Origin of the sequence: Citromicrobium sp. JLT1363, from assembly GCF_000186705.1 — a bacterium.
Classification (GTDB): Bacteria; Pseudomonadota; Alphaproteobacteria; order Sphingomonadales; family Sphingomonadaceae; genus Alteriqipengyuania.
In genome coordinates this window covers 1-57,671 of the sequence record NZ_AEUE01000009.1, presented here as the reverse complement: position 1 = coordinate 57,671, position 57,671 = coordinate 1, and the positions used below count along the sequence as shown (strand labels likewise).

The following is a 57,671-nucleotide window of genomic DNA, read 5'->3' as shown; positions in this document are numbered from 1 at the left end:
GCTGCAGGATGCACGGCGCGACGTGGCGCCGGAACTGGAAGCAAGGATGCTGGCCCATTACCGCGAATGTGCGCAGTGCGACGACCGGTTCGATGCCGATTATGCGCTGCTGGGCGCGCAGCGGAACACCAAAATCGTCGGCATCTTCGCGCGCCTCGACCGGCGCGATGGCAAGCCGCGCTACCTTGGTATGATCCCGCGTGTGTGGGAGGCGCTGGAGCGCGATCTTGCCCATCCCGCGCTTGCCCCCGTGGCGCGGTGGTTCGATGCCAATATCCCCGCGAACTTGCGCGAGCAGCGCGGCGCGGTGCCGCAATGAGCGCGCTTGTCTCCGACACCGCGATGGTGATGGCGGCGGGGCTGGGCAAGCGCATGCGCCCGCTCACCGCCACGATGCCCAAGCCGCTGGTGCGGGTGGCGGGCAAGCCGCTGATCGACCACACGCTGGATCGGCTGGCGGACGCGGGCGTGAGCCGCGCGGTCGTCAACGTGCATTACCTGGCGGACGCTCTCGAAGCCCATCTGGCGGAGCGCAAAAGCCCGAAGGTCGACATCTCGGACGAACGGGAACAGCTGCTCGAAACGGGAGGCGGGATGATCAAGGCGCAAGGCCTGCTGCCCGATCCCTTTTACTGCCTCAACTCGGACAATATCTGGCTGGAAGGGCCGCGCAATGCCTTTGCGGAGCTGTCCGATCGCTGGGATGATGCCGCGATGGACGCGCTGCTGCTGGTCGTTCCGCACAAGCGGGCCGGCAATTTCAGCGGGCCGGGCGATTTCCATCTGGACGCGCGCGGCCTCGTCTCGCGCCGCAAGTCGGGCCGGATCGCGCCTTTCATCTATACCGGTATCCAGCTGGTGTCGCACCGCCTGCTGCGCGATGCACCCGAGGACAAGTTTTCCACCAACATCCTGTGGAACCGCGCAATGGAAGAAGGGCGGCTGTTCGGTCTGCAATTCACCGGCGAATGGTTCGAGGTCGGCACGCCAGCGGCGGTACGCCAGACCGAGGAAGCGCTGGCGCGTGGCTGAGGCCGCATGTCTGACAGGCTAGGGCCGCAGGTCTATTCGATTGCGGCCCATCGCGGGTTCGCCGATGCGCTGGTGGCAGGGTTGCTGCCGCGCTATTCCGAGGATGGGCTGGGGCTGGCGCGGTTGACCCTGCTGCTGCCCAGCGGCCGCGCGATCCGCACGGTGAGCGAGGCGTTCGTTCGCCGGATGGGCGAGGACGGCGGCCGCCAGGGCCTGCTGCTGCCGCGCATGGTCACCATCGGCGATCTTTCGCTGGACGAGGCGCTTGGCCCGCTGCTCGATCCGCTTGGCGGCGGTGATGGCATTCCCCCTGCGGTCGATCCGACCTACCGCTGGCTGCGTCTCGCGGCGCTGCTGACGGAGGAAATGGGCGATCAGGCTCCGCAGGGTCCACCGCTGTTCCGGCAGGCGCGAATGATGGCGGAGACGATGGACCGCCTGCTGGTCGAGGAAATCGCGCCCGAGGACCTGATCGGCGAACGCGTGAAGGATGTCGTCGGTTCGGTCGCGCGGCATTGGGAAGACAGCTTGCGGCGCTTCGCCCGCGTGCAGGCGCGCTGGCTTGTCGAACTGGCGGCAATGGGCCGCGTCGATGCTGCGACCCGTCGCAACCTGCTCTTCGGGCAGGCAGCCAGGGCCTGGCGCGCCGATCCGCCGGCCACACCCATCGTCGCTGCCGGTGTGACCAGCGCGGCACCCGCCCTCGCACGCCTTCTGCGGGTCGTCAGCGAACTGCCACAGGGTGCCGTGATATTGCCGGACCTCGACCTGTCGCTGTCGGATGCGGCCTGGGCGGAGCTGGGCAGGGCAGGGCAGTCCGACGATGCCGGGGGGGAGCGGCTGGGCCGCGAGGATGCGCCGACCCACCCGCAATATCACCTCAAGCTGCTGCTCAACCGCATGGGGGTGAACCGCGGCGAAGTGCAGCAATGGCACCGGCGGGGTATCGGGGCGGCTCCGCCCGAGCGGACCCACGCGGTCAGCGCGCTGTTCCTCCCCCCGCAGGCGAGCAAGAGCTGGGTCGATCTGCCGTCGGAGAAGCGGCGGCTCGCGGGCGTTCGCCTGCTTGAAGTCGGCAACCCGGAGGAGGAGGCGCAGGCGGTCGCGCTGGCGGTGCGGCAGGCTCTGGAGCAGCCGGGCGAGCGGGTGGCGGTGGTGACGCCGGACCGGGGGCTGGCGCGCAGGATCGTACACCATCTGCGCCGCTGGGATATTCAGGCAGACGATTCCGCCGGTGCGCCGCTGGGCGAAACGCGCGCCGGGCGTGCGCTGCTGCTGCTGGCGAAGGTTATCGCGGATCGCGCCGCGCCGGTCTCCCTGATCGCGTTTCTGGGGCACCCCGCGATGGGGATTGCCGGTGCTCAGGACGAACGCAAGGCGCGCGCCGACTGGCTGGATGCCTTGCGCGCGTTCGAGGATCGGCTGCGCGGACCGCGCCCGGCGCCGGGCCTTGGCCCGCTGCGCCATTATGCCGCCAAGGCGAAGGTGCCCGATTGGTGGGAGGGCGTGGCGGACAAGCTCGAACCGCTGATGGGGCAGCACGGCGATGTGCCGCTGGCCGACTTGCTGACCGGCCTTGCACAAACCCTCGAGGATTTCTGCGGCGAGCATATCTGGGCGCGGGAAGACGGCCGCGCGCTGGGCAGCTTCGTGGATGAGCTGCGGCAGCAATCGATCGCGGCGGGCACCCTGCTCGATCCGCGCGACCTGCACGATGTACTGTCCGACGCGATGGAGCGGGTCGCGGTGCGCCCGGCCTATGGGGGGCATCCGCGCGTTGCGATCTACGGCTTGCTCGAAAGCCGGATGGCGCGCGCGGATCTGATTATCTGCGCCGGGCTCAACGAAGGAATCTGGCCGGGCCGCGCCTCGCCCGATCCGCTGCTCGCGCCGCCTGTTCTGCGCGCTCTGGGTGTGCCGGGTGCGGAGTTCCGCATCGGTCTTGCTGCGCATGATCTGGCCGGCGCGCTGGGTGCCCCCCAGGTGCTGCTGACCAGGGCGGAACGCGATGCGGACGGGCCTGCAATCCCTTCGCGGTTCTTCCTGCGGATCAAGGCCTTGCTGGGCGATCTTGCCAACCGGCACGAGGAGAAAGAGCTCCCCGGCCTGGTCCGCGCCTTGCGCGATGCGGAGCCTGCTGCGCTCTATCCGCAGCCACGGCCCATGCCCCCCGCCGCCGTACGCCGCGTTTCGATCAGCGCCACCGCGCTCGACCGGCTGCGGTCGGACCCGTACCAGTTCTATGCCCGCTCGATCCTCCATCTGGACGAGAAGGACCCGCTCGATGCGGAGCCTTCGCCCGCGTGGCAGGGCACGCTCGCGCACGCGATTCTGGAGGAGTGGCACAAGCACGGCGGCGCGCTCACCGATCTGGCCGCCAAGCACCTCGCCGAAATGGATGCCCATCCGCTGACCCGCGCCCTGTGGGAACCGCGCCTGATGGCCGCGCTCGAATGGATCGCCAACGAGGTCGAGGGGGACCCGGACCGGACCATCGTGGCGGTAGAGGAACAGGCGAAGCGCGATTACGGCGGGGTCGAGATCAAGGGGACGGCCGACCGGATAGACCGGCTGGCGGATGGCACCTACGCCATCGTGGATTACAAGACCGGCGGGCCGCCATCGAAGAAGATGGTGGCGGAAGGCTTCGCATTGCAGCTGGGCACGCTGGGGCTGCTGCTGGCGGACGGCGCGTACGCGGATCGCGGGATCGACGGCACGCCGACGCGCTTCGAATACTGGTCGCTGGGTCGCGATGCGAAGTCGGATACCGGCTTCGGCTATGTCACCACGCCGCTGAAGGTGGGTGCGGCGCGCACCGGGATAGAGCCGGACGATTTCCTCCCCGAAGCACGCCGCTTTCTGCACGATGCGCTCGATCGGTGGATCCTCGGGAATGAGCCTTTCACCGCGCGGCCCAACCCGGACCTGAAGCTCTATGCGACCTACGACCAGCTGATGCGGCTGGAGGAATGGCTGGGGAGAGAGGAATGAGCGGCAAGCTCTACGATCTTCTGCCCGAACAGGCGCTGGCAGCGGACCCTGCACGTTCGGTGTGGCTGTCCGCCAGCGCGGGCACCGGCAAGACGCAGGTGCTCTCCGCCCGCGTGCTGCGGCTCTTGCTGCAACCGGGGGTGGAGCCGGGATCGATCCTGTGCCTCACCTTCACCAAGGCCGGCGCGGCGGAAATGGCGACCCGCGTCAACGAAACGCTGGCGCGCTGGGTGCGCATGAAGCCGGACGCGCTGGCTGGCGACCTGAAGGCGATCGGCGCGAAGTTCGATCCCGAAACGCAGGCGCGGGCGCGCACGCTATTCACCAAGGTGCTCGATTGCCCGGGCGGCGGACTGCGGATCGATACGATCCATGCCTTTTCGCAATACCTGCTCGCCGCCTTCCCTGAGGAAGCCGGGCTGGAACCCGGCACCGTGGCAATGGACGACCGCACGCGCGAACTGCTCGCGCGCGAGGTGCTTACCGACCTCGTGAGCAATGCGGACGAGGATGATCGCAGCGCGCTGGCGATGCTCTCGCTAAGGCTGTCACCCGACGGCGCGAAGGCGTGGCTGATGGCCTGCGCCAGCGCGCGCGAGTTATGGGCGGAACCGGGCGGGTGGCGCAGCCCGATGCGCCCGCGGATCATGCAGCTCCTGGGCCTGCCGAGCGAATTTTCCGAGGCCGATCTGGCGGGCGAATGCGCGGACGACCGGTTCGATTGCGGCTCCCTGCGAGCCTGTCTTGCCACCTTGCAGGACTGGAACACCAAGAGCGGGCGCGAGGCGGCAGAGCCCATCTCCGCCTGGCTTGCCGCCGAACCGGAGCAGCGCCTTGCCACGCTGGCCTGCTTCAACGGCAGTCTGCTGGTTGCCGATGGCTCCAAGCCCAAGAACCTCACCAACCTCGCCAAGCGGCATCCCGCTTACGAGGGCAATGTCGCCGCGGTTCAGGCCAGCCTCGATGCGATCCGTGAGAAGCTGGCTCTGCTGGCATTGGCCGAATATCTCGCCCCCGCGCTCGAACTCGGGCGGCGTTTCGCGCTTATGTGGGACGAGGCGAAGCGGGTGCGCGGGCTGGTCGATTTCGACGATCAGATCGCCCGTGCGGCAAGCCTGCTCGCCAATTCGGAAATGTCGCAGTGGATCGGCTACAAGCTGGACCGCGCGTTCGACCATATCCTGGTGGACGAGGCGCAGGACACCAATGCCAGCCAGTGGGCGATCATCGACGCGCTGACGCAGGACTATTTCAATGGCCTCGGCGCAGCGGGAGACCGGCTGCGCACGATCTTCGTCGTGGGCGACTACAAGCAGGCGATCTTCGGCTTTCAGGGCACCGAGCCGCAGCTGTTCCTTGCCAAGCGCGCGGAATATGATTCGCGGATCAACGCCGCCATCGCCAATGCCGAAGCGCTGGCGATGGAAACGCGCGAAAGGCCGCTGGTGCCGCTCACGCCGCTCGAAAAGCTTGGGCTGGAGCGCAATTTCCGCAGTTCGCAGACCATTCTCGATTTCGTCGACCGCGCGGTGGCGCAGGTGGGCACCGAAGCGATGGGCATGGCGGGCGAGGCGGTGCACCATACGGGCGAAGAGCGGGCAGGGCGCGTTACCCTGTGGGCGCCGATCCGCGCGGACGAAGGCGACGATCCCGAAGCCGTGGAGGAAGAAGGCGCGGAAACCTGGCTGCCCGCGCCCGAGCGTCGCATGGCGGATCGCATCGCCACGCAGGTGAAGCAGTGGCTGGAAGACGGGCATCCGCTGACCAAGGGCGGCAATCGCCGCGCCACGGCGGGCGATATCATGATCCTGGTCAGGAAGCGCCGCGCCCTTGCCGGGCTGATCGTCGCGCGGCTTCATGCAGCTGGCGTGCCGGTGGCAGGCGTCGACAGATTGCGGCTCGGCTCTCCGCTGGCTGTAAAAGACCTGCTGGCCGCCCTGCGCTTCGCCGCGCAGCCGCGCGACGACCTAAGCCTCGCCAATCTGCTGGTGTCGCCTCTGGGCGGCTGGTCGCAGGATGATCTGCTCGACCACGGCCTGCGAGAGAAGAAGGTGACGTTGTGGGACCATATCCGCCGCAGCGACGCGCCGCAGTGCGTGGAGACCGCCGACCGGCTGCGCGCACTGCTCGCGCGGGTCGATAATGAGCCGCCCCAGGCGCTGCTGCAATGGCTGCTGACCGGCCCGTGGGATGGGCGGCGCAAGCTGGTTGCGCGGCTGGGACGCGAAGCGAATGATCCGATCGACGAGCTGGTCGGCGCAGCCTTCGCGTTCTGCGCCGAGCATACGCCCAGCCTGCAGGGCTTCCTCAACTGGTTCGATGCCTCCGACGAGGAGCTGAAGCGCGAAGCGGCGGGCAGCGGCAATGCGGTGCGCGTGCTCACCGCGCACGGCTCCAAGGGCTTGCAGGCGCCGATCGTGATCCTTGCCGATGCGACCGGCAATCCGGATCGCGGGCCGGCGCGGGCGGGGGAGCTGGCAACGGACGACGGACGTCCGGTGCCGCTGCCGAGCCTGCCGAAGGAGGCCAAGGCCGGGCCGGTGCTGGCGGCGGAAGAAGCCAAGGCGGCCCGCGAGCGCGAGGAGCACTGGCGGCTGATGTACGTCGCCATGACCCGTGCGGAGGAAGCGCTGTATATCGGCGGCGCCCTGCTGCCGAGCGACAAGGACGTGCCCGAGGCAAGCTGGTACGCGCAGGCCGCCGCGCTGTTCGAGGGCGAGCCGGTGCCGGACCCGATCTGGGGCGCGCGAAACGATATCGGCACGCTGGGCGAGGCGGGCGTGCCTGCCCCTGCGCAGGATCGCGTGGACGATATGCCCGGGCTGCCCGATTGGGCGATCAGGCCCCCCGGCGCCGAACCCACTCCACTGCGCCCGCTCGCGCCGTCCTCCGTCGGGGACGATCTCGCTCCCAATCCGCCGGGCCTGTCTGCGGGGAACGACGCGGCGCAGCGCGGTACGCTGGTCCACCGCCTGCTGGAACGGCTGCCCGATATTGCGGCCGGAGCGCGCGAGGCGCGGGCGCTCGATTGGCTTGGGACACACGCTGCAGACCTGCCCGAAGGCGCGCATGCGGAAATGGTCGCTCAGGTGCTCACCGTGCTCGACGATCCGCAGTTCGCGGACCTCTTCACGCCCGGCGCGCTGGCCGAGGTTTCGCTTGCCGCAACCGTCAACGGGCAGGTCGTGACGGGCAAGCTCGACCGGCTGTGCGTGAGCGAGCAAGAGGTTCTGGTGGTCGATTACAAGACCACGCGCCGCCCGCCGACCGACGCGGATGCCGTGCCCAAATCGACCTTGCAGCAGATGTCCGCCTATGCCCACGCGCTCGCCGCGATCTACCCGGGGCGGCGGATTTCTGCGGCGTTGCTCTATACGCATACCCCGCAGCTTATCGCTTTGCCGGAGGGATTGCTCGCGGCGCACAAGCCCGGCTTGGCAGATCAGCAGGAAGACTTCGCTGCGCCCGGCTTTGCGTAATGCCGCAGCGTCACTAGATACGGGGTCAACGAAAAGGAGACATGCCGCATGGCCACCAAAACCGTAACCGACGCCAGCTTCCAGTCCGACGTGATCGAGAGCGACAAGCCCGTTCTCGTCGATTTCTGGGCCGAATGGTGTGGCCCGTGCAAGATGGTCGCGCCCGCGCTGGAAGAAATCAGCGAGGAGATGGGCGACAAGGTCACCATCGCCAAGATGGACATCATGGAAAACACCGACACCCCCGGCAAGCTGGGCGTGCAGGGCATTCCCTACCTGGTGCTCTACAAGAATGGCGAACGCGCCGCCGAACTGACCGGCGCACGGCCCAAGAGCCAGCTGAAGGCATGGCTCGAAGGCGAGCTTTGATCGGCGCTCAGGCGGCGGGCTGATAGCCCGCTGCCGCCAGCCGCGCGATCAGCTGGTCGAACAGCTCGCGGTTCGCCGCGCCGATCATCCCGCGCCTGCCATCGTCCACCCGATAGGGCGTTCCGTCCAGCCGCAGGCAGGTGCCGCCTGCTTCGTTCAGGAACAGGTTGCCCGCTGCGTGATCCCACGGGAGCGTGCGCTCGTAGATGGCGACATCGTGCTCGCCCAGAACGGTGAGCGGATATTGCTCGCACGCAGCGCCTGGCGGCTGAACCAGCGTGTAATTGGGGGCGATCTCGGTTTCGAAGCGCTTGCGCTGCGCGGGCGCCATGAACTTCGTCATCGCCGCGAGATGCGGCGGGTTCGCGCCACTGGGCCGGGCGAGGACCTGTTCTCCATCGATCGTGGCGCCCTGGCCCAGATGCGCTGCGCACAGGCGATCCCGCTCCGGATCGTAGATCCAGCCTGCCTGCGCAAAACCATTCTCCGCCAAAGCCACCATGATTCCGAAATGGCCCTTGCCGCTGGCGAAGTTGCTGGTCCCGTCGATGGGGTCGATGATCCAGCAGGTGCCGGACAGGCGATCCATCACCGCAGGGTCGGCGTGCACCGACTCCTCACCCACGATGGCGGCTTCGGGATGCAGCTTGGCTAGCCCTTCGGCCAGCGCCACCTCCGCCTCCCGGTCGGCGATAGTGACGAGGTCGTCGTCCGCCTTCTCGATGATCTCGGTCGCTTCGAGCGCGCGGTGGCGCGGCATGATGATCCGTTCGGACACGTCGCGCATCAGCGCGAGCACTTCGCGGTCGAGTGCGCTCACGACCGGTAATCCGCGTTGATCGAGATATATCCGTGCGTCAGGTCGCAGGTCCACACCGTGGCCCGCCCTTCGCCGAGGCCCAGATCGACGGAGATATCGACTTCCTGGCCCTGCAGGTGCTTCGCCACAGGTGCCTCGTCGTAATCGGCAACGGGCTGCCCATCCCGCGCGGCCCAGTGGCCGCCGAAAGCGATGGAGAGCCTGTCGCGGTCGGCCGGTTCGCCCGCCTTGCCCACTGCCATGACGACGCGGCCCCAATTCGCATCGCCGCCCGCAATGGCCGTCTTCACCAGCGGCGAATTGGCGATGGAGAGGCCGATGATGCGCGCGCTCTCGTCATCGCTCGCGCCCGTGACTGTGACCGCGATGAATTTCTGCGCCCCTTCGCCGTCACGCACCACCAGATGCGCCAGCTCGCGGCACACATCGCGCAGCGCCGCCAAGAAGGCATCCGCGCCGGGATCCTCGAACGAGGTCAGCTGTGCATTGCCTGCCTTGCCGGTCGCAAAGGCCAGCACGGTGTCGCTGGTGGAGGTATCGGAATCGACGGTGATGCAGGAAAAGGTCTCGCGGTTCGCGTGGGAGAGGCACTCCTGCAGGAAAGCGGGCGAGATCGCCCCGTCGGTAAAGACGTAGCCCAGCATGGTCGCCATGTCGGGCGCGATCATGCCCGATCCCTTCACGATTCCGCCGATCTCGATCCGCGTGTCGCCGATCATGGCGGAGGCATGCGCGCCCTTGGTGAAGGTGTCGGTGGTGCCGATCGTGTGCGCGGCTTCCTCCCACGAGCAGGGTTGGGCGCCCAGCGCCGCTTCCACGCCCTCACGCGCCTTGTCCTTGGGCAGGGGCACGCCGATCACGCCGGTGGAAGAGACGAAGACCTCTTCCTTCGTGCAGCCGAGCTTGTCCGCGACCTGCGCCATGATCTGTTCCACGGCCTCCCGGCCGCGATAGCCGGTAAAGGCGTTGGAATTGCCCGCATTGACGATCAGCGCCCGCGCCCGGCCTGCCTTCACCTGTTCGCGGCCAAGCTCCACCTCGCTGGAAGGGCACGCGCTGCGGGTGAACACGCCTGCCACGGTCGTCCCTTCGGCCAGTTCGGCATAGGTGAGGTCGCAGCGATCCCAGGTCTTGTAGCGCGCGCGGGCCACGCGCAGCGTCACGCCCGCAATCGGCGGGATGTCGGGGAAGGGCCGGGCGAGGGGGGAGCGTTCAAGGTCCATGATGGCGGCGGTTAGGTTCGCGCGCGAAGCGAGGCAAGCCCGTTCGATTGCAGGTGACGGGCCCAGGCGCGCCCGTTTCTTCCTTGCGCTCGCGCTGCCGGACGCTATCCGGGCCATGATCGCCCATTCCGTCACGCGGGAGGAATGGCGGGACCAGCCAAGTGACGAGAGCCGAATGCGTATCGGTTGGTATACCCAGCGCCCCAATCCCAAGCACGCGAGCGCCCGTCTGCGGGTTCATGGCCCGATGGCGCTGTTGGAGGCGCGGGGCCATGAATGCGTATTCTACGATGGAGCGCGGGCACCCGACGGCCTCGACTGCATCGTCATCTCCAAGAGCTTTACCGGCACGGCGGAGCGGGTGCTGGATCGGGCCGAGGCGGCGGGCGTGCCCGTTCTCTACGACATGTGCGACAATCTGGTCGCCAAGGCCCGCGCAGAGGGCGACGATCGGGCGGAGCGGCGGGTGATAGCCGGCCTGCAGCGGGCGGCTCTGATGACTGCGCCGACGCCTGATTTGCTGGAGAAGCTGCGCGAACAGGTGCCCGGCGTGCCGGGGCAGGTCATTCCCGACCTGCTCGAAAACACGCAGTATCTCGCCGGCTTGCGCCTTTCCCTGCTTGAGCGATGGCGCTTGCGGCGCCTGCGAGGTTTCCTCTCCCGGCATTCCGGCGCGCTGCATTGCGTATGGTTCGGCAACAGTTCGGGCGCGCAGGCGGGCCTGGTCCATGTCCGCGAACGCATGCCCGAGCTTGAGGCGTTTGCGAAACATCATCCGATCACGCTGACGATCATCAGCAATACCTGGCTGGCCTACCGGCGCATGGCGCCGGAATTCGGGATTCCGACGCATTACGTCAGCTGGTCGCTTGCGGGCTTCCTGCCGTCGCTGCGCGCCCATCGGGTGGCGATCATCCCCGTGGGACGCAACAGCTTCACGCTGGGCAAATCGATCAATCGCCCCGCGACCGCGCTGCGGGCGGGGCTGGGCGTGGTCGCGGACGCGCTGCCCTCCTACCAGGAGTTGGGTGATTTCATCCCGATCGACGACTGGCAGGACGGCCTCGCGCGATATGCGTCGAACTGGCGCGAGGAACAGGATCGCCTGGCGAAGGGGCTCGCCTATATCGACACGCATTACGGCGACGCGCACGTCGCCGATCTGTGGGAGCAGGCTCTCCGCAAGACCTGCGGGTGCGGCTGATTACCGGGCCTGTTTTCCGGATCGGTGACGCGGCCCGGACGAGGGCAGGCGCCCCTCTATCTCCACCCGCTTGCGGCTGGACGTAGTGCCATGCACCTCTTATGTAGCGCTCCATGCTGCGGCTCCTGCTAACCTGCCTCGCTTTCCTCACCGGGCTGATCGCTATCGGTGCGCCGGCGAACGCGATGTTCGCGGAAAGCTCGGTCAGTCACTCGGCGGCCGAAATCTCCGATCCGGACCAGGGCGATGTGCGGTGCGAATGCGGTACGTCCATCCGTCTGCGTGACGGGCGGATTGCGTGCGACACGGTGTGCCTGCTGCACGATCTGCGGGTATTCGTGCCCACCGTCCAACTGGGCCCCGATCGCGCGCTGGAATAGCGCGACACCCGACATTCAAACGAAATCCATGCGACCGCCCGGCACCGCTGTGCCAGGGCGCGATCCGGCATAACCCGCTATTTCCAAGGCCAATCCTCCATGCTTCAATCCATGATGAAGTCGTTCTTTGGTTCCTCGAACGACCGTTACGTCAAATCGCTCGACAAGATCGTCCAGCAGATCAACGCGCTCGAGCCTGCGATGCAGGAGCTCAGCGACGAGGACCTGCAGGCGCAGACCCCCAAGCTGCGCGAGCGGCTGGCCGAGGGCGCCAAGCTCGACGATATCCTGCCCGAAGCCTTTGCCACGGTGCGCGAAGCCTCGGTGCGCGTGTTCGGCATGCGCCATTTCGATGTGCAGCTGATCGGCGGGATCGTACTCCACCGCGGCGAAATCGCGGAAATGCGCACGGGTGAGGGCAAGACGCTGGTCGCCACGCTGGCGACCTATCTCAACGCGCTCGAGGGCAAAGGCGTCCACGTCATCACCGTGAACGACTATCTGGCGAAGCGCGACGCCGAGTGGATGGGCCAGGTCTACCGCTGGCTCGGCCTGTCGGTGGGCGTGATCGTGCCCAACATCGGCGAGTTCGAACGTCGGGAAGCCTACGCCGCAGACATCACCTACGGCACGAACAACGAATTCGGCTTCGACTACCTGCGCGACAATATGAAGCACGAGCGCGGCCAGATGGTGCAGCGCGCCTTCAACCACGCGATCATCGACGAGGTCGACTCGATCCTGATCGACGAGGCCCGTACCCCGCTGATCATCTCCGGCCCGACCGAGGACAAGACCGACCTCTACGTCTCGATCGACGAGGTGGTGAAGAAGTTCGTGGCCGATCACAACGCGCTGCCCGACAGCAGCAGCGAAGGCGCGGGCTATTATGACACGGACGAGAAATCGCGCACCGTCTCGCTGACCGAGGACGGCGCGGAAGAGATCGAACAGCGGCTGGTGGCGAGCGGCCTGCTCGAAACCGACAATCTCTACGATGTCGAGAACACGCAGGTCGTCCACCACATGAACGAAGGCCTGCGCGCCAACCTCATGTTCAAGCTGGACGATCAGTACATCGTGAAAGACGGCAAGGTCGTCATCATCGACGAGTTCACCGGCCGCATGATGGAAGGGCGCCGCTGGTCCAACGGCCTGCACCAGGCAGTGGAAGCCAAGGAAGGCGTCAAGATCGAGCCCGAGAACCAGACGATGGCCTCGATCACGTTCCAGAACTACTTCCGCATGTATCCCAAGCTTTCCGGCATGACCGGCACGGCCGCCACCGAAGCGGCGGAGTTCTGGGACATCTACAAGATGAACGTGGTCGAAATCCCGACCAACGTCCCCGTCCAGCGGATCGACGAGGACGACGAATTCTACAAGAACACGATGGACAAGTTCCAGGCCATCGCGAAGGCGATCAAGGAAAAGAGCGAAATCGGCCAGCCGGTGCTGGTCGGCACGGTCAGCATCGAGAAGTCCGAACTGCTCAGCCAGTTCCTCGACAAGGAAGGCGTGAAGCACGAAGTGCTCAACGCGCGCCAGCACGAACGCGAGGCGCATATCGTCGCGCAGGCGGGCCGCCCGGGCGCGGTCACCATCGCCACCAACATGGCCGGCCGCGGGACCGACATCCAGCTGGGCGGCAACCTCGACTTCCTGATCGAAGACCAGGTCGGCGACATGCCCGAAGGGCCCGAGCGCGACAAACTGATCGAGAAGATCAAGGCGCAGGTGGCCGAGGACAAGGCCAAAGTGCTCGAAGCGGGCGGCCTGTTCGTCCTCGGCACCGAACGCCACGAAAGCCGCCGGATCGACAACCAGCTTCGCGGCCGTTCGGGCCGTCAGGGCGATCCCGGCCTCTCGCGCTTCTACCTGTGTCTGGAAGACGACCTCCTGCGCATCTTCGGGCCGGACACGCTGTTCGCCCGGATGATGAACTCCAACCTCAAGGATGGCGAGGCGATCGGTTCGAAGTGGCTCTCCAAGGCCATCGAGACCGCGCAGAAGAAGGTCGAGGCGCGCAACTACGACACCCGCAAGCAGGTCGTCGAATACGACGACGTGATGAACGACCAGCGCAAGGTCATCTACGAACAGCGCGCGGAAATCATGGATTCCGAAGCGGTGGCCGATGTCGTGGTCGATATGCGGCACGACACCATCGCCGCCGTCATCGCGGAAAGCTGCCCGCCCGGATCGTACCCGGAGCAGTGGGACGTGGCCGCCCTCAAGGAACGGGTTGAGGACGTCACCGGCCTCACCCCGCCGATCGACGAGTGGATGGAAGAAGACGCGATCGAGCCCGAGCTGTTCGAGGACCGTATCCGCGAGGAAGCCGACGCGGTGATGGAGCGCAAGATTGCCGCGGCAGAGCCCGATCTGTGGCGCCGGGTGGAAAAGTCGATCCTGCTCGAACGGCTGGACCACCACTGGAAGGAACACCTCGCCACGCTCGATGCGCTGCGCCAGGTGGTGTTCCTGCGCGCATATGCGCAGAAGACGCCGATCAACGAATACAAGCAGGAAGCCTTCGGCCTGTTCGAGAAGATGCTCGACACGCTGCGCGAGGATGTGACGCGCATCCTGCTGCGCAACGAACTGCGCATCGCGCCGCCGCAGCAGAAGCTGCCCGACCTGCCCGATTTCCTGACCGGCCATATCGACCCGTTGACCGGGCTGGACGATTCCAACGATGGCGACGGTTCGGAAGGCAAGGCGGCGATGTTCGGCTCGCTCGCCGGCAGCCCGCGCGCGAGCGCGGGGCCGGGCCGCAGCACCGGCGGGCAGGAGAACCCGTGGGCGGGTGAGGATATCAGCCGCAACGCCCCGTGTCCGTGCGGTTCGGGCAACAAGTACAAGCATTGCCACGGCGCAGCAGGCGGGCCTGCAGGAGCGGGCGGATCGGCTTCGCGGCCCTCCTCGCCGCCTTCTGCGTAACGGCGCTGCTCTACGCGTCGGTCGGCTTCGGCGGCGGATCGACGTATAGCGCGCTGCTGGCACTCTCGGGCATGGACTACCGGCTGCTGCCGGTGGTCTCCCTGCTGTGCAATCTGGTGGTGGTCAGCGGCGGCACGATCCGCTTTGCGCGGGCGCGCATCACTCCGTGGCGCGGTGCTCTGCTGCTGACCGGCATTGCTGCGCCCGCCGCACTGCTCGGCGGGCTGACCCCCATCGCAGAGCGCGCCTTCCTCATGCTGCTGGGCGCCAGCCTGTGCGTCGCGGGCGCGCTGCTGCTGCTCCCCCGACGCAAGGTGACTGACGGGCCTGGCGGAGGGGCGGGCGCCAGAGGAGGGCGCGCAATGCTGCTCGCCGCCGCGCCGCTCGGCTACCTTGCGGGGCTGGTGGGGATCGGCGGCGGCATCTTCCTCGCCCCGCTGCTGCATCTGGTACGCTGGGACGGCCCGCGCGCCATCGCTGCCACCGCGAGCCTGTTCATTCTCGTCAACTCGCTGTTCGGCCTCACCGGCCAGCTGGCCAAGAACGGCACCGGCCTTCTGGGCGAGGCGGCGGGCACGGGCCTGCCGCTGATGCTGGCGGTGGTGATCGGTGGCCAGATCGGCAGCCTGTTCGCGGTGCGCCTGTTCAAGCCGCAGCTGATCGCGTGGCTGACCGCCGCGCTGACGCTGTTCGTCGGCGTGAGGCTGCTGCTGGGGCTTTAGGCCCAGCGATCGCGCGGTTTCGAGCGCGTAGCCCGCGCGGGCCTGACACACCTGACACAGTGTACAAGGGCGGAAAAACTGCCCGCTTGTAAGGCCCTCTCTGCAACACCGCTCGATCCGGTCGGTGAGGGGGTGCGCATGCGCCATCGCTCCTGCGTTTAGCGCGCGGTGGCGGAGTAGGAAAATGGCGACGGTTGGTATGCAGTACTGGATACCCCGATCAGGTTATTTCGATGGTACGCGCTGTTGGAATGGCTTATTCATTTGTTCGACCAGATAGGAGAGGGCTCATGAAGAAGAACGTGGTTGTTGGCGCCATACTTGGATTGGCTCTGCTGCTCTTCCTCGGATGGTACTTCGCGTCGCCATCATGGGCCATGTCGCAACTTCAAACCGCGGCAACCGAGGGTGACACTGACCGCCTTGAACAGAGCATCGACTTTCCATCCGTCAGGGAATCGCTGAAGACGGAACTGCGTGCCGCCATGGCCGCAGAAATGGTGAAGCAGCAGGAAGACGCAGAAGATGGCTTTGCGGTTCTGGGGAGTGCCTTTGCGATGGCGATGGTCGATACGATGGTTGATGGATTCGTGAATCCTGAATCGATGGCCGCGATGATCGAGAAGGGGCAAATGGAGCGCGAAGCTTCGATCGAAGCCGGCGAACAGAGCCCCCGCGAAGGTCAGGAACGAGATGTCGAATGGAGTATCTCGCGCGAGGGAATCAGCCGATTTACGGCGACCCCCGTTGCCGGGGAAGACGAGCCTGTCCCTACCTTGATTTTTGAGCGCAATGGTATTGGCTGGAAGCTCTCGGCGATCGATCTGCCGGACGGCCCCCTAGTCCAAGAGTAGCCACCCGTATTGCAACGCCGCCGGTCGGGCTGACGATCATCGTCGGCGCGCGGCTTCGGTCAGCGATGTAGTGAAAGAATGGCTCCCCGAGTTGGATTCGAACCAACGACCAAGTGATTAACAGTCACCTACTCTACCGCTGAGCTATCGGGGAGCAGCCATATCGGCAGGCCCGCGCCTATATGGGGGTGTTTGGGATAGCGCAAGCCCCCCCAGGCCGAATCCGGCGACGAAAGCCAAATCAGCCCATGAATTGTTCGGCGACGATCCGCTCGTCCAGCGAATGGCCCTTGTCGAACAGCAGGGTAAGCTCGGAATCGCGCGCGATTTCGACGTGAACCTCGGCCACGTCGCGCACTTCCTTCTGGTCCGCCACTGCGGCCACCGGGCGCTTGGCAGGCTCGTTGATGCGGAAGGTCACGCGTGCGCGATCGGGCAGAATCGCCCCGCGCCAGCGGCGGGGGCGGAATGCGCTGATGGGGGTCAGCGCCAGCAGCTGCGAATCGAGCGGCAGGATCGGGCCGTTGGCGGAAAGGTTGTAGGCGGTGGAGCCTGCGGGCGTGGCCACCAGCACGCCGTCCGCCACCAGCTCTTCGATCCGCGTCCTGTCGTCCACCAGGATTTCGATCTTGGCGGTCTGGCGCGTCTCGCGCAGCAGGGAGACTTCGTTCAGCGCGCATTCGACGCGGTGCTCTCCATCCTGCGTCACGGCCTCCATGCGCAGCGGGGAAATCCCCACCGGGCGGCTCTTGTTCACCCGGTCGATCAGCGCGCCCTTGGGGCGGTGCTTGTTCATCAGGAAGCCCATCGTGCCCCGGTTGACCCCGTAGACGGGCAGGATGTTTCCGCTGTCCAGCATGCGGTGCAGCGTCTGCAGCATGAAGCCGTCACCACCCAGCGCCACGACAGCGTCCGCCTTTTCCTGCGGCACCCAGTCGTGCGCGTCCTGCAGCGCGCGGGCCGTATCCTGCGCCAGTGCGGTGTTCGAAATTGCGAGCGCCAGCCGCTCGAATTGAGGCTGCCCGGCCATTGAAATCCTCTCCAGCGTGGCTGCCTGCCTATGGAGCGCGCGCGCTCTTTGCAATGAGAGAGCATACAAGCCGGGTATTCGCATGCGGCATGGCCTTTCCGATCGGGCAAGGGCTTGCGATAGGGAAAGACGATGAGCGCGGATGACGATCAAGATCTGCTGACCGGCCTGTACACGCCTGCGCGCGCGCGCAAGGTGCTGGGGGAATGGCTGGGCGTGGGCGATACGCGGGTGCATGGCCTGTTGCTGGTGCTGGGCCGGTTCGACAGTGTGAACATCGCGCACGGGACCAGCGCGGGCGATTTCGCGCTGACCGAGGTGGCGCGCAGGATCGCGCATTTCGGGCAGGACGAGTTTGCGGACGATGCGTGGTTCGCCGCGCGGCTGGATGGCGGGAAGTTCCTGCTCGCCACGCGTGAGCCTTGCAGCCGGGAGCGCTGGCAGTTCCTGGCCGAGGCCTTGGCGGACACGGTGGCCCAGCCGCTGGCGGGTGCGAGCGTGGGCTTGCCGCAGCTTTGGCCGCATATTGCGCTGGTCCGCGCGCTTTCGGGCGACGATCCCACAAGCATGCTGAGCCGGTTGAGCGATGCGCAGATCGCCCTGAAGGGCGAGGCGGGCCGGCGGGTGGTGTGGATCGACCGGGACGAAGCGCCGCCGGGGATCGACACCGCGCGGGTCGAGGCGGAGCTGCGCCGGGCGCTGGACCAGGGGGCGGTCTCGCTCATGTTCCAGCCGCAGTTCGCGCTGGCGGACGACCGGCTGGTGGGGGCAGAGGCACTGGTGCGCTGGGACCAGCCGCTGCTCGGCTCGATCGGCGGGGAAGCACTGCTACGGATCGCGGCACGTGCAGATCTGACCACGCAGCTGACCCGAAAGGTTGTCGGCGCCGCTCTGAAGTCGGTGCTCAAGTGGCCCGCCGGCCTGAAATGCTCGATCAATGTCACCGCCGCCGATCTGGCGGTCGCGCGCTTTCCCCGGGAAATGCTGGATATGGTGGGCGATCTTGCGGTCGATCCGGAGCGGATCACGCTGGAGATCACCGAGCAGGCGCTGCTGGGCGATCTGGACCTGGCGGCGCGCTCGCTGGGCCTGCTGAGGGATGCGGGGATGCGGATCGCGCTCGACGATTTCGGCGCGGGCTTCTGCAATTTCGGCTATCTCAAATACCTGCCGCTGGACATCATCAAGCTCGATCGCATCATGCTGGACGGTGTGGCGGAGAACCCGCGCGATCGCGCCGTGCTGCGCGCGGTGGTCGCGCTGGCCCGCGCGCTCGATCTCCAGGTACTGGCCGAGGGCGTAGAGAACGAAGCGCAGCGGCAGATCGCCGCCGAAGAGGGCTGCACCGCGTACCAGGGGTTCCTGCGCTCGAAACCGCTGAAGCAGGAGGACTTCCTGCAGCTGGCGGGCAAGAGCGGCTAGGCGTGCCCGTCAGGCTGGCGCTTTCTCCTTCGCGCCGCGCTTGACGATCGCGCTGAGCCCCTTGGTCAGCTGGAACAGCCCGTTGAGGCGGCTTTGCGGATCGCCCCAGGCGCGATTGACCACCAGCTTCATGTCCGGCCGCAGCTTCACCGCGCCTTCGCGCTTGTCCACATAGGCGATCAGGCCTGCCGGATCGGGGAAGTTGTCCTTGTGGAAGGTGACCAGCGTGCCGCGCGCGCCGACGTCGATCTTGGCGATGTTCGCCTCGATCGCCTGGTGCTTGATCTCGATCAGCCGGACGAGGTTCTGCGTGGCGGACGGCAAGTCGCCGAAGCGGTCGATCATTTCCGCCGCCAGCCCTTCGATCTCGGCCTTGTCGCGCGCCTGGTTGAGACGGCGGTAAAGCGCCATGCGTACGGCGAGGTCGGGCACGTACTCCTCGGGAATCATGATCGGCGCATCGACGGTGATCTGCGGGCTGATATCCTCGGGCGGCTTCTCCAGCCCCATCTCGCCTGCCTTGGCTGCGAGAATCGCGTCCTCCAGCATCGACTGGTAGAGTTCGAAGCCGACCTCGCGGATATGGCCCGACTGTTCGTCGCCCAGCAGGTTGCCCGCGCCGCGAATGTCGAGATCGTGGCTGGCAAGCTGGAAACCCGCACCCAGCGAATCGAGGTCGCTCAGCACCTTGAGGCGCTTCTCCGCCACTTCGGAAAGGGCGGTGTCTTCAGGCGTCGTCAGATAGGCATAGGCGCGCAGCTTCGCGCGGCCCACACGCCCGCGCAGCTGGTAGAGCTGGGCGAGGCCGAAGCGGTCGGCGCGGTGGATGATGATCGTGTTGGCGCTCGAAATATCGAGCCCGCTCTCGACGATGGTGGTCGACAGCAGCACGTCATACTTCTTCTCGTAGAACGCGCTCATCCGGTCCTCGACCTCGGACGGGCTCATCTGGCCGTGCGCGGGGACGACCTTCACCTCGGGCACGTTCTCGCGCAGCCATTCCTCCAGGCCTTCCATGTCCGCGATGCGCGGGCACACGATGAAGCTCTGCCCGCCGCGATGGTGTTCGCGCAGCAGTGCCTCGCGGATCACCATGTCGTCCCACTCCATGACGTAGGTGCGTACGGCGAGACGGTCGACCGGCGGGGTCTGGATGGTGGAAAGCTCGCGCAGGCCCGTCATCGCCATCTGCAGCGTGCGCGGGATGGGCGTGGCGGTGAGCGTGAGCATGTGGACGTCGGCGCGCAGCTGCTTGAGCTTTTCCTTGTGGGTGACGCCGAAACGCTGTTCCTCGTCCACCACGACCAGCCCCAGATCCTTGAACTTCGTGGATTTGGAGAGGATCGCATGCGTGCCGATCACGATGTCCATCGTGCCATCGGCCAGCGCATCGCGGGTCTCGCTCGCCTCCTTGGGGAGAACGAGGCGGCTGAGCCGGCCGATCCTGAGCGGGAAGCCGGCAAAGCGCTCGCTGAAATGCTGGTAGTGCTGGCGCGCGAGCAGCGTGGTCGGCGCGACGACCGCGACCTGCTGCCCGCCCATTGCGGCGACGAAGGCGGCGCGCAGTGCAACCTCGGTCTTGCCGAAGCCGACATCGCCGCAGACAAGTCTGTCCATCGGCTTGCCGCTTTCCAGATCGCGCAGCACATCGGCGATCGCGCGCTCCTGATCGTCGGTCTCCTCCCACGGGAAGCGGTCGACGAACTGGTTGTAGCTCGCTTCGTCGGCTTCGAGCACGGGGGCTTTCTTGAGCGACCGCGCGGCGGCGGTGCGCATCAGCTCGCCCGCGATTTCCTGAATCCGCTCGCGCAGCTGGGCACGGCGCTTCTGCCACGCCTCGCCGCCCAGCCGGTCGAGCATGACCGCCTCTTCGGATGAGCCATAGCGCGAGAGGACTTCGAGGTTCTCGACCGGGATGTAGAGCTTGTCGCCGCCCTTGTACTCCAGCATCACGCAGTCGTGCTTGGACTTGCCGACGGTGATCGGTTCGAGGCCGAGATACTTGCCGATGCCGTGTTCGGTATGGACGACCAGATCGCCGCGCGAGAGCGCCTGGAGTTCGCTCAGGAAAGCGTCCGAATCGCGCCGTTTCTTGCGCCTGCGCACCAGCCTGTCGCCGAGCAGGTCCTGTTCGGTGACGAGTTCGATATCCTCGCTGGCGAAACCGCTGTCGAGCGGCAGAATCGTCGCGGTGAGCTGGCCGCTGCCGTTTTTCGGGGCGGACTTGCCGAGCGTGTCCTGCCAGGTCTCGGCCATTGCCACGCTGACGCCCGCCTCGCCCAGAATCGAGGCGATGCGCTGCCGGCTGCCCTTGGAATATGTGGCGAGAACGGGGCGCTTCCCTGCCTTGCCGACCTTCTTGAAGTGCTCTCCCGCAGCCTCGTACACGTTGTCGCCACGCGCGCGTTCGGGCGCGAAGTCGCGGGCGGAGCGGAAGCCGAAATCGATGACCGTGTCGCTCTCGGGCTCGTCGAACCCGGTCGCGCGGTGGACGGGGCGCTGGTCCAGCGCGGTGCCCAGCTCGTCTTCGGTCAGATACAGCGCGTGCGTGTCGAGCGGGCGATAGCTGCCCGCCTTCTGCCCGGCCGTCTCGGTCCGCAACCGGCGATACTCGGCAATGTCGGACAGCCGCTCCTCGTTGGCCTGCAGCGCGCCGACATCGATCACCACCGGGTCGCTCTCTCCCAGATGATCGAACAATGTCGCCAGCTTGTCCTCGAACAGCGGCAGCCAGTGTTCCATCCCCGCCTGACGCCGCCCTTCGCTGACCGCTTCGTAGAGCGGGTCCTGCGTGGCATGCGCGCCGAACCGCTCGCGGTAGCCGGAACGGAAGCGCTTGATCGTCGCGTCCTCCAGAAGCACCTCGCTGGCGGGCAGCAGGAGGAAGGAATCGAGCGTGCCGGTGGTGCGCTGCGTGCTGGGGTCGAACAGGCGCAAGGATTCCAGCTCGTCCCCGAAGAAGTCGAGCCGCAGGCCTTGCTCCAGGCCCGAGGGGAAAATGTCGAAGATCGACCCGCGCACCGCGAATTCGCCCGCGTCGATCACCGTATCGGTGCGGCTATAACCCTGCTTCTGGAGCAGTGTCGTCAGGCTCTCGTGCCCGATCTGCACGCCCGGCTTCAGCTCGCGTACCGCCTCGCGGATACGGAACGGTGTGAGCATGCGCTGCAGCACCGCATTGGCGGTGGTGATCAGCAGCTGCGGCGCGTCCTTCTCGCTCTGCAGGCGGTGCAGCGCGGCGAGCCGTTGCGTGCTGATCGACAGCGCGGGGCTGGCGCGGTCGTAGGGCAGGCAATCCCACGCGGGGAGTTCGATCACGCTCAACTCGGGCGCGAAATAGCGTGCGGCGTCGGCCATGGCCCGCATTGCGCTGTCTTCGGGCGCTATGAAGACCGCGCGCCGTTTTGCGGCGCGAGCAAGGTCGGCCATCACCAGTGGCTGGGCCCCGCGTGCCACTTGCGCGAAGGTCAGCGGCTGCTTGGCGGCGAGGATGCGGGAAAGGTCGGGCATTGGTGTCTAAGTCGCTCCGGCGCGAAGGCGTTCCGCGCACACGAAAATTGCCCCCTGCCCGGATCGGGAAGGGGGTTCGATGGCTGTTGGTGAAGTGGCCCTAGCGCGGAATATCGACGTAATCGAGCTTTTGCATGATGGCGATGCGTTCGCCCTGCATTTCGGCCGGCACGGGTTGGGTCTTGAGCGCCCAGGCCATGATGTCGACATCGTCGTAATCGAGCAGCCTTTCGAACCAGACGAGGTCTTCCTCGGCCCAGTCGGCGTGGTAGCGGTCGAAATAGCCGCCGATCATGTAATCGGCTTCGCGCGTGCCGCGGTGCCAGCTGCGGAATTTCGCGCGGGCGAGGCGGGCTTCGAAGGTGGGGGAGGTCATGCTGGGCGGGGTAACTATCCCGTCATGCCAGCGCAAGCTGGCATCGCTATCCACTGGTGAGGCACATCCGCGGCCGATCCCAGCTTTCGCTGGGACGACGAACCTGGCTAAGGTCGCGGGCGATGCGGCCCGAAATCCTCAACCCCCTGTTTGCCGAGGTCGATACGCTCGACGGCGTGGGTCCCAAGCTGCGCAAGCCGCTGGAGAAGCTGCACTGCACGCGACTGCGCGACCTCGTGTATCACTGGCCGGACCGTTTCGTGACCCGCCGCCCGGTCGATAATCTGGACGAAGCGGGCGAGGGCGAGCAGATCATTATTGCGCTGACCGTGACGGAGCATCGCGCCGGAGCATCGCGCCGCGCGCCCTACCGCGTGCTGGCCACGGACAGCGCGGGCAACGTGCTGGCGCTGACCTTCTTCGGGCGCGCTTCCTACACCGCGAAAAAGCAGCTCCCGGTGGGGGAGAAGCGCCGCGTGGCAGGCAAGCTGGAACGCTATGGCGACATGCTGCAGATGGTCCACCCGGACCATGTGATGGCGATGGACGATGCGGGCCTCGGCCAGATGCGCGAGCCGATCTATCCGCTGGCCGAGGGTCTGACGCAGCCGCGCATGGCCAGCCTTGCCGCGCAGGCGCTGGGGAAGCTGCCCGACCTGCCCGAATGGATCGAACCGGGCATGCTGGCGCGCGAGAAATGGCCCACATGGGGCGATGCCTTGCACAGCGTCCATGCCCGCGACGATCAGACTGCGAAGGACCGGCTCGCCTATGACGAGCTGCTCGCCAATGCGCTCGCGCTGCAGCTGGTCCGGGCGGACAGCCGCCGCAAGCGGGGCAGGGCGCTGGCGGGCGATGGTTCGCTGCGCGGGAAGCTTCAGCTGCCCTATTCGCTGACCGGCGCGCAGGAGCGTTCCATCCGCGAGATAGAGGGCGATCTGGCGCAGGACGCGCCGATGCTCCGCCTGCTGCAGGGCGATGTGGGCGCGGGCAAGACGGTGGTGGCGTTGCACGCGATGCTGATCGCGGTGGAGGCTGGCGCGCAGGCCGCGCTGCTGGCGCCAACCGAAATCCTCGCCCGCCAGCATTTCGAGACGCTCAAGGCGATGGCGCGACCCACCGGCGTCGAAGTCGCGCTGCTGACCGGGCGCGACAAGGGCAGGGCGCGCGAGAGCATCCTGATGGGGCTGATGGATGGCAGCATCCAGATCGTTGTCGGCACGCACGCGATCTTCCAGGAGGCAGTGCAGTACCGCGACCTCGGGCTGGTGGTGGTCGACGAACAGCACCGCTTCGGCGTGTCGCAGCGCCTCCAGATGTCCGCCAAGGGCAAGCGCCCGCCGCACACCCTCTCGATGACGGCAACCCCGATCCCGCGCACGCTGACCCTCGCCAACTACGGTGAGATGGAGGTCAGCCGCCTCGATGAACTGCCGCCCGGTCGGCAGGCGATCGATACGCGGGTGGTCGGGATGGATCGCCTGCCCGAAGTGGTCGAGGCGGTCGGGCGGCATCTCGCCAGCGGTCAGCAGGCCTATTGGGTGTGCCCGATGGTTCGCGACGAGGATGGCAGCGAGGACAAGGCCGCTGCCGAACAGCGCTACGCAGCGCTCAAGGCGCGGTTCGACGATGACGTGGTGCTGGTCCACGGCCAGCTCGATCCCGCGCTCAAGGATGCAGGCATGGCGCGCTTCGCCAGCGGCGAGGCGAAGCTGCTGGTGGCGACCACGGTGATCGAGGTCGGGGTCGATGTGCCCGCCTCCACGCTGATCGTGATCGAGCGTGCGGAAAGCTTCGGCCTCGCGCAATTGCACCAGTTGCGCGGGCGCGTAGGGCGGGGGAGCGGCAAATCGGTCTGCCTGCTGCTGCGCGGCGAACAGCTGTCCGAGACCGGGCGCAAACGGCTGGCGCTGATGCGCGAAACGCAGGACGGGTTCCGCATTGCCGAGGAAGACCTGGAGCTGAGGGGCGGAGGCGAACTGCTCGGCACGCGGCAGTCGGGCGACACGCCGTTCCGCATCGCCACGCTTGACCAGATGCAGCGCCTGCTCGACCCGGCGACCGCTGATGCGAAGCTGCTGATGGACCGCGATGCGGGACTGGAGGGCGAGCGGGGAGAGGCCGCGCGCATCCTGCTCTACCTGCATGAGCGCGACGCGGGCGTGCGCACGCTGCGGGGCGGCTAGTCCTTCAACTGCGCGACCAGCGCCTGCGCAGCGGCGTCGACGTCTTCCCACGTATATTCGAACTGCTCTTCGCCGTCGTGATACGGGTCTGCAATTGCAGCGCCTTCGCGTCCCGGCACGAGGTCCATCAGCAGCGAGACATGCGCGCGCGATCCTTCGGGCCGCAGCGCGTCGATGTTCGCCAGATTCTGGTGGTCCATCGCAAAGATGTGCGTGAAGCGGTCGAAATCCTCGACCGACAGCTGCCGCCCGGCATAGCCCGAAATGTCGATCCCGTGCTTCGAGGCTTCCTCTATGCTGCGCGGGTCGGGCGGGCTGCCCACGTGGTAGTCCGCAGTGCCCGCGCTATCCGCATCGGCTTCCAGCCCCGCCTTTTCGGCAGCGGCGCGAAATGCGCCCTCGGCCAGCGGGGAGCGGCAGATATTGCCAAGACAGACGAACAGGATCGCGGGTTTTTCCATGCCTCTCGCGTACTGGACGCAGGCGGAGCCGCGCAATAGACAACCGGGCAACCAATGGGGGAACGACCATGATGAAGCACCTTCTCGCCGCAACCGCATTCACGGTGATGGCGGCCAGCCCGCTCGCCGCGCAGACCGGGGCCCACCCGGAAGAAATGTACCAGAACCTGCGCGAAGACGTGTGGCAGGACATGCTGGACGACAGCCCCACGCTCGCCACCTCGGTGGGAGAGCGGCGCGGGGACGGCAAGCTGGGCGACATCAGCATGGCGGCTTACGAGCGCAATGTGGCCGAAGACCGCGCTTTCCTCGCGCGGCTGAACGCCATCGACGAGAGCGCGCTGCCCGAAGACATGCGGGTCGATTATGCGATCCTCAAATCCTCGCTGGAAGATTCGATCGAAGGTTCGCAGTTCGACCATAGCCGCTACGTTCTGTTCACCAATCGCGGCGGCTGGTTCAGCTCGCTCTCCTCGCTGCCTTACAGTTCCCCGTTCTTCACGCTGGCCGATTACGAGAGCTACGTCGGCAGGCTCGAAGCCTTCGGGTCCTACAATGAAGCCGGGATAGCGCGCAGCCGCGAGGCAGTGGCACGCGGGCTGACGCAGGCGTGCGGGCCGATGGAAGGGTTCGAGAATCAGGTCAGCGGCCAGATTGCCGACAGTGCCGAGGAATCGGGCCTCTGGCGCCCCTTCGCCAAGCAGCCCACCACCATCTCCGATGCCGACTGGGCGTCCCTGAAAGCGCGCGCGAAGGCGGCGATCGACGACGTCGTGTTCCCCGGCCTGCGCGAGTTCGTCAGCTTCTACACGGATGAATATGCGCCCGAATGCCGCGATGGCCTGCCCGGCATCTCGCAGACCGAGGGCGGGGCGGACTACTACGATTACCGGGTCCGCAGCTTCACCACCACGGACATGTCGGCGGATGAGGTGCACCAGCTGGGCCTCTCCGAAGTTGCACGCATTCGCGCCGAGATGGAGCAGGTTGCCGCCGACGCAGGCTTCGATACGCGCGAGGCCTTCATCGAACACCTGCGCACCGATCCGCAATATTACATGACCGATGAGGGCGAATACCTGCGCTTCGCCCAGGCTCTGGCCAAGGAAATCGACGGCTGGATGCCCAAGCTGTTCGGCACGCTGCCGCGCCAGCCTTATACGGTGCTGCCGATCCCCTCCGCGCAGGCGCCGGGCAACACGACCGCCTATTACGAACCCGGCTCGCTGGAGACGGGGCAGGCGGGCATCTACCGCGTCAACCTGACCGAGCTTGACCAGCGGCCCTTGTGGGAACTGCCCGCGCTGGGCGTGCACGAGGCGGTGCCGGGGCATCACCTGCAGATAGCTTTGCAGCAGGAACTGGACCTGCACCCGCTGCGCCGAAACGGCACCTTCTTCACCGCCTTCGTGGAAGGGTGGGGCCTCTATTCCGAACGCCTCGGGATCGAGATGGGACTGTACGATACGCCCGCCAAGCAGATGGGGCGGCTGAGCTACGAGATGTGGCGCGCGACCCGGCTGGTCGTCGATACCGGCCTGCATTCGAAGGGCTGGACCAAGCAACAGGCGGTCGACTTCATGACCGATAACACCGCGCTCTCGGCGGCGAATATCGACGCCGAGGTCAACCGCTACATCACCTGGCCGGGGCAGGCGCTGGCCTACAAGATCGGCGAGCTGAAGATTCGGCAATTGCGGACCCGCGCGGAAGAGACCTTGGGCGACCGGTTCGATCTGCGCGCTTTCCACGACACCGTGCTGGAGAACGGCGCGGTTCCGCTGGATGTGCTGGAAGACCATGTGAACCGCTGGATTGCGCAGCAGGCTTCCTAGCGAATCCCGAGATCCGCTCATCCTGAGCTTGTCGAAGGATCGTCCTTCTTTTGCCCGGCGTCGCAGAAGAAGAACGGCCATTGGCGCTTCGCCCCCTTCCGCGAGGCCGACAAGCTCAGGGCGAGCGGGATATGATCAGGTCGAAACCTTTTCCGTCCTCTCAAGCACATCGCGAACGATCGCGTGGATGTTCACCACCGCGCCGATCCGCGCGCCGAGCAGAGCGGTGCCGCTGACCTTGCGTTGCACGAACAGCGTTTCCGCGGGCGGGATGTGCCAGTTGGCCTTGTCCTGCGCGATGGCCATGCCTTCGTCCCGCAGCGCGGGCACGAAGCCGCGATCGCCGAAATCGAAGGGGGCGTCCTTCGCCATTTCGCCCAAGATGATATCGATCATCCGGTCCACTGCCTCGCCGTGCCGCTCGACCACGGTGGGGCTCATGAAATCGGCGTCGAGCGCGGCCTGCTTCACGCCCTCGTGATCGCGCGCGAGCCCTGCTTGGAGCAGTGTGCGGTAGGATTGCTGCACTTGGCGGTCGACCTCGCGCGTGGCCCCGAAATCGAGCAGCACGATCTTCCGGTCCGCCTCGCGGTAGCGGTAGTTCGCGAAATTGGGGTCGGTTTGCATCAGGCCCCATTCGAACAGCTCGCGCGCGACCAGCTCGATCAGCTGCGCGAACACGCTGTCGCGCACGTCCTGCGGCTGGTCGGCGAGCTGTTCGACAGGCCGGCCTTCCTCGTAACTCATCGCCAGAACCCGGTCGCGCGTCAGCTCTTCGTCCAGCGTGGGCACCACGAATGCATCATGTCCGGCGAGCAGTTCGCCATAGCGCTGCATCATGCGCCCTTCGCGGCGATAGTCGGCCTCCTCGTGCAGCTGTTCCTTGGCAGCCGCCAGCAGCGGGGCGATGTCCAGTTCCTTGGGCAGCAGGCCGGTGATGCGCAGCAGCGTGGCGACGTTGTCGACGTCGGAATCGATGCTCTGTGCAACGCCGGGATATTGCACCTTGATCGCCAGAGTGCGCCCGTCGCGGGTCAGCGCGCGGTGGACCTGGCCGATGCTCGCTGCGGCAATCGGGCGCGGTTCGAAGCGGCGGAAATTGGTCCGCCAGTCCGCGCCCCATTCCTCCGCCAGCACCCGGTCGAGCTGGCGCGGCGGCATGAAATCCGCATTGTCGCGCAGCTTGGCGAGGATTTCGGACAGCTCCGCCGGCAGGGCATCGCCCGCATCCATCGACAGCATCTGCCCCATCTTCATCGCCGCGCCGCGCAGGTGAGAGAGGCGCTCCGTCAACCGGCCGACATTGCCGGGAGTCAGGATCAGGTCGTTGACGCGGGGGCGCTCGCCAGCCGCAACCCGGCGCGCGCCTTCGGCCAGCATGCCGCCAGCCACGCCTCCGGCGAGGCGACCGAAGCCGCTCAAGCGCCCGAAGCGGGAAGAGGGGACCGCCCGGTGCTTCCCCTGCCGGTCCTCCTTGTCCGCCATGAAATCAGGCGTAGTTGACGTAGAGCGAGTAGATCAGGCCCGGAATGTAGAAGATCAGCGTGAGGACCAGGCTGATGAGAAACTGCTGGCCGAGCCCGTGCTTGAGCGCGACGCCCAGCGGGGGAAGCAGGATCGTGGCGATGAGGATGATGATAGGCATGTGAGATATTCTCCTTTGCCTCATCAACCGCGCCGAACGGGCGCCGTTCCGTGCCGTTCGCCGAATTGCGTCAGCTTTCTGCCGCCGCCGCCTCGTCCAGCCCGACCACAATGATGGTGCGTCCGCCGCCGAATTCCTCGCGCACGACGATCAGACCCTGACGCTCCAGATGCTCCAGCAGGCGGCGGATGCGGCTGGGCGAGGAGCTGCCGTAGACGCGCGCCAGCTCGTCCTCGTCGGGCGCGGGCCTTCCTTGGGCCGCAGCCACCGCCAGCGCGAGATAGGGGGCAAGCACGTCTTCGGGCACGCCCTGCGCAAGCTCTTCGATGGCTTCGCGCATGGGCGACTGCAACTCGTGCAACCTTGCGCTCGCAAAGGCGAAGAGGCGGCGAAACTCCAGCATGTCGACATGCGCGCTCGGCACGCCCTGCTGGCGGCAGCGCTGCGCGAAATTGCGGAACAGCACGGCGGAGGACTGGAAGGTGGCGCCTTCCTCTGCCGCCAGGTCCGCGACGATCCGGGTGACGGCCGCCTCGCCATCCTGCGGCCCGGGGGAGATGTCTTCACCCGCGCAGGGTTCGTTGGTCGCCACGGGCTCGCCGCGCTCTTCCCGTTCGGCCTGGGCTGCGGCACGCTCGGTGATGGCCTGCTCTACGTCTGGCGCGGGCCGGGGAGGCGGGGGCGGGCGGACCGGCTCGGCGGCTTCTTCCGCCAGCTCGGAATGGAGCAGCGCTTCCAGCTCGTCTCCTTTCGCCTCGGGCAGCGGCATCAGACCCTCCGCAGCATTCTTGCCGCCCGTAACCACCGTACCGATATGCACCGCCACCGGACGGCGGCTGATCGCGGGCCCCAGGCCAAGGAAATGCCCGCGCTGCAGATCGCGGATCCGCTCCGCCTGTCGCCTGTCCATCCCCAGCAGATCGGCGGCGCGCTGCATGTCGATGTCGAGGAAGGTGCGCCCCATCAGGAAGTTGGACGCTTCGGCCGCGACGTTCTTGGCCAGCTTGGCCAGCCGCTGCGTGGCGACGATCCCGGCGAGCCCGCGCTTGCGCCCCCGGCACATCAGGTTGGTCATCGCCGATAGCGTCAGCCGGCGCGTCTCCTCCGCCAGCTCGCCCGCAGCCGAGGGCGCGAACATCTGCGCTTCGTCCACCACCACCAGCGCGGGATACCAGTGTTCGCGCGGGGCATCGAACAGCGCGCCCAGGAACAGCGCGGCACACCGGATCTGCTGCTCCACCTCCAGCTCGTCCAGCGCCAGCACGACCGAGACGCGGTGCTGGCGCACGCGACCGGCCAGCGCCTCGATCTCGCGCACCGAATGGGCGGCACCGTCGATCACGATATGGTCGAATTCGTCCGCCAGGCTGGTGAAGTCGCCCTCCGGGTCGATCACCACCTGCTGGACGAGCCCGGCGGTCTGTTCGAGCAGGCGGCGCAGCAGGTGCGATTTCCCCGAGCCAGAATTGCCCTGCACGAGCAGCCGGGTCGCGAGCAATTCCTCGATATCGACGCAAATGCCTTGCCCGGCCGAATCCGTGCCAATTTCGATCTGCGCTGTCATATGCCTTACGAATAGGTGTGCGCGAGCAGCCAGCAAAGCCGCATCTGGCAGTTATCCATGGCTTGCGTGCGAAGGCTCGGGCAACCCGGTGCCGCAAGGCGCTTTCGCCGCTCCGCGAACCGGCATCGGTGCAGCAGCGGTCCCGTACGGCTGACGGGCAGGGAGGGGGGCGTCCGCCGACAGGAGCGCCCGGGCCAAAGCCGAGACGCCACGTTCCGCCGGCATTTTTTACGCACTCTTCACGGTCTGCCCGATCCTTCAGCTGCCGGTTTTTCGGGGAGGCTGATCCGGAAGACCGTGGGGCATGCGCCCGCGAGTTCGAGCGATCCTGCGTGGCCACGCGCGATCTGACGGGCGAGCGAGAGGCCTATGCCCGACCCTTCGACCTTGGTCGTGTGAAACGGACGGAAGATCAGCGGCGCGCTTTCGGGCGGCACGCCCGCGCCATTATCGGTCACCGCGATGGTGAGACGGTTGGCGTCGCGCGTTAGCGAAAGACCCACCTGTGGCGCCTCGGCGTCGAGAGCGGCTTCGGCGGCATTGTTGAGCAGCGCCCATACCGCCTGGTGCATCTGGTCGCCATCCATCGCCCATGCGCCGCCCGCCCGCACGTCGAGCGTCAGCGCGGCATCGGGCCAGCGCTGGGCGAACAGGCGTGCAAGATCATGCGCGAACTGATCGAGCGCCACCGGAGCGAGGATCGGCTCGGGCAGTCGGGCCAGCATACGGTAATCCGTGGCGAAACGCTGCAGGCCTTCGGCCCGGCGGGCCAGCGGGCCGAGGATTTCGGCCAGCAATGCCGTGTCGACCGGCTGCTGCGCTGCCGCCGCCTCGGCGCTTTCGGCCAGCGACACGATAGGGGCCAGGCCGTTGAGCAGCTCGTGGCCCAGCACCTCGATCAGGTCCGCGCTGGCGCGCGCTTCGGCAGCGAGCTCCTCGCGCTCGACATCAATCAGCGCGGCGACGGTCACCCCGGTCGAGGCTTCGACCCGGTCGATCCGCCACAACCGGCCTTCGTGGCGGAGCGTTGCAGCGGCGGGATCGAGCAGCGCGGCGGGCGGGGGCACGATGCGGTCGTCGGCCCCGAAGATCGTGCGCGCGGCACGGTTGAGCACCCGCGCGACGTCGCGTTCAAGCGCGAGCAGCGGGGTGGGGGCTGCATCGAGCAGAAGGCGATGGACTGCGGTTTCTTCGTCCTCTGCATCGCTCTCCCCCTCCGGCGGGCGGGTCGGGATCAGCGCGGCGTTCCACCAGGCGAGCGTGAGCGCCCAGACCCCGGCCAGCAGCGCGCCGACCAGCAGCCCCCAGCGACCCGAATGCCAGGCAAAGGCAGCGACAAAGGCGCTCGCCAGCAGCCCCACGCCCAGTGCCGCTGCCCGCCAGCCCCGCCGATGGTAAAGCCTCATAGCCCGTGGCGCTCCATCCGCCGGTACAGCGCGCCGCGACTGAGCCCCAGAGCCTTGGCGGCATGGCTGACATTATGATGATGCTCCGCCAGCGCTGCGGCGATCATCGCTCTCTCGGAGCGATCGAGATCGTAGCTCGACGTCTCGTTTCGGTCCGCGCCGGGCGCGGGGGAGGGCGCGCCGAGCGCCAGGGCCCCGGTGTCGATCGTGCCATCCTCGCCAAGCAGTACCGCCCGTTCAACCGCGGCCGCGAGTCCGCGCACCTCGTCCGGCCAGTCGGCTTCCCGCAAGGCAGTTTCTGCGGCTTCGGTGAAGCGGGGTGCGGGGCGCCCGAAGCGTTCGGCCGCATCGGCGCCGAAATGGCGGGCGAGGATCGGAATGTCGTCGCGGCGCTGCGCCAGCGGAGGCACCGCCAGCTCGATCGTTGCGATGCGGCGCCGCAAGGCAGGAGTGAGCCTGTCGATGCGATCGAGAATCGCGATGGGGCGGACATGGTCGGGCAAGAGCGCAGCGAGGCGATCCTGCGCCAGTTCGTCGAGCCGGTCGGGGTGGCGCAGGAGAACGCTGCCCGTGGCTTCGACGATCGCATCCAGCGCGCTGTCTTCGCGCAGGTCGATCAGCGCCGGCGCGCTGTCAGCGTGGGCGGAGGCGGCATGGACGGCGAGCGCCGTCAGCGTCCTTCCAGCGCCGGAGGGGCCGGTGATCGCAGCACCTGCCATGGTCGGCCCCACACGACGGATCATCTGGCGCAAGTGTTCGATGATCGCGGTTTCGCCCAGTATCCGGACCTGCCTCGTGCCGCGGCCCGTCACGGCCGGCCCGCCCGCTGCGGGCGCAATGTTCGGCTCGCGCGTCACCGCCGCTTCGACCTTGGCAATCAGATCGGCGTTGTTCCACGGCTTGACCGCGAAGTCCCGCGCGCCCTTCTGCATCGCGGTGACCGCCATCCGCACGCCGCCATGCGCAGTCAGCACCACCACGCAGGCGCCGGGATCGTCGGCCATGATCCGCTCGAGGCAGGCGAGCCCTTCCTTGCCGTCGCTCTTCCCGGGCGAGAAATTGAGATCGAGCACGATCCCGTCGAACTGCGTGCGCGCGAGCTGCGAGAAGGCTTCCTCGGGATCGGGCGCCACCGTCAGGCTGTGGCCGGCCATGCGGAAAGCGATTTCCATAGCGTTTGCGACCTCTGGCCTGTCGTCGATCAGGAAAATCGCGAGGCCGGGCTTTTCGCTTGACGCACCGGGCCCCTGTCCATTTGCGGACACTGTGTCCGGCGACGGACGGTCGGCTCCGTCGGTGTGGCGAGAATCCCGTTTAATCATAGCACTTTAGCTCTTTCGGTCCGGTTCGGCGATAATGGCTGCATGATGACGCAGACAGCCGAACAGTCCAATAGTTTGTCTCCGCCCGCACCCGGTGCGGGGATGGATCGAAAGGTCGAAAAGAAGCGCGCGCCGTGGTGGCGCGACAGGCGTTTCCTGATCGCGATCGCCCTCGTGGCGATTGCGATAATCGGGTGGCGCGCGATCCCCGCAAGCGGCTCGACCGATGTCGACGCCGACGAGGTCCAGACCGCCCGGGTCGAGCGCGCGGCCTTCGACGACTATCTGCCCGTGCGCGCCAGCGTTGTTCCGGCCACCACCACGCTGGTCGGTGTTATGAGCGGCGGGCAGGTGGAGGAACTGTTCGTGCAGGACGGCGCGCTGGTCACGAAGGGCCAGCCGCTTGCCCGGCTTGCCAATCCCGATCTCGAACTCACCGTGCTCAGTCAGGAAGCCCAGATCGCCAGTCAGCTGGGCGGCGTGGCGGGCGAAAATCTCGGCATCCAGCGTTCGAAGGTCGATCGCGCCGGGCAGGTCGCCGCCGCCGAATACGACCTGATCCGCGCGCGCCGCGATCTCGATATCCGCCGCCAGCTGCACGAGAAGGGCTTTGTCTCCGATGCGGGGGTGAAGAGCTATCAGGAAGAGGTCGATTACCAGACCCAGCGCCTCGCCCAGCTGCGACAGGGCCGCGCCGCCGAAGCCGGGATAACCGCCACGCAGGGCCGCATGCTGGATGCCACCCGCGCGCGGCTGCAGAACAATCTCGCCGCCGTGCGCGGGAGCCTCGATGCGCTGACCATCCGCGCGCCCATGGCGGGCCGCCTGACCAATTTCGACCTCCAGCCGGGCCAGACGCTGGCGCCAGGAGACCCCGCCGGACAGGTCGACAGCGAAGGCGCGTGGAAGCTGGAGGCGGAGGTGGACGAATATTATCTCGGCCGGGTCGAGCTTGGCCAGAAGGCGACCACCTCCGGCGGCGCGATGCTGACCGTATCCAAGGTCCTGCCGACCGTCGCCGATGGCCGTTTCCGCGTCGAACTGACCTTCGAGACCATGCCGGAACAAGATCTCAACCGCGGGCAGACGCTCGACGTGCGGATTACGCTCGGCGCCGCAACGCCTGCGCTGATCGCGCCGGTCGGCGCGTGGCTGAACGAGGGCGGCTCCTCGGTCTTCGTGATCGATCCCGATGGCAAGCATGCCCGCCGGGTGAGCGTGGAAATCGGCCGCCGCAATCCGCGCCAGGTCGAGATCCTGTCGGGCCTCGAACCCGGACAGCGCATCGTCACCAGCAACCTCGCCCGGGTGAAGGGCGACACCATCAATCTTCGCTAAGCAGAGGACATTCTTCCGTGATCAAGCTCGAGAATATCGAACGTCGCTACGTATCGGACGAGGTCGAGACGACCGCCCTCGTCGATGTGAACCTCGAGGTCGCAGAGGGTGAATTCCTCGCCATCATGGGCCCGTCGGGCTGCGGCAAATCGACCCTGCTCAACACGCTGGGCACGATCGACCGGCCGACTTCAGGCCACTACTGGTTCGGCGACACCGATCTCGCCGCGATGGACGAGAAGGCGCTGGCGAAGTTCCGCGGCGCGCAGCTCGGCTTCGTGTTCCAGAGCTTCAACCTGATCGACGAACTGACGATAGAGGAGAACGTTGCGCTGGGCCTCGCCTATCGCAAGGATGTGTCCGGCAACAAGGGCGAGCGGGTCGCCGCGGCGATGGACACGGTCGGCATCGCCCACCGCGGGCGCCACTTCCCGCACCAGCTTTCGGGCGGCCAGCAGCAGCGCGCCGCGATTGCCCGCGCGATCGTCGGCCAGCCGAAGCTGATCCTGGCGGACGAACCGACGGGCAATCTCGACACTGCCAATGGCGAGCAGGTGATGAACATCCTCACCGCGCTCAACGATGACGGCGCGACCATCGTGATGGTCACCCACTCCCCCAGCCACGCCGACATGGCGAAGCGCCGGATCGACATGCTCGACGGTCGCATCGTCGCCAGCGCCATGCGCGCGATCTGAGGAGGCCGCCCCCATGAACCGCTTCGCGCTGCTCTCGCTCTATCGCTCGCTCACCCGGCACAAGCTCTACGCCGCGCTCAATATCGGCGGGCTGGCCATCGGCATCGCCGTGTTCATCGTGCTCGGCCTCTATGTCCGGTTCGAGACCAGTTACGATCGCTGGGTGCCGGACCATGAGAATCTCTACATGGTCCAGGGTGACTGGAACCTGCCCGGCAGCCCGTTTGATGGCATGACCCCGCAGACTCCGACGGCCCTGCTCGAGATACTCCGGGAGACCGACCCCGACCTCGAAGGTACCAAGATCATGCCCGCCTATGGCACCGTGATCCAGGGCGGGGTTGGAACCGCAGAGGATATCGCCCCGGTCGATCCCGGCTTTCTGGATTTCTTCCGGCTCGAGCTGGCAAGCGGCTCGCGCGACGCGCTCAAGTCGCCGCAAAACGCGGTGCTGACCCAGAGCGCAGCCGAACGCTACTTCCCCTCGGGCGATGCGATCGGACAGACCATCACGATTTCTCGCGACGATGGGCCGACGAACTACACCGTCGGTGCGATCCTGCGCGATCTTCCCGAAAACACCCACCTCGATTTCACGATGCTGGTCCCGTTCGAACAACCGACCACGCCGGAGGACATCGCCGAGCAGCGCAATCTCGGCGCGCTCAGCGCGTACACCTATGTCCGCCTCGATACGCCAGCCGAGAGGCGGGCGTTCCTCGACGCAATGCCCGCCATCATCGAGCAAAACGGCGCGGATCTGGGCACCGATCCGCAGGATATCCTGTCCTACATCGTCGAACCGATCGCGGATTTCCATCTGGGTATCTCCGACACGCTGCCGCAGACGGTCGCGACCCTCGGCATCGTCGGGCTCGTCACACTGCTCATTGCGCTCACCAATTACGTCAATCTGGCCACTGCGCGTTCGGGTCTGCGGGCGCGCGAGGTCGCGATGCGCAAGGTGCTGGGTGCCGATCGCGGCAAGGTGATGCGCCAGTTCATGGGCGAAGCTATCCTGACGGTGGCGATCGCCGCGCTGCTCGGCCTGATCCTCGCAGAGCTGGGTCTGCCCTTCGTCAACGCGGCGGGCGGGCTGTCGCTCGACATTCCCTATGCGCTGGTCGTGCCCGCACTGGTCGTGCTGTCGATCGTCGCGGGCGTGCTGGCGGGCTTCTATCCGGCGATGGTCGTGTCGCGCTTCCAGCCTGCGGCCGTGCTCGCCTCTTCCCGCTCGCCGGGCGGCGGCAAGGGCGGTGCCAGGGTGCGCGAAGCCCTCGTCGTGTTCCAGTTCGGCCTGTCGATCGCTTTCATGATCGGCACCGCCGTGATGATGGCCCAGACCAGCTATGTCCGGAACGCCGATCTCGGCTTCGAGCGCGAAGGCCTGCTGGTGATGAGCACCTTCAACGACTCCGGGCTCGACTCCGCTGCGCGGGGCACCCTGATGGCGCGCTTTCGCGAGATTCCGCAGGTCACCTCGGTTACTTCCGCAACCATGGCGGTGGGCGGCAGCGGCAGCAATACCGGCGAGAACGTCCAGCTGCCCGGCGTGCCCGGACCCGGCCCGAGCGTCCGCAAGATCGATGTGGGGGAGAAGTTCTTCGAAACCTACGGCATCGAGACACTGGCTGGACGCGTTTTCAGCCCTGAATTCGGCCGCGATGATGCGACCGAGACGGAAGATGAAGGCAACTTCAACATCGTCATCAACCGCAACGCCGTGCCCGTAATGGGCTTCGATTCGCCCGAAGACGCGATCGGCAAGGTCGTCGGCGGGGGACGGCCGCGCACGATCGTCGGTGTGGTCGACAATGTCCGCTATACCTCCGCCCGCGCCGAAATCGGGCCGACCTTCTACGTCTACAAGAGCGAATTGCCCGACTTCGCCATCGCCACGCTGAAATTCACCGGCGATCCGCGCCCGGTTAAGGAGGCGGTGCGCGCGGCGTGGCAGGAAAGCGCAGGCCCGCTCCCACTCGGCATGGAAACGTCCGACGAACGGCTCGAAATGTTCTACCAGGATGACGAGCGCACCGCGCGTCTGTTCGCCATCGGGGCAGGGCTGGCGGTGCTGATCGGCGTGGTCGGCCTGTGGGGGCTCGCCTCCTTCAACACCGCGCGGCGCACGAAGGAAATCGGCATCCGCAAGTCGCTCGGCGCGTCGGCCAGCGACATCGTGAAGCTGCTGGTCGGCCAGTTCCTGCGTCCGGTCATCATCGCCAACCTGATCGCCTGGCCGCTGGCATACTACGCGATGCGCACATGGCTGGCCGGGTTCGATGACCGGATCGCCCTGTCGCCGGTGTTCTTCATCGGCGCGAGCGTGATCGCGATCCTCGTCGCGGTGCTGACCGTGCTCGGTCAGTCGCTCCGCGCGAGCCGGACCGCTCCGGCATGGGCCCTGCGCCATGACTAGGCGCGCGCGGATCGGGGCCGCGCTGATGGCCGGGGCGGTGCTGCTGCCCAGCGGCACGGCGCAGGCCGAGACGCTGCGCGAGGCGATCGCGATGGCCTATGCCACCAACCCGACGCTGGCCGAAGCGCGCGCTCGCCAGGAAGCGCTGGAGGAACGGCCCGAGCAGGCCCGTGCCCAGGGGCGTCCCACGCTCTCGGCCAGTGCCAATGGCGGGTACGACGATCTGGGCTACGGAAACGCCGGTAGCGCCGATCTGCGCGCCGCAATGCCGATCTGGACCGGCGGGCGAGTCTCCTCATCGGTCCGCGCCGCGTCGCACGATGTCGCGGCGGGCGAACAGGGCCTGCGCGACAGCGAGGCGGCGATGCTCGAACGGGTGGTCGCGGCCTATGCGGACCTGCTGTTCGCGCAGGAGGCGGTCGAGGTGGCGCGGATCGGTATCGGGCGGCTCGATCGCCAGGTGGACGAGGCGCAATTCCGTTTCGACACGGGCGAGGCAACGCGCACGGATGTGGCACAACTCGAAGCGCAGAGATCGAGCGTCGTGGCCAACCTCGCGGATGCCGAAGCGGCACTGGCGAGCGCGCGGGCGGGGTACCGCGCGGTGGTGGGGGAAGAGCCGGAAGAGCTTGCGGCCGATGTCCCGCCGCCGGCGCTTTTGCCCGCCGATCTCCCCTCCGCCCGGTCCTCCGCCGAAGAGGCCAATCCGCGCCTGCTCGAACGGCTCCGCATCGCCGACGCCTCCGAAGCAAGGATCGACCGTGCTCGCGCCGAAGGAGCGCCGAGCGTCGACCTTGCCGGGGCCTATGGCCGCGGCCTGCGCGAGAGCGGCGGCGACTTTCGCGGCTACGATAGCGCGGCGAGCGTGGGCGTAACCCTGCGCATTCCGTTGCTTACCGGCGGGCTGGTGGCGGCGCAGGTCCGCGAAGCCGAAGCGTCCGCGCGCGCGGACGATTATGCCGTGCTGGCCGAAGCGCGCGAAACGATCCGCTCGGTCGATACGGCATGGGCTGCGCTCGAGGCCGCCGAACGCCGCGAACAGGCGAGTCGAACCGGCCTTGCCGCCGCGCAGCTCGCGCTCGACGGGGTGCGCGCCGAGTACGAATTCGGCCTGCGCTCGACGATCGATATCCTGCTGGCCGAACAGAGCTACCGCAGTGCTCAGCTCGCGCTGGCGCGCGCGCGCAGCGATGTGCTGATCGCGCAGGCGGCGCTGCTCCGGGCTACCGGAAATCTCGATCGCCGCGCATATCTGGGAGATTCCCGCCCCTTCGCCGACGCGCGCGACAGCGTAAACACGAGCGACCCCAGCGTCGGGGGGTGATGGGGTTGCAGTTTCAGACCTTCGGCGATTGAACGGGATCGCCCGAAAGCGATCGCGGCACCAGCTCGCCGGAGGTTCTTGCGATTTGCGCTTTTTGTCGGTTTGCGCTGTCCCGACGATGGTTTCGGCATGCCAAGCCGCAGCACGTATCGTCACCGAGCTTGAGCAAACGCTACAATTGGGCCACGGACATGAGGAATGGCCAAGCAACCCATTGCTCACCTGTTCCGGCTGGACCGGGATTCGAGCAGCTCGCTGCAGGCCCAGTTGCGGGCGCGCATCGTAGAAACGATTGATTCCGGTGTTTTGCCGTCAGGACTGAAGCTTCCATCGTCGCGAAAGCTGGCCGGTGAACTCGGCATCGCCCGGAATACGGTGTCGCTGGCCTACCAGGATCTCATTGCTTCGGGCCATCTGATCTCGCGCGAGCGAAGCGGGGTGTATGTCGCGCATGGCGGTCACACAGCGAAAGTTCCCGCTGTCGCCGGACCAAAATCGCGGCGTGTGCAATCGGCCATAATGCGCAAGGCCCCCGATCGCGTGGTCCCCAACGAAGGATTGCGCTACCCGGCGGACTGGCGTCAGCTTCCCTATCCTTTCATCGAAGGGCTCTACGATCGCACTCTTTTCCCGATCGCCGAATGGCGCGAGGCGAGCCGGATGGCGCTGGCTGTCAACGAGGTAGAAAGCTGGTCGACCGATACCGGCGAGGCCGACGATGAATTGCTGGTCGAGCAGTTCCGGCAGAAGATCCTCACCCGGCGGGGGATTGCGGCGGCCGCCGACGAAATCCTCGTCACCGTGGGCGAGCAGCAGGCGCTTCATCTGATTTTCGAACTGCTGTGCGGCGCGCAAAGCACGGTCGGTCTGGAAGACCCGGGCGAACCCGATATCCGCTCGCTGGTCCACGAGCGTGGAGCGACGGTCAGGTACTTCCCGGTCGGCGATACCGGGGTCGAGATTGCGAGCGGGCTTGAGGGAATCGACCTGTTCTACGTCTCTCCCAGCCGCCAGCGACCCACCGGGGTGACGATGCCCGACAGCGAGCGTGCCGCGCTGCTGGCCGAGGCGCACCGGCACGACACGCTGATCGTCGAAGATGATTTCGAATGCGAACTCGGCTTCCTCGCCGATGCGCCACCCTCGCTCAAAAGTGGTGATCGCGACGAGCGCGTGGTCTATGTCGCGTCGCTGTCCAAGGTGCTGTCGCCCGGGTTGCGGCTGGGGTTTCTTGTCGGACCGGCCGATTTCATCCGCGCCGCACGCAGGCTGCGCAACCTGACCACGCGCAAACCCTCGCCGATCACGCAGCGCACGGCGGGCATCTTCCTGTCGCTGGGCCATTACGACGCCATGCTGCGCAACCATTTCGGGATTTACGAGCGGCGTCTGATCGCGCTGCGCGATGCGCTCAACCATTACCGTCCGCTGTCGATTGCGATTCCGCCCGTCACCGGCGGCACGTCCTACTGGGTGCGCGGCCCCGAGAATCTCGATGCGGAGAAACTCCGGGTCGCGGCGCAGAATTCCGGCGTGCTGATCGAACCGGCGACCCCCTATTTCGCGGACGGGCAGGGGCGCTCGAACATGTTCAGGCTCGGCGTCACCAGCCTTGACGAAAGCCGGATCCGGCCCGGAATCGAAGCTTTGTCGCGCGAGATGCTCAAACTGATGAACGCGCCTGCAGATGCAGGATCGCCACAGCGCCCCGCAGAGGATAGTTTCGCCTCGCTCCCCGGGGCCCAATTGCAACGGCTCTTCTCCGACCAGCGGCTCAACTATCAGACCGTCTACGGCGAACCGTGCATCATAGAACTCTTCGCCGATGGCAGCATGCGTGGCCGGGCGGGCTATGCGCAGGAAGATCGCGACGAGGGCCGCTGGTGGATCGAAGGGGACCACTGGTGCCGCCAGTGGAACGAATGGGCCTATGGCGAGACGGGGCGTTTCCTCGTCGCGCGCGAAGGCAACCGCATTCTCTGGCTCGACGATGACGGGCGCAGGATCGACGAGGCGCTGATTGCCCCCTCCCGGGACTGAGCGATCTGGCCCCAAAAAACCGACCGAACTGGCTCTAATAACTTTGCCGCAACTGCGAGAACCTCTCTCCTCAGAGGGGGAATTGATGGCGAAGCTAGGTATTGCTGCAATCCAGGTCGACGCCGAAGCGACCGACAATGTCGATCTGATCGAACGCGAGACGCGCGCGGTGACGCGCCGGTTCCCGTGGGTCGATCTGGTCGTGTTCGGCGAACTGGCTGCCTATGGCGCGTCTCCCAAGCATGCCGAGCCCGAAGGCGGAGCGTTCGAGCGGCGCATGGCGGCGCTGGCGCGCGAAACCGGCGCCTATCTGATCCCGGGCTCGTTCTACCAGGAACGCGAAGGACGCATCTTCAACGTCTCCCCGGTGTTCGACCCGCAGGGCGAGATCATCGCCCGGCACGACAAGTTCTTCCCCTTCCTTCCCTACGAGAAGGACGTTGCCTGCGGGCAGGATTACTGCGTGTTCGAAATTCCCGGCATCGGCCGCGTGGGTCTCGCGATCTGTTACGACATGTGGTTCCCGGAAGCGATGCGCACGCTCGCCGCGATGGGCGCGGAGGTCATCGTCCTTCCCACGATGACCAACACGGTCGACCGCGACGTGGAACTGGCGATTGCCCGCGCCAACGCCGCCACCAACCAGTGCTTTTTCATCGATGTGAATTGCGCAGGCGCGCTCGGCAACGGGCGTTCGGCCTATTTCGGGCCGGGCGGAGAGCCGATCTACGAGAGTGGCGAGGGGCGCGACGTCGTGGCCCTTCGGCTCGATCTGAAGCAGGTGCGCGATGCGCGCGAGGAAGGCTGGCAGGGCTTGGGCCAGGTCATGAAGAGCTTCCGCGACACGCCGCTGCGCTACCCCCTGCACGAGAATGCCGAAGCACGCGCGAAGGCGATGTCGGATCTGGGTCCGCTGGCCGTTCCGCAAAGTGACGCGGGTGCCGAGGGGGCGCCCGAAACCGAAGCGAAAATCTTCAAAGTCCACCAAGAACAATAAAGGGGTCTCGACCATGATTCACAGAACAAAGACGCGCATGATGACCTTCGGCGGCCTGCTGCTCGCATCGACCGCGCTGGTCGCTCCGCTGCACGCGCAGGACGCAACCGAGGCGGACGAAACCGCTCAGGAAGATAACGAGCGGCCCATCATCACGGTTACGGCGACCCGCCGGCAGGAACGCGTGATCGACGTGCCCTACAACATCACCTCGGTCAGCGGAGACGATATCGAGGCGGCGCAGACGTTCGACACCAACGAGCTGCTGCGCTCGATCCCGGGCGTGGCCGTGGTCGATCGCGGCTTCCGGAATGCGGGCACGGTGAACCAGATCCGCATTCGCGGCCTCAACGTCGACAGCAATGCGCTGGGCGACTACGCAACCTCTTCGGTTGCGACCGTTTCCACCTACGTCAACGAGACCCCGGTATTCGCCAACTTCATGCTGCGCGATATCGAACGGGTCGAGGTGCTGCGCGGGCCGCAGGGCACCCTGTACGGCTCCGGTTCGCTGGGCGGTACGGTGCGCTTCATCACCCGCGATCCGGTACTCGGCGAATTCGGCGGCTATGCCAGCGCATCGCTTTCGCATGTCGATGCGTCGGATAGTATCGGCTATTCGGTCGACGGGGTGCTCAACGTGCCGCTGGGCGATACGCTGGCTGTCCGGGTGGTCGGCTCCTACGCCGATTATCCCGGCATCACCGATTACGTGAACGTGTACGAACTCGATGCTCAGGGCCTTCCGGCAGCACCCAACGGCGTGCTCGACCCGGCAGCTTCCTACCGCGAGGTCGAGGATGCGGATACCGCAGAACAATGGATGGTCCGCGCGACCATGCTGTTCGAACCGAGCGCGACCTTCGACGCGAAACTGCTCTACGCGCACCAGAAAGACGATATCGGCGGCCGCCGCGCGCAGACCGTTGGTGTGGACGGTTTCGGCAACGCGTACGACGACAACGAGATCGGTTCGATCCAGCTCGAACCCTCCGATCGCGAAGTCGATCTCATCGCGCTTGAAGCCAATATCGACATGGGCTTCGCCACGCTGACCTCTTCGACGTCGTATTACGATACGCAGGGCAGCAGCACGAGCGAGAACACCGGGTTCTATGCGCAGGCCGGCTTCCTCGGCTTCTACTACAACTACCCGCGTCCTGCCGCGTCGGCCGTGCGAACCTACGAGGATTCGGCATTCGTCCAGGAGCTCCGCCTCGTTTCCAACGGGAACGAAACGATCGATTACGTGATCGGTGGCTTCTACCGCGACCAGAGCATCCTCTCCACGCAGAGCAGCTATCTGCGCGGATTCAAGCGCTGGTGGGATGCGGCATTCCCCGGCGCGGCTGCCGCCGTGACGGGCGATCAGGATTTCGCCTACCGCCGCGACGAGGATTTCGAGGAAGTCTCGGTCTTCGGCGAAGTGACCTGGCACGCGACCGAGACGTTCGACCTGACCGTGGGTGCGCGCTATTTCGACAACCAGTCGAACAACGACACCTTCATCGATCTTCCGCTCTATGCATCGGTCGCCAACCCGACGACCGCGAATTTCGAAGTCGGCGAGGACGATGTGCTGTTCAAGGGCAACCTCTCGTGGAAGTTCGCTCCCGACCAGCTGGCCTATGTGACCGTATCGGAAGGCTATCGCCGGGGCGGCTCGAACGCGGTCCCGCTGACGGGCACCTTTGCCGAAGATCCCGCGTGGCAGATCTATACCGCAGACAGCGTGGTGAACTACGAAGCGGGGGTTAAGGGCCGCGCGGGCGATGTGACCTACGACGCAAGCGTGTTCTATGTCGACTGGAGCGATCCGCAGCTCAACACGGCGACCACCAACTGGGGCTTCTTCGCGGTGCGCAACGGGGAATCCGCGCGTACCTACGGGCTGGAGCTGGCGGTCGATGGCTATCTTTCGGACAGTCTGCGCTACCAGCTGGGCTATGCCTACGTGAATGCCGAGCTGACCGGCGACGTGCTGGCACCCAATGGGGCGGTGCTGGGCCAGGATGGCGACCGTCTGCCGGGCACGCCCGAGCACATGATCAACTGGGCCTTCAGCTACGATACGCCGATCAGCGACAACTGGTCGCTGTTCCTGCGCACCGATGGCAACTACCAGTCCGAAACGCGCAATGCGATCGGCACCAGCCAGACGTTCAACGTGCCGCTTGAAGGCTTCGCGCTGTTCAATGCCACGGCGAGCGTATCCAACGGGCCGCTCACCATCGCCGCCTGGGTCAAGAACATCTTCAACGAGGAAGGTGTGAGCGGCGTCTTTACGGAGGCCTACATGGGCACCGCACCGACACTCGGGTACTTCGGCAACGGGAGCAAGGAGTTCATCTCGCTTCCACGCACCGTGGGCCTGACTGCAACCGTGTCGTTCTAGCGGTCGGCTGAACGCATGGAGACCTCGCTCGAGCAGGATGATCGGCTGGCCGCGGCAACGCGCGAAGCCGTGACCCTGCTCGAGCAGGGGGCTCCGGCAAAAGCTTCCGCGATACTGGAAGCGGCCTTGGGCGAGGCGCAGGGTGATACGACCGCGTGGACCGTGCTGGCCCGCGCCTACCAGCGACAGAGCAACTTCGCGGCGATGGTGCGCAGCGCCGTGATGGCGCGCAAGGCCTCGCCGGAGGACGCCCGTGCGCAGGCTCTCGAACTCGAAGCGCTGGTGCTGCTGGGAGACATCCCGACCGCCCGGCAACGCGTCGTCGAATTGTCCGAGGGCACAGACACCGCAGCCGAGCGGCTCGACGCACTCGCGCAGACGGCCACGCAGATCGCCGACTACGAGCTCGCGGCCAGCCTCCTGCTGCGCGCCTGCGAGGCTCGGCCCGCCCATCCGCGATACCGCTTCAATCTCGCCGCCGCGCAGGTTGCCCTGGGTGACTTCCGGCAGGCCGAGGAAAACCTCCGGGCAGTGCTGAAGGCGGAGCCGCTCGACGGCGACGCGCGCTACAATCTCTCCACCCTGCGGACACAAACGCCCGAGCAGAACAATCTGGGCGATCTCGGGCGCGTTTTGCCACGCATGCAGGGCCGCCGCGATGCGTTCGCGGCGCATTTCGCCTGCGCCAAGGAGCTGGAGGATCTGGGCCGCCATCCGGAGAGCTGGCAGGCCTTGGAGCGCGGGAACACCCTGCGCAGGCAAGCCATGCAGTACCGCGTGCAGGCTGACGCCGAAACGATGCGCCAGATTGCCGCGTGCTCGGCCGGGAGCGGCGAGGGTGGGGCGGGCCATAAGGATGCTGCGCCGATCTTCGTGGTCGGCATGCCGCGCTCGGGCACGACGCTGGTCGACCGCATCTTCGCCAGCCACCCCGACGTTGCCAGCGTCGGTGAGGTCAACGACCTAGCGCTTGCGATCATGGAGCAGACCGGTCCCGTCGGCTCGAAGCAGGAGCTGATCGAGAAATCGCATGGCGGCCCCGCGCAGGCGATCGGCGCCAATTATGCGCAGCGGATGCACTGGCGCGTGCCCGACGCCCCGCGCACCGTCGACAAGACTCCGCTGAACTTCCTTTACCTCGGCCTTATCGCCCGTGCCCTGCCCAAGGCGACCATCGTCAGTGTCGAGCGCGATCCGATGGATATTGCCTTTGCCGTCTACAAGACGCTGTTTCGCATGGGATATCCCTTCGCCTACTCGCTTGACGATATCGGCGAATATCTGATCGCGAAGCACCGGTTGATGGCCCATTGGCACGAACTGCTGGGCGATCGCATCCACCATGTCCGCTACGAAGATCTCGTGCAGGATCAGGAGGGGGAGAGCAGGCGGCTGGTCGAGGCTGCGGGGCTCGAATGGGACGAGCGTGTGCTCGCCTTCCACGAGGCCCGTTCCCCCAGCGCAACGGCCAGCGCGGCGCAGGTGCGCCAGCCCATTCACAACCGGTCGGTCGGTGCCTGGCGGCGCCATGAAGCGCATTTCAAGGGACTGTTCGACAAGCTGTCGCGGGCAGGGGTGATCCAATGATTTCGAAGGTCAAAATCATCTTGAGCGGGTTGATCTTTTCGCTCCCCGGAGCCGCAATGGCGTCTGGCGAGGCATTGCTGCCGACCTCCCATTTCGCTCCTCCCGAGGTGCCGAGCGAACCGGCCGAGAAAATCGAAGGCTCTCTGGAGATCGGGGAAGGCGGGGCAGCCCTGTTCGACCTGCATGCCAACAGCTTCAGGATCGATCGCAAGGCGCAGGAGCTGGAGACGATTCCGGCGCTGCGGGTCGATCTGGTGCAGGATGGCAGCCGCATCCTGCCGGTGCAGCGCGGCCCGATCCGCGGCACGCATCCCCACTGGGAATGGATCGTCCAGCCCGGTGAAGCGTGGAGCGATGAAGACGGCGTCACCTGGCTTTCGCTGCCGGTTGCGCTGGCGGAGCGGAACGCGAACTGCGTTCACAACGGGCTGCTCAAGATCAACCTGTCCGACCCCGGACAGCCCGCAGACTTCCAGATCGCCAGCGAAACCTGCGCCTATCTGCAATTCGACATGCGCGCCGGCCTGCCCGTGCGTTTCACCGCCCGCCCGGTTCCCAACGCGCCGGCCGTCATTGCTGCGGACAAGCGCGAACGTGCTGCCCGCCTGCCCGAAAAGCCGGTCAGCACGCTGCCCTTTGCCGATCGCCTGGCAGCGGAGGATCAGGTTCCGGCAGGGGCGCTGACCGCCTACGGCACCGTGCTGGAAGGCACGCACTATGTATCCGACTGCCCGACCCGGGCAGGCCCCTATCCCTTCTGCGCCGAGCTGGTGCTGCCATCCTACAGCTGGGCCAAGTCGATCTTCGCCGGTGTTGCCGCAATGCGGCTCGAACATCTCTATCCCGGCGCGATGCAGCGCAGAATCGCCCCTTACGTGGGTGGCTGCGATGAGGACGGCTGGGGAGACGTGACCGTGTCGCACGTCCTCAACATGGCGTCGGGCCACTACAACAGCCGCGAGTACGAGGTCGACGAGGGCTCTGCGACAATGCAGAAGTTCTTCCTGGTCGAGGATCATCCGGGCAAGATCCTGATCGCCTGCAAGGCCTTCGGCCGCCGCACCGATCCGGGCAAGCGCTTCGTCTACCGCACCGGCGACACCTACATTGCAGGCACCGCGATGACCGCCATCCTGCGCACCGAGCGGCAGGAGGCGAGCGCCGACCTGCACACCGATCTGCTCGCGCCGATCTGGCAAAAGCTCGGCCTCTCCGCGCTGATGGACGCCCCGCGACGGACCTATGACGAAAGCGCGATCCCGTTCTCTGGCTGGGGCTTGTACCTGACCCGCGCCGATCTCGCCCGCATCGCCGCCTTCCTCCAGCGCGGCGGCACGATCGACGGCGAGGCGTTGCTCGATCCCGACATGCTGGCCGAGGCTCTGCAACAGGGCGATGCGCCCCATGGCCTGCGCGCGGCGAGCGACGACCAGCGCTATCGCAACGGGTTCTGGGCGTGGAATGCCGGCCCCTATCTCGGATGCGATGCCGACCGGTGGATACCGCTGATGTCAGGCTTCGGCGGGCTCACCGCCGCGCTGCTGCCGGGCGAGAGGCTCTACTGGCATGTCAGCGATGGCGGAACTTACCGCTGGGGTGCGTCGGCCAAGGCCATTCACGAATATCATCCGCTGTGTGGGGAAACCGAATGAGCGCCGCAACACTGACCAGAATGAAGGTCGATCCGGCGGGCATGCTCGCGGGCATCATGCTCAGCTTCCTGGCGACGGCGGGGCTGTTCTACGTCAACATCATGGCGGCCATCGTCGATGGACTGATTACCGGCCTCGGCCTGTCGGAGAGCGAGGCGGGCCTGATCGGCTCTGCCAATATCTACGGCGCATCGGTGGGTGCGCTGATCGCGGTGGTGCTCATCAAGGTCGTCCCGTGGCGACCTGCGGCCTATACCCTGCTGGTACTGCTGATCGCGCTCGATCTGGTCTCCATGCCGATCGAAAGTCCCGAGGTGTTGCTCGCCGTACGCGCCTTGCATGGCCTGGTGGGCGGCATGCTGGTGGGGACCGCCTTCGGCGTGATCGCCCGCACCGCGCAGGCCGACCGCACCTTCGGCATCCTGCTGTTCGTCCAGTTCGGCCTCGGCGGGCTCGGCGTGATGACCTTGCCGCAGCTGGTGCCGATCTATGGCACGCAGGCGCTGTTCATTGCGCTCGCGCTGTTCAGCTTCGCCAGCCTCGTGATGTTGGTGTTCCTGCCCGCTTTCCCGCCCAAGCCGGCCACCACGCTGGGCACCGGCAAGATCGAGTGGGGGCCGCTTGTCCTGACCCTGCTGGCGATCTTCCTGTTCCAGGCCGGGAACATGGGGCTGCTCGCCTATATCTTCCGGCTCGGCCTCGCCTATGATCTGGACCGGACCTACACGAGCTATGCGCTGGGGCTGGCGACCTGGGTCGCCCTGCTGGGGCCGCTCTGCGTGATCGTGATCGGGACGAAGTTCGGGCGTTTCCTGCCGCTGGCGCTGGTCATGCTGCTGACGCTCGCGGGCACCGCCATCTTCCACTGGAGCGCGCATCCTGCGGCATACCTGATCGCCAACTGCGGCACGGGCATAACCTGGGGCATGGTGATGGCCTACCTGCTGGGCATGGCATCGCAGTTCGACGGGGCCGGACGGACGGCGGCGGCGGCGGGCTTCGTCTCGAAGATCGGGCTTGCTTCCGGCCCCCTCGTTGCCGGGCAGCTGCTCGGCAGTGGAGGAGACTACGGGCTGCTCATCAACGTCGCCATCGCCACCTTCGTTCTCAGCGCAGTCGTCATGCTGTTTCCGGCCCGGTCGCTCGACCGGAGCAAGAGCGGATAACTGGCTCCAGATTTCAAGAAATTCTGGACCTATCGCCAGCGTCTTCCGAGTGGGATGTCGAGCGGAGAGGGAGCGAAGAATGAACCATATGCCGCGATTTTCCAACGCCGACCAGCAGATCTGGCAGGCTCTCGTCGATGGCGAGCCGCGCGCTGCGGCGGGCGAAAAGACCTTCACGGTGCGCAACCCCGCCAATGGAGGCGTCATCGCGACGGTGGCCGATTGCTCCTGTGATGATGCACTCTCAGCGATCGACGCGGCGCAGCGCGCCCTGCCCGAATGGCGTGCCCGCACCGCAGCAGAGCGGGGTACGATCCTGCGCCGCTGGTACGACCTGATGATCGCCGAGGAAGACACGCTGGCACGTCTCATCACTGCGGAGATGGGCAAACCGCTGGGCGAAGCGTTGGGCGAAGTGCGCTACGGCGCGGGCTACATCAAGTGGTTCGCCGAGGAGGCAGAGCGGGTCTATGGCGAGATCATTCCCGCGCCCGTCGGCGGCGCAAAGGCCTTCGTGACGCGCGAGCCTGTGGGCGTATGCGCGGCGATCACGCCGTGGAATTTCCCCAGTGCCATGCTGATGCGCAAGGTTGCGCCTGCGCTGGCGGCGGGGTGCACGATGGTTGCGAAACCGGCAGAAGATACACCGCTATCCGCGCTCGCCGCCGCGCAGCTGGCGATCGAGGCAGGCGTGCCCGCAGGGGTGTTCAATGTGGTCCCCACCAGCGACGCGGCGGACGTGGGCCGCGCGCTGACCGAGAGCGAGGTGGTCCGCAAACTCTCCTTCACCGGATCGACCGGAGTGGGCCGCAAACTGCTGGCGCAATGTGCGGGCACGGTGAAGCGGACCTCGATGGAACTGGGCGGCAATGCGCCCTTCATCGTGTTCGCCGATGCCGATCTGGATGCAGCGGTGGACGGGGCGATGGCCTCGAAATACCGCAACGCGGGCCAGACCTGCGTGTGCGCCAATCGTTTCTACGTTCAGCGCGAGATCCACGACGCCTTTTGCGCGAAGCTGGTCGAACGGGTCCGCGCGCTCAAGGTGGGCGACGGGGCGCAGGATGGAACCGAAGTCGGGCCACTCATCAATCAGGCCGCGTTGGACAAGGTGTCGCGCCTGCTCGCAGAAGCCGTCGAGGGCGGGGCGCGCATCGCGACCGGCGGGGCGAGCACGGAAGGCCTGTTCTTCGAGCCAACCGTGGTCGCCGACGTTGCCCGCGATGCGAGCATCGTGCGGGAGGAGATTTTCGGGCCCGTAGCACCGATCATCGCCTTCGATACCGAGGAAGAGGTTGTCGCGGCGGCCAATGACACGCCCTACGGGCTCGCCGCCTATTGCTACACCCGCGATCTCGGCCGCGCGTGGCGGATGAGCGACGCGCTCGAATACGGAATGGTGGGTCTGAACGAAGGCATCATCTCATCAGTCGCCGCGCCGTTCGGCGGGATCAAGCAATCGGGCATGGGCCGCGAAGGCTCGCGCCACGGGATCGAGGATTATCTCGAAATGAAGTATATTCGCATGGGAGGGCTTTCGGCATGAGCGCTACACTCGCACAGGACGCGGTAAAGGCAGAGGTCGTCGGCAACGCGCAGTGGCAGGAGCGCAAGGACGCGGCCATGGCGCGCGGCGAAGGCAACCTGGCGCCGATCTTCATCGATCGTGCGGAAGGCTCTCAGCTGTGGGATGTCGAGGGCCGACGCTATCTCGATTTCGGCACCGGCATTGCGGTGGTCAACACCGGCCACCTCCATCCCAAGGTGAAGAGCGCGGTTGCGAAGCAGCTCGATCACCTCAGCCATAGCTGCATCATGATCACGCCCTATGCGAGCGCGGTCGAACTGGCCGAGCGTCTCAATGCGCTGGCCCCGGGCGATACGCCGAAGAAGACGATGTTCGTCACCACCGGCGCCGAGGCGGTCGAGAATGCAATCAAGATTGCCCGCTCGCACACCGGCAGGCGCGGGATCGTCGCCTTCGATGGCGGCTACCACGGGCGCACGATGATGACGCTGGGGCTGACGGGCAAGGTGGCCCCGTACAAGACGCGCTTCGGGCCGTTTCCCGGCGAAATCTATCGCGCGCCGTACCCCATTGCGGGCCACGGCGTGACCGAAGAGGCTTCCCTCAAGGCGCTCGACACGCTCTTCCGTACCGATCTCGACCCGTCCGACTGCGCGGCGATGATCCTCGAGCCGGTTCAGGGCGAAGGCGGGTTCTATCCGGCCCCGACGGCATGGATCCGCCGTCTGCGCGAGATCTGCGACGAACACGGCATCGTCCTCATCGCAGACGAGGTGCAGACCGGTTTCGGGCGCACCGGCAAGATGTTCGCGAGCGAATATGCGGGCATCGAACCCGACCTGATGACCATGGCCAAGGGCATGGCGGGCGGCTTCCCGATTGCAGGCGTCGTCGGCAAGGCGGCGATCATGGATGCGGTCGATCCGGGCGGGCTCGGCGGCACCTATGCAGGCTCGCCGATCGGCTGCGCGGCGGCGCTCGCCGTGCTCGATGTCCTGCAAGAGGAAGGGCTGGTCGAACGGGCGCTCGCGATAGGCGCACGCTTCGGTTCGGCATTGAAGGACTTGCAAGATGCGCATCCCGATCTGATCGGCGAAGTGCGCGCGGATCGCGGGGCGATGATCGCGCTGGAACTGGTGCAGGACGGATCGATGGAAAAGCCCAATGCGGCGCTGCTCAAGTCCGTCATGGCTGAATGCCATAAGCGCGGCCTCATCATTCTGGCCTGCGGGATGTACGGCAACGTGATCCGGTTCCTGCCCGCGCTCACTATCTCGGATGAAGAGATGGTCGAAGGGCTCCGTATCTTTGGTGAAGCATTCGAAACGGCAGTTGCGGCCGGCTGACGGTCAAGGTGCCGGGCCTTCACAAGCTGCATTGAGTCGGGGAGTCCGTCCGGGCTCTCCGAACGCAAATCCACGTGGCCTCGTGTAGCCGGGACCGAACGCCCCAGCCATAATTCGCGCTCGGAAAGCGCCATCGGATGTCGGCGGGATATTCCTAGGCTTATACGAGCACGACGGAGGCGCTGAGATCCGCTTGAGAGCGCGGTGTGCGCCTCGGAAACCCCAATGGGGCTGCCATGCTCAAGCGGGCGGGGAAGGGCCACCATGCTGCATCAATTGCGCGGCGAGGAGAAGCCGCTGCAAGGGCCGAGGAGCGCCCAGCGCCCCTAAATGTACAACTTTTAACGGTTACCTGCATAAGAATGGGATGCAGGTGGGGCACGTCGAGGCGAAGCGGGATGAAGGCTGTGCCGAGGTCGAAAACTCGATGACTCAGCACCCATTCTGCAACAGCACTGTCGCAAACTGATTCATCCCACAGGCCTGCCCCATGGGGTGGCCTGCGGTTGCGCAAAATTTTAAATTTGAACAAAAAAGAAATTGGTCGGGGAGAGAGGATTCGAACCTCCGGCCCCTGCCTCCCGAAGACAGTGCTCTACCAGGCTGAGCTACTCCCCGACCGGATGCTTGCGGGGCGGACCCCGCGAGGCAGAGGCGGCCCTATAGGTGTGGATCACCGCACACGCAAGCGGACATTCGTGGAAGAATTGTCCTATTGGTCCGGCCCTGGCCAAACGAGCGCACAACGTGTCCGAATCGCATTACGAGCAACAATACCTCGACCTGATGGCGCGCATCTGGCGCGAGGGCGACGAACGCGTCGATCGTACGGGCGTGGGCACCCGGTCGATCTTCGGTGCGCAGCTGCGTTTCAGCCTTGCCGATAACGCGATCCCGCTGCTCACCACCAAGCGCGTTTTCTGGAAGGCCGCCGCGCGCGAGATGCTGTGGTTCCTCACGGGGGAGACCAACATCCGCCCGCTGGTGCTGCAGGGCGTGAAGATCTGGAACGAGTGGCCGCACGCGCGCTACGTCAGGGAAACGGGCGACGACATTGCGCTCGACGAATTCGTGCAGCGGATCGCGGACGATGAATCTTTTGCCGCGCGCTGGGGCGATCTCGGCCCGGTCTATGGCAAGCAGTGGGTCGACTGGCCGACCTACCGCTATCGCCCCGATGGCCTTTACGAGAAGGGCGATGGGATCGATCAGGTTTCTCAGGTGATCGAGAGCTTGCGCACCACCCCCGGCAGCCGCCGCCACATCATCGAAGGCTGGAACGTCGCGGAGCTGGACCGGATGGCGCTGCCGCCGTGTCACAAGACCTACCAGTTCCATGTTGGCGCGGATGGCACGCGGCTCAACTGCCTGCTCTACCAGCGCAGCTGCGACGTGGCGCTGGGCCTGCCGTTCAACCTGTTCGGCGCCGCGCTGCTCACCCGGATGATCGCGCAGCAGACCGACCTGGAACCGGGCGAACTGGTGTGGATGGGGGGCGACACGCACCTCTATCTCAACCACGAGGCGCTGATTCGCGAACAGCTGGAACGGGAACCGCGAGGGCGCCCGACGCTTGAGATTAGCAGGCGCGCACCGAGCATCTTCGGTTACACGATCGAAGATTTCGCGGTAAGCGGCTACAGTCCGCACGCCGCCATCAAGGCCCCCGTCGCGGTCTGACGACGCGGAATGGCCAGCGCTTGACCATTACAGGCGCACGCAATATCCGGTCGCGTGAGAGAAACAATGCGTCTTCGTTGGGAAGACGCCGGGAGAGAGACGCATGGCCGACCGGCCCAAGCGAAACGCAGACGGCAAGAACCAGCCGCACCTCACCCTGCATGTGCCCGAGCCGAGCTATCGGCCGGATGCAGACGATGTGGATTTTTCCGCGATCGAGATACCCGAGGCAGGCGCCCAGTCGCGGCCCGACGAGGCATGCGACCCTGAGGAAACGCATGGTCTGTGCACGGACCTGATCCGCGTTCTGGGTGACGATAACCGGGCGCACGGGCCGTGGGACCCCAAGCTCGACCCCGATACCTTGCGCGAAATGCTGCACCACTTTGCGCTGGTCCGCGCTTTCGACGAACGCATGTTCCGCGGTCAGCGGCAGGGCAAGACCAGCTTCTACATGAAGTGCACCGGGGAAGAGGCGACCAGCATCTCCACCGCGATGGCGCTCCAGCCCGACGACATGGTGTTCCCCAGCTATCGCCAGCAGGGCGTGCTGATCGTGCGCGGCTATCCGCTGATCGAGATGATCAACCAGATCTATTCGAACAGCGGCGACAAGCTGAAGGGTCGCCAGCTGCCGATCATGTATTCCAGCCGCGAGCACAGCTTCTTCAGCATCTCCGGCAACCTCGCCACGCAGACCCCGCAGGCGGTGGGCTGGGCCATGGCGAGCGCGATCAAGAACGATACCCGGATCGCCGCGACCTGGGTGGGTGAGGGCAGCACGGCGGAAGGCGACTTCCACGCCGCGTGCACCTTCGCCAGCGTCTACCAGGCGCCGGTGATCCTCAACGTCATCAACAACCAGTGGGCGATCTCCAGCTTCTCCGGCTTTGCGGGCGGCGAGCAGGCGACCTTCGCCAGCCGCGCGATCGGCTACGGCCTCGCCGGGCTGCGGGTCGACGGAAACGATCCGCTGGCGTGCTACGCGGCGGAGAAGTGGGCGGCGGACCGTGCGCGGACCAATGCCGGGCCGACGCTGATCGAGTTCTTCACCTATCGCGCGGAAGGCCATTCCACTTCGGACGATCCCTCCGGCTATCGCAGCGCGCAGGAGCGTGAGGCATGGCCGCTGGGCGATCCCGTGGTGCGGCTGAAGAACCATCTCATCGAGCTGGGCGAATGGGACGAGGAGCGCCAGGCGGAGATGGACCTGAAGGCGGCCGAAAAGGTCAAGAAAGACACCAAGGAGGCCGAGAAGAACGGCATCCTGGGCCATGGCATGCACCAGCCCTTCCATACGATGTTCGAAGACGTGTTCGAGGAAGAGCCCTGGCATCTGCGCGAGCAGAACGAGCAGTCGCAGGCCGAACGCGACAAGAAGTATCCGGACGGGGTGCCGCACTGATGAGCGAGACGAAAGACAAGCCCAAACCCAAGCAGGGCCGCGACGCCACTGGCGACGATCGCCGCCTCAACATGATCGAGGCGATCAACGACGCGCTCGACGTGGCGATGGGCCGCGACGAGAACGTGGTCGTCTTCGGCGAAGACGTCGGCTATTTCGGCGGGGTGTTCCGCTGTACTGCAGGCCTGCAGGAAAAATACGGCAAGTCCCGCGCGTTCGATACGCCGATTTCGGAATGCGGGATCATCGCAGCCGCCATCGGCATGGGCGCCTATGGCCTGCGTCCGGTGCCCGAAATCCAGTTCGCGGACTATATCTACCCCGGCTACGACCAGATCATCAGCGAGGCGGCGCGCATCCGTTATCGCAGTGCGGGCGAATACAATGTGCCGATGACCGTGCGCACGCCCTTCGGCGGCGGCATCTTCGGCGGGCAGACGCACAGCCAGAGCCCCGAATCGCTGTTCACGCACGCCTCGGGCATCAAGACCGTGATCCCGGCCACGCCCTACGACGCGAAGGGCCTGCTGATCTCCTGTATCGAAGACAATGACCCGGTCATCTTCTTCGAGCCCAAGCGCATCTATAACGGCCCGTTCGACGGCTTCTTCGACCGTCCGGTGCAGAACTGGAAGTCGCACCCGGACAGCGTGGTGCCGGAGGGGCATTATTCGATCCCGCTCGGCAAGGCGCGGCTCGTGACCGAGGGCGACCAGCTGACCGTGCTGACCTACGGCACCATGGTTCACGTCGCCAAGGCGGTGCTGGAGGAGAAGGGCATCGAGGCCGATATTCTCGACCTGCGCACGCTCGTCCCGCTCGACATAGAGGCTGTGGAAAAGTCTGTGAAGAAGACGGGGAAATGCATGATCGTCCATGAGGCGACGCGCACCTCCGGCTTCGGTGCGGAGCTTTCCGCGCTGGTGCAGGAACGCTGCTTCTACCACCTCGAAGCGCCTATCGCGCGTGTGACCGGCTTCGACACGCCCTATCCCCACAGCCTCGAATGGGCCTTCTTCCCCGGCCCGGTGCGCATCGGCGCGGCTCTCGACAAGATCCTGAAGGACTGAACCCCATGGCGAAATTCACCTTCAACCTGCCCGACATCGGCGAAGGCATTGCCGAGGCCGAAATCGTGGCCTGGCACGTTTCGGTTGGCGACATGGTCGAGGAAGACCAGCAGATCGCCGACATGATGACCGACAAGGCGACGGTCGAAATGGAAAGCCCCGTCGCGGGCAAGGTCATCGAAGTCGCGGGCGAGGTGGGTGACACCATCGCCATCGGTTCAATGCTCGTCACGATCGAGGTCGAAGGCGAAATTCCCGACGACGTGGCGGAAGAAAACGCCAAGGCTGCGGAAGCGGACGCCGATTCTGCGCCTGCCCCCGCACCGGCCCCTGCGCCCAAGGACGACGAGGTGGAAGAGCGGATCGAGGTCGAGAACCCGGACGCCAGCGATGCCGACGATGCGCACGAGGCGGATCCCGAGCCTGCGCCGGAACAGCCGGTCGAAAAGAGCGCGCCGAAGGCCGATACCAAGGTCCTCGCCAGCCCGGCGGTGCGCAAGCGCGCGAAGGATCTGGGTATCGATCTGGCGCAGGTAAAACCGGCCGAGGATGGTCGCATTCGCCATGGCGATCTGGACCAGTTCCTCGCCTATTCGGGCGGTTATTCGCCTGCCAGCGGCCCCCGAGAAGACGAGACCGTGAAGGTTATCGGCATGCGCCGCCGGATCGCGCAGAACATGGCGGCGTCCAAGCGCAACATCCCCCATTTTACTTACGTGGACGAGGTCGACGTGACCGCGCTGGAAGAGATGCGCGCGCAGCTGAACGAGGGGCGGGGCGAAAAGCCCAAGCTGACGATCCTGCCGTTGCTGATCACCGCGATCTGCCAGTGCCTGCCCGAATTCCCGATGATCAATGCCACCTATGACGACGAAGAAGGCGTGGTGACGCGCCACGGATCGGTCAACATGGGCATGGCCGCGCAGACGGACGCGGGGCTGATGGTGCCCGTCATCAAGAATGCGCAGGGGCAGAACCTGTGGCAGCTGGCGCGCGAGATCGGTCGATTGGCCGAAGCCGCGCGGACCGGCAAGGCGAAGTCGGACGAGATGCAGGGCGGCACGCTGACCGTCACCTCGCTCGGGCCTCTGGGCGGCATTGCCACCACGCCCGTCATCAACCGGCCCGAAGTCGCCATCATCGGCCCTAACAAGATCGTCGAGCGGCCCATGTTCGTGACCGGCGCGGACGGTGTCGAGCGGGTGGAGAAGCGCAAGCTGATGAACATCTCGATCAGCTGCGATCACCGCGTGGTCGATGGCTGGGATGCGGCGAGCTTCATCCAGGCGCTCAAGAAGCGTCTCGAATCGCCCGCGCTTATTCTGGCGAACTGATCAGCGGACGACCGCGCTGTAGGTGAACACGCCGCGCCCGCGTGCGGCGCGCGGGTTGGAGACATCCCAGCGGATGTTCGTGACATCCGCCGATGTCGCGGCGCGGCCATTCACCCGCAGCTGCGACAGGTGGCCCCAGGTCCGCCCGCCATCCACCGAGACTTGCGGCGTGTCCCGACCGCTGCCCCGGAAGGCGAGCCTGCGCGGCACGCGGCTCGAAATGGTGAAGGGCCGATCCTGCGGGCTGCGCCATGCCAGCATCAGCACCACTGTATCACCGCGCTCCAGCGTTTCGGCGGGCGCGAGGACGCGTTGGACGGCGCCGTCACGCTCTTCGGAAGTCTCGACAAAAACCTCGCGGTCGATCTCGACCAGCGATTGCGCGCCGGCTGCGCTGGCCATGGCCAGGGCGATCGCTGCGATCTGCATTTTCATACGCATGGAAACGGCCCCCCTGCCGGTTTCGCGGATTGCCGACGGGTCTCGCAGGGAAAGCTCAAAATAGCGTAAACACGCCGCTAACCACGTTGCGCACAAAGGATTTGAAAAAGGGGTGTCGGTGGCCATTGACACCTTCGCGGGTGTGGCTTAAGCGCGCCGCTCCCACGCAGCGGAGACACCTTCTCCCTCGTGTTTGCGCGGGTGTAGCTCAGTTGGTTAGAGCGCCGGCCTGTCACGCCGGAGGTCGCGGGTTCGAGTCCCGTCACTCGCGCCATTTCATTTCCGAAATGTCGCCCGACCGCCGATTGGCGTTGCGTCCCTACGTCCGCTCATGCACCGCATGGCGCACACGGCAGAAGGACCCGCAACGATGATCACGCTCCACCATCTCGAATATTCGCAGAGCTTCCGCATCCTCTGGCTGCTGGAAGAGCTGGGCGCGCCATACGAGCTGAAGATCTACGAGCGCGATCC

General features: G+C 66.2%; 41 protein-coding genes, 3 tRNA genes and 2 pseudogenes (1 of these 46 running past the window's edge). 32 read left to right on the top strand and 14 right to left on the bottom strand.

Going from position 1 to position 57,671, the window contains the following annotated elements; all coding sequences use genetic code 11:
• The 5 genes in view from ADAD_RS0114210 to trxA are tightly spaced (at most 48 nt apart) and all read left to right on the top strand, a layout consistent with a single transcriptional unit that may run on beyond the window.
• Positions 1–319: the final stretch of an aminoglycoside phosphotransferase family protein gene (locus ADAD_RS0114210; protein WP_010415121.1), read on the top strand. The gene continues 665 nt to the left of window position 1, outside the view; only the last 319 of its 984 coding nucleotides appear in the window; the start codon falls outside the window, past its left edge; the stop codon is at positions 317–319.
• Positions 316–1,032 carry a nucleotidyltransferase family protein gene (locus ADAD_RS0114205; RefSeq protein ID WP_010415120.1) on the top strand — a complete coding sequence of 239 codons (717 nt, stop codon included), beginning with the start codon at positions 316–318 and terminating at the stop codon, positions 1,030–1,032. The genes ADAD_RS0114210 and ADAD_RS0114205 overlap by 4 nt, the downstream gene beginning before the upstream one ends.
• A 6-nt stretch (positions 1,033–1,038) precedes the next feature.
• Positions 1,039–4,026, top strand: a complete 2,988-nt coding sequence (locus ADAD_RS0114200) for a PD-(D/E)XK nuclease family protein (RefSeq protein ID WP_010415119.1) — start codon at positions 1,039–1,041, stop codon at positions 4,024–4,026.
• Positions 4,023–7,505: a double-strand break repair helicase AddA gene (addA, locus tag ADAD_RS0114195; RefSeq protein WP_010415118.1), complete on the top strand. Its 3,483-nt coding sequence runs from the start codon at positions 4,023–4,025 to the stop codon at positions 7,503–7,505. The genes ADAD_RS0114200 and addA overlap by 4 nt, the downstream gene beginning before the upstream one ends.
• 48 nt (positions 7,506–7,553) lie before the next feature.
• Complete coding sequence (trxA, locus tag ADAD_RS0114190) at positions 7,554–7,874, top strand: thioredoxin (RefSeq protein ID WP_010415117.1); 321 nt, start codon at positions 7,554–7,556, stop codon at positions 7,872–7,874.
• A gap of 7 nt (positions 7,875–7,881) precedes the next feature.
• Here trxA and ADAD_RS0114185 read toward each other — a convergent pair whose 3' ends face one another.
• Complete coding sequence (locus tag ADAD_RS0114185; protein ID WP_010415114.1) at positions 7,882–8,694, bottom strand: inositol monophosphatase family protein; 813 nt, start codon at positions 8,692–8,694, stop codon at positions 7,882–7,884.
• A complete protein-coding gene (gene argJ, locus ADAD_RS0114180; RefSeq protein ID WP_010415112.1) occupies positions 8,691–9,917 on the bottom strand; it encodes a bifunctional glutamate N-acetyltransferase/amino-acid acetyltransferase ArgJ in 1,227 nt (408 codons plus the stop codon). The genes ADAD_RS0114185 and argJ overlap by 4 nt, the downstream gene beginning before the upstream one ends.
• A gap of 115 nt (positions 9,918–10,032) precedes the next feature.
• On the opposite strand from argJ, the gene ADAD_RS16115 reads away from it, so the two are divergent.
• The 5 genes from ADAD_RS16115 to ADAD_RS16455 all read left to right on the top strand — a co-directional run bounded on the left by ADAD_RS16115 (position 10,033) and on the right by ADAD_RS16455 (position 16,020).
• Entirely contained in the window at positions 10,033–11,121 is a 1,089-nt protein-coding gene (locus ADAD_RS16115; protein ID WP_139020474.1) for a hypothetical protein, read from the top strand.
• Positions 11,122–11,234: 113 nt separating this feature from the next.
• The gene (locus ADAD_RS0114170) at positions 11,235–11,501 is read left to right on the top strand and encodes a hypothetical protein (protein ID WP_010415108.1); all 267 of its coding nucleotides are present in this window, start codon (positions 11,235–11,237) and stop codon (positions 11,499–11,501) included.
• A 99-nt stretch (positions 11,502–11,600) separates the two neighbouring features.
• Entirely contained in the window at positions 11,601–14,444 is a 2,844-nt protein-coding gene (gene secA, locus ADAD_RS0114165) for a preprotein translocase subunit SecA (RefSeq protein ID WP_010415106.1), read from the top strand.
• Positions 14,369–15,166 (top strand): sulfite exporter TauE/SafE family protein, encoded by a 798-nt coding sequence (locus tag ADAD_RS0114160; RefSeq protein WP_010415105.1) that lies wholly within the window; start codon positions 14,369–14,371, stop codon positions 15,164–15,166. Before secA ends, ADAD_RS0114160 begins: the two co-directional genes overlap by 76 nt.
• Positions 15,167–15,456: 290 nt before the next feature.
• Positions 15,457–16,020: a DUF2939 domain-containing protein gene (locus tag ADAD_RS16455; RefSeq protein ID WP_050803773.1), complete on the top strand. Its 564-nt coding sequence runs from the start codon at positions 15,457–15,459 to the stop codon at positions 16,018–16,020.
• Between the two features lie 79 nt (positions 16,021–16,099).
• Here ADAD_RS16455 and ADAD_RS0114150 read toward each other — a convergent pair.
• Positions 16,100–16,174 (bottom strand) — tRNA-Asn (locus ADAD_RS0114150).
• Between the two features lie 87 nt (positions 16,175–16,261).
• Positions 16,262–17,050 (bottom strand): NAD kinase, encoded by a 789-nt coding sequence (locus tag ADAD_RS0114145; protein ID WP_010415103.1) that lies wholly within the window; start codon positions 17,048–17,050, stop codon positions 16,262–16,264.
• A gap of 132 nt (positions 17,051–17,182) precedes the next feature.
• On the opposite strand from ADAD_RS0114145, the gene ADAD_RS0114140 reads away from it, so the two are divergent.
• Complete coding sequence (locus ADAD_RS0114140; RefSeq protein ID WP_010415102.1) at positions 17,183–18,472, top strand: GGDEF domain-containing phosphodiesterase; 1,290 nt, start codon at positions 17,183–17,185, stop codon at positions 18,470–18,472.
• Positions 18,473–18,481: 9 nt separating this feature from the next.
• Here ADAD_RS0114140 and mfd read toward each other — a convergent pair whose 3' ends face one another.
• Both mfd and ADAD_RS0114130 read right to left on the bottom strand, forming a co-directional pair.
• Entirely contained in the window at positions 18,482–21,982 is a 3,501-nt protein-coding gene (mfd, locus tag ADAD_RS0114135) for a transcription-repair coupling factor (RefSeq protein WP_010415101.1), read from the bottom strand.
• Between the two features lie 100 nt (positions 21,983–22,082).
• Positions 22,083–22,358 carry an FAD assembly factor SdhE gene (locus ADAD_RS0114130; protein ID WP_010415100.1) on the bottom strand — a complete coding sequence of 92 codons (276 nt, stop codon included), beginning with the start codon at positions 22,356–22,358 and terminating at the stop codon, positions 22,083–22,085.
• Positions 22,359–22,480: 122 nt separating this feature from the next.
• On the opposite strand from ADAD_RS0114130, the gene recG reads away from it, so the two are divergent.
• Complete coding sequence (recG, locus tag ADAD_RS0114125; RefSeq protein WP_010415099.1) at positions 22,481–24,544, top strand: ATP-dependent DNA helicase RecG; 2,064 nt, start codon at positions 22,481–22,483, stop codon at positions 24,542–24,544.
• On the opposite strand, the gene ADAD_RS0114120 is transcribed toward recG, so the two are convergent.
• Entirely contained in the window at positions 24,541–25,005 is a 465-nt protein-coding gene (locus ADAD_RS0114120) for a low molecular weight protein-tyrosine-phosphatase (protein ID WP_010415098.1), read from the bottom strand. The genes recG and ADAD_RS0114120 overlap by 4 nt on opposite strands.
• A 71-nt stretch (positions 25,006–25,076) precedes the next feature.
• Here ADAD_RS0114120 and ADAD_RS0114115 point away from each other — a divergent pair, with 71 nt between their 5' ends.
• The gene (locus tag ADAD_RS0114115; RefSeq protein WP_033193425.1) at positions 25,077–26,840 is read left to right on the top strand and encodes a DUF885 domain-containing protein; all 1,764 of its coding nucleotides are present in this window, start codon (positions 25,077–25,079) and stop codon (positions 26,838–26,840) included.
• Between the two features lie 135 nt (positions 26,841–26,975).
• Here the strand turns inward: ADAD_RS0114115 and ADAD_RS0114110 are convergent, their stop codons facing one another.
• The 5 genes from ADAD_RS0114110 to ADAD_RS0114090 all read right to left on the bottom strand — a co-directional run bounded on the left by ADAD_RS0114110 (position 26,976) and on the right by ADAD_RS0114090 (position 32,777).
• Positions 26,976–28,325 carry an ABC1 kinase family protein gene (locus tag ADAD_RS0114110; RefSeq protein WP_010415096.1) on the bottom strand — a complete coding sequence of 450 codons (1,350 nt, stop codon included), beginning with the start codon at positions 28,323–28,325 and terminating at the stop codon, positions 26,976–26,978.
• 4 nt (positions 28,326–28,329) lie between these two features.
• Positions 28,330–28,485: a YqaE/Pmp3 family membrane protein gene (locus ADAD_RS16705; protein ID WP_010415095.1), complete on the bottom strand. Its 156-nt coding sequence runs from the start codon at positions 28,483–28,485 to the stop codon at positions 28,330–28,332.
• Positions 28,486–28,555: 70 nt separating this feature from the next.
• Positions 28,556–30,049, bottom strand: a complete 1,494-nt coding sequence (locus tag ADAD_RS0114100; RefSeq protein ID WP_010415094.1) for an ATP-binding protein — start codon at positions 30,047–30,049, stop codon at positions 28,556–28,558.
• Positions 30,050–30,288: 239 nt separating this feature from the next.
• Complete coding sequence (locus ADAD_RS16100; RefSeq protein WP_010415093.1) at positions 30,289–31,455, bottom strand: sensor histidine kinase; 1,167 nt, start codon at positions 31,453–31,455, stop codon at positions 30,289–30,291.
• Entirely contained in the window at positions 31,452–32,777 is a 1,326-nt protein-coding gene (locus ADAD_RS0114090; RefSeq protein ID WP_083825625.1) for a sigma-54-dependent transcriptional regulator, read from the bottom strand. Before ADAD_RS0114090 ends, ADAD_RS16100 begins: the two co-directional genes overlap by 4 nt.
• Before the next feature lie 42 nt (positions 32,778–32,819).
• Between ADAD_RS0114090 and ADAD_RS0114085 the strand changes: the two genes are divergently transcribed.
• The 13 genes and pseudogenes from ADAD_RS0114085 (at position 32,820) to gabT (ending at position 51,267) form a co-directional block, all read left to right on the top strand.
• On the top strand, positions 32,820–34,115 hold the full coding sequence (locus ADAD_RS0114085) for an efflux RND transporter periplasmic adaptor subunit (RefSeq protein WP_237700838.1): 1,296 nt from the start codon (positions 32,820–32,822) through the stop codon (positions 34,113–34,115).
• 17 nt (positions 34,116–34,132) lie between these two features.
• Positions 34,133–34,813, top strand: coding sequence for an ABC transporter ATP-binding protein (locus ADAD_RS0114080; protein ID WP_010415085.1), 681 nt, complete (start codon positions 34,133–34,135; stop codon positions 34,811–34,813).
• 13 nt (positions 34,814–34,826) lie between these two features.
• Positions 34,827–37,232, top strand: a complete 2,406-nt coding sequence (locus ADAD_RS0114075) for an ABC transporter permease (protein WP_010415083.1) — start codon at positions 34,827–34,829, stop codon at positions 37,230–37,232.
• Positions 37,225–38,556: a TolC family outer membrane protein gene (locus ADAD_RS0114070; protein WP_010415081.1), complete on the top strand. Its 1,332-nt coding sequence runs from the start codon at positions 37,225–37,227 to the stop codon at positions 38,554–38,556. Before ADAD_RS0114075 ends, ADAD_RS0114070 begins: the two co-directional genes overlap by 8 nt.
• A gap of 198 nt (positions 38,557–38,754) precedes the next feature.
• Positions 38,755–38,991: pseudogene (locus ADAD_RS17365) on the top strand (GntR family transcriptional regulator); the annotation flags it as partial.
• Positions 38,992–39,075: 84 nt separating this feature from the next.
• A complete protein-coding gene (locus ADAD_RS0114065) occupies positions 39,076–40,596 on the top strand; it encodes an aminotransferase-like domain-containing protein (RefSeq protein ID WP_237700837.1) in 1,521 nt (506 codons plus the stop codon).
• A gap of 85 nt (positions 40,597–40,681) precedes the next feature.
• Positions 40,682–41,593: a carbon-nitrogen hydrolase family protein gene (locus ADAD_RS0114060; protein WP_010415076.1), complete on the top strand. Its 912-nt coding sequence runs from the start codon at positions 40,682–40,684 to the stop codon at positions 41,591–41,593.
• A 13-nt stretch (positions 41,594–41,606) separates the two neighbouring features.
• Positions 41,607–43,988, top strand: coding sequence for a TonB-dependent receptor (locus ADAD_RS0114055; RefSeq protein WP_202796499.1), 2,382 nt, complete (start codon positions 41,607–41,609; stop codon positions 43,986–43,988).
• Between the two features lie 15 nt (positions 43,989–44,003).
• Positions 44,004–45,575: a tetratricopeptide repeat-containing sulfotransferase family protein gene (locus tag ADAD_RS16095; RefSeq protein WP_010415070.1), complete on the top strand. Its 1,572-nt coding sequence runs from the start codon at positions 44,004–44,006 to the stop codon at positions 45,573–45,575.
• 20 nt (positions 45,576–45,595) lie between these two features.
• Positions 45,596–47,227, top strand: coding sequence for a serine hydrolase (locus tag ADAD_RS16090; protein ID WP_158005196.1), 1,632 nt, complete (start codon positions 45,596–45,598; stop codon positions 47,225–47,227).
• Entirely contained in the window at positions 47,224–48,393 is a 1,170-nt protein-coding gene (locus ADAD_RS0114040) for an MFS transporter (RefSeq protein WP_202796498.1), read from the top strand. The genes ADAD_RS16090 and ADAD_RS0114040 overlap by 4 nt, the downstream gene beginning before the upstream one ends.
• A gap of 79 nt (positions 48,394–48,472) precedes the next feature.
• Entirely contained in the window at positions 48,473–49,939 is a 1,467-nt protein-coding gene (locus tag ADAD_RS0114035; protein ID WP_010415063.1) for an NAD-dependent succinate-semialdehyde dehydrogenase, read from the top strand.
• Positions 49,936–51,267 (top strand): 4-aminobutyrate--2-oxoglutarate transaminase, encoded by a 1,332-nt coding sequence (gene gabT / locus ADAD_RS0114030; RefSeq protein WP_010415060.1) that lies wholly within the window; start codon positions 49,936–49,938, stop codon positions 51,265–51,267. Before ADAD_RS0114035 ends, gabT begins: the two co-directional genes overlap by 4 nt.
• Positions 51,268–51,808: 541 nt before the next feature.
• Here gabT and ADAD_RS0114025 read toward each other — a convergent pair.
• Positions 51,809–51,885: transfer RNA gene (locus tag ADAD_RS0114025), tRNA-Pro, on the bottom strand.
• Positions 51,886–52,014: 129 nt separating this feature from the next.
• Between ADAD_RS0114025 and thyA the strand changes: the two genes are divergently transcribed.
• The 4 genes from thyA to ADAD_RS0114005 all read left to right on the top strand — a co-directional run bounded on the left by thyA (position 52,015) and on the right by ADAD_RS0114005 (position 56,756).
• Entirely contained in the window at positions 52,015–52,947 is a 933-nt protein-coding gene (gene thyA / locus ADAD_RS0114020; protein WP_033193416.1) for a thymidylate synthase, read from the top strand.
• Positions 52,948–53,050: 103 nt separating this feature from the next.
• Complete coding sequence (locus ADAD_RS0114015) at positions 53,051–54,352, top strand: thiamine pyrophosphate-dependent enzyme (protein ID WP_010415056.1); 1,302 nt, start codon at positions 53,051–53,053, stop codon at positions 54,350–54,352.
• Complete coding sequence (locus ADAD_RS0114010; RefSeq protein ID WP_010415053.1) at positions 54,352–55,422, top strand: alpha-ketoacid dehydrogenase subunit beta; 1,071 nt, start codon at positions 54,352–54,354, stop codon at positions 55,420–55,422. Before ADAD_RS0114015 ends, ADAD_RS0114010 begins: the two co-directional genes overlap by 1 nt.
• Positions 55,423–55,427: 5 nt before the next feature.
• Positions 55,428–56,756, top strand: coding sequence for a dihydrolipoamide acetyltransferase family protein (locus ADAD_RS0114005; protein WP_010415050.1), 1,329 nt, complete (start codon positions 55,428–55,430; stop codon positions 56,754–56,756).
• Here the strand turns inward: ADAD_RS0114005 and ADAD_RS0114000 are convergent, their stop codons facing one another.
• A complete protein-coding gene (locus ADAD_RS0114000) occupies positions 56,757–57,197 on the bottom strand; it encodes a hypothetical protein (protein WP_237700836.1) in 441 nt (146 codons plus the stop codon).
• Between the two features lie 197 nt (positions 57,198–57,394).
• Between ADAD_RS0114000 and ADAD_RS0113995 the strand changes: the two genes are divergently transcribed.
• Both ADAD_RS0113995 and ADAD_RS16875 read left to right on the top strand, forming a co-directional pair.
• Positions 57,395–57,471 (top strand) — tRNA-Asp (locus ADAD_RS0113995).
• 96 nt (positions 57,472–57,567) lie between these two features.
• Positions 57,568–57,671 (top strand): annotated as a pseudogene (locus ADAD_RS16875) (glutathione S-transferase family protein); the annotation flags it as partial.

Coding starts and splice junctions, on each gene's coding strand:
- ADAD_RS0114205 (WP_010415120.1), top strand. CDS start 316: ATGAGCGCGCTTGTCTCCGACACCGCGATGGTGATGGCGGCGGGGCTG.
- ADAD_RS0114200 (WP_010415119.1), top strand. CDS start 1,039: ATGTCTGACAGGCTAGGGCCGCAGGTCTATTCGATTGCGGCCCATCGC.
- addA (WP_010415118.1), top strand. CDS start 4,023: ATGAGCGGCAAGCTCTACGATCTTCTGCCCGAACAGGCGCTGGCAGCG.
- trxA (WP_010415117.1), top strand. CDS start 7,554: ATGGCCACCAAAACCGTAACCGACGCCAGCTTCCAGTCCGACGTGATC.
- argJ (WP_010415112.1), bottom strand. CDS start 9,917: ATGGACCTTGAACGCTCCCCCCTCGCCCGGCCCTTCCCCGACATCCCG.
- ADAD_RS16115 (WP_139020474.1), top strand. CDS start 10,033: ATGATCGCCCATTCCGTCACGCGGGAGGAATGGCGGGACCAGCCAAGT.
- ADAD_RS0114170 (WP_010415108.1), top strand. CDS start 11,235: ATGCTGCGGCTCCTGCTAACCTGCCTCGCTTTCCTCACCGGGCTGATC.
- secA (WP_010415106.1), top strand. CDS start 11,601: ATGCTTCAATCCATGATGAAGTCGTTCTTTGGTTCCTCGAACGACCGT.
- ADAD_RS16455 (WP_050803773.1), top strand. CDS start 15,457: ATGAAGAAGAACGTGGTTGTTGGCGCCATACTTGGATTGGCTCTGCTG.
- ADAD_RS0114145 (WP_010415103.1), bottom strand. CDS start 17,050: ATGGCCGGGCAGCCTCAATTCGAGCGGCTGGCGCTCGCAATTTCGAAC.
- ADAD_RS0114140 (WP_010415102.1), top strand. CDS start 17,183: ATGAGCGCGGATGACGATCAAGATCTGCTGACCGGCCTGTACACGCCT.
- mfd (WP_010415101.1), bottom strand. CDS start 21,982: ATGCCCGACCTTTCCCGCATCCTCGCCGCCAAGCAGCCGCTGACCTTC.
- ADAD_RS0114130 (WP_010415100.1), bottom strand. CDS start 22,358: ATGACCTCCCCCACCTTCGAAGCCCGCCTCGCCCGCGCGAAATTCCGC.
- recG (WP_010415099.1), top strand. CDS start 22,481: ATGCGGCCCGAAATCCTCAACCCCCTGTTTGCCGAGGTCGATACGCTC.
- ADAD_RS0114120 (WP_010415098.1), bottom strand. CDS start 25,005: ATGGAAAAACCCGCGATCCTGTTCGTCTGTCTTGGCAATATCTGCCGC.
- ADAD_RS0114115 (WP_033193425.1), top strand. CDS start 25,077: ATGAAGCACCTTCTCGCCGCAACCGCATTCACGGTGATGGCGGCCAGC.
- ADAD_RS0114110 (WP_010415096.1), bottom strand. CDS start 28,325: ATGGCGGACAAGGAGGACCGGCAGGGGAAGCACCGGGCGGTCCCCTCT.
- ADAD_RS16705 (WP_010415095.1), bottom strand. CDS start 28,485: ATGCCTATCATCATCCTCATCGCCACGATCCTGCTTCCCCCGCTGGGC.
- ADAD_RS0114100 (WP_010415094.1), bottom strand. CDS start 30,049: ATGACAGCGCAGATCGAAATTGGCACGGATTCGGCCGGGCAAGGCATT.
- ADAD_RS16100 (WP_010415093.1), bottom strand. CDS start 31,455: ATGAGGCTTTACCATCGGCGGGGCTGGCGGGCAGCGGCACTGGGCGTG.
- ADAD_RS0114090 (WP_083825625.1), bottom strand. CDS start 32,777: ATGATTAAACGGGATTCTCGCCACACCGACGGAGCCGACCGTCCGTCG.
- ADAD_RS0114085 (WP_237700838.1), top strand. CDS start 32,820: ATGATGACGCAGACAGCCGAACAGTCCAATAGTTTGTCTCCGCCCGCA.
- ADAD_RS0114075 (WP_010415083.1), top strand. CDS start 34,827: ATGAACCGCTTCGCGCTGCTCTCGCTCTATCGCTCGCTCACCCGGCAC.
- ADAD_RS0114070 (WP_010415081.1), top strand. CDS start 37,225: ATGACTAGGCGCGCGCGGATCGGGGCCGCGCTGATGGCCGGGGCGGTG.
- ADAD_RS0114065 (WP_237700837.1), top strand. CDS start 39,076: ATGCGCAAGGCCCCCGATCGCGTGGTCCCCAACGAAGGATTGCGCTAC.
- ADAD_RS0114060 (WP_010415076.1), top strand. CDS start 40,682: ATGGCGAAGCTAGGTATTGCTGCAATCCAGGTCGACGCCGAAGCGACC.
- ADAD_RS0114055 (WP_202796499.1), top strand. CDS start 41,607: ATGATTCACAGAACAAAGACGCGCATGATGACCTTCGGCGGCCTGCTG.
- ADAD_RS16095 (WP_010415070.1), top strand. CDS start 44,004: ATGGAGACCTCGCTCGAGCAGGATGATCGGCTGGCCGCGGCAACGCGC.
- ADAD_RS0114040 (WP_202796498.1), top strand. CDS start 47,224: ATGAGCGCCGCAACACTGACCAGAATGAAGGTCGATCCGGCGGGCATG.
- ADAD_RS0114035 (WP_010415063.1), top strand. CDS start 48,473: ATGAACCATATGCCGCGATTTTCCAACGCCGACCAGCAGATCTGGCAG.
- gabT (WP_010415060.1), top strand. CDS start 49,936: ATGAGCGCTACACTCGCACAGGACGCGGTAAAGGCAGAGGTCGTCGGC.
- ADAD_RS0114015 (WP_010415056.1), top strand. CDS start 53,051: ATGGCCGACCGGCCCAAGCGAAACGCAGACGGCAAGAACCAGCCGCAC.
- ADAD_RS0114010 (WP_010415053.1), top strand. CDS start 54,352: ATGAGCGAGACGAAAGACAAGCCCAAACCCAAGCAGGGCCGCGACGCC.
- ADAD_RS0114005 (WP_010415050.1), top strand. CDS start 55,428: ATGGCGAAATTCACCTTCAACCTGCCCGACATCGGCGAAGGCATTGCC.
- ADAD_RS0114000 (WP_237700836.1), bottom strand. CDS start 57,197: ATGCGTATGAAAATGCAGATCGCAGCGATCGCCCTGGCCATGGCCAGC.